This is a genomic window from Curtobacterium sp. VKM Ac-2887, from assembly GCF_015350935.1.
In the GTDB taxonomy this organism is placed as follows: Bacteria; Actinomycetota; Actinomycetes; order Actinomycetales; family Microbacteriaceae; genus Curtobacterium.
Window position 1 is genome coordinate 1 of record NZ_JADKSB010000015.1, and the last position, 57,405, is coordinate 57,405.

The window sequence follows — 57,405 nt, forward strand, 5'->3', positions numbered from 1 at the left end:
GAAGCTAAGCCTCTCAGCGCCGATGGTACTGCAAGGGGGACCTTGTGGGAGAGTAGGACGCCGCCGGACTTAACGTAGGCAACACCAGGGAACCCCTGACCAGCACTGGTCAGGGGTTTTCTGCGTTTCCGGGCTGAGCCGTAGGATCAGCCGACGACGGAGGAACGATGACCGAAGCCTGGCCGGCACTGCCCGAGGGTTCCCGCTTGGCGCTGCGGGAGATCCTCATCCACGGCACGCTCTCGCGGGCGGAGATCGCTCGGTCGCTCGGGCTGTCGCGCGCGAGCTTGACCCGGGCGATGCGGATCCTCGTGGCACACCGGCTCGTGGTCGAGGTCGGCACCGACGTGCGTGGGGCCACCGGTCGGCCGTCGGAGCTGCTGCAGTCGAGTTCCGGGCAGTGGGAGTTCCTCGGCGTCAAGCTGACCCGCGAACGCCTGTACGCCGCGGTGACCGACCTGGGCGGACGTGTCCTCGCGCTGCACGAGGAGACCGTCCCTTCGACCGTGCCGGAGGACCTGGCTGACCAGATCAGCACCGTGCACGAGCGCCTCCGTGCCGTGCACCCCGCCATCTGCGCCGTCGGGGTCTCCCTGCCCGGTGACGTCCTCACCCGGGGCGGAGAGGCCGTCGTGGCGTCGTCGCCGTTCCTCGGGTGGACCGACGTCCCGTTCGCACGGATGGTCCGGGAGCGAACGGGGCTCGCAGCCTTCACGGCGAACGACGTCCACGCCCTGACCGTCAAGGAGCACTGGTTCGGTGCCGGCGCCGGCCGCGGGTCCATGGCCCTGGTGACCGTGGGCGAGGGGCTCGGTCTCGGGCTCATCGTGAACGGGCAGGTCTCCACCGGCGAGCACGGACGACTCGGTCGGATCGGGCACCTGCCGGTCCTCGGTGGTGGGCCCGACTGCGGCATCGGGCACGCGGGGTGTGCTTCGAGCTACCTGCCGAGTCCGGTGATCGTGCGGAACGCCGGGCGCGAGGGATCGTCGTACGAGCAGGTCGTGGAGCTCGCGCGGAACGGTGACGAGCAGGCCATGGCGGCGTTCGAGGACGCCGGACGAGCACTCGGTGTCGTCCTGGCCACTGCGGTGCACATCGCCGACCCTGCCGCGATCGTCCTGACCGGCGACGGGCTGCCGGTGTACGACCTGGCGCGGACCACGGTGGACGAGTCGCTCCGTGCTGCCCTGGCGCCGTACCGGCAGCCGGTGACCGTCGAGGTGCAGCCGTTCGAGTTCTCGGAGTGGGCGCGAGCGGGGGCGGTCCTCGCGATCCGGCAGCTGCTGGAGACCTGATGCGGCACCACTGACGGTGCGTTAGTTACACACGTTGACAAACACCGCCGGAGACGGGAGGCTGGTGCGGTCCACCCATCGAAGGAGATGCCGTGACCGCTGCCCCCACCGTCCCGTGGCCGACCGACGGCCTGTCGTTCGGCGGCGACTACAGCCCTGAACAGTGGCCGCGCGAGGTCTGGCTCGAGGACGTCCGCCTGATGCGCGAGGCCGGGGTGAACCTGGTCACGATCGGGGTCTTCTCGTGGGCGCTGCTCGAGCGGTCGTCGGGGGAGTACACCTTCGACTGGCTCGACGACGTCATCGCCCTGCTGCACGACAACGGCATCGCCGTGGACCTCGCGACGCCGACCGCCGCCCCGCCGAACTGGCTGCTGACCGCCCACCCCGAGGTGCTGCCGGTGGACGCCACGGAGCGACGGGAGCGCCCGGGCGGACGCCTCGGGTGGTGTGCGGCGTCGACGGTCTTCCGCGAGCACGCCCTGCGGATCGTCGGTGCCCTGGCCGAACGGTACGGTCACCACCCCGCGGTGCGGCTGTGGCACGTGAGCAACGAGCTCGGTGGCGGGAACGGCCGCTGCTACTGCGAGGAGTCGGCAGCGGACTTCCGACGCTGGCTCGCCGACCGGTACGGGGACGTCGACACCGCGAACGCCGCGTGGGGAACGGCCTTCTGGGGGCACACCTACACGTCCTTCGACGAGGTCTCACCCCCGCGTGGCGTCGGCGGCGCACCGAACCCCGGCCTCTTCCTGGACTTCGAGCGGTACTCGTCCGACGCCCTGCTCCGGCACTTCGACGCCGAGAAGGCCGTCATCGAGCAGCACTCGGACGTCCCCGTCACGACGAACTTCATGGTCGGTGCGGGATCGCAGGTCGTCGACTACGCCGCGTGGGCGAAGCACGTCGCGATCCCGGCGAACGACCACTACACGCTCGTCGACGACCCGCACCGCGAGCAGGACCTCGCCCTCGCCGCTGACCGGATGCGCGGCATCACCGCCGGCCGCACCCCGTGGTTGCTCATGGAGCACTCGACGGGCGGCCCGAGCTGGCAGCAGCGCAACCGGGCGAAGGAACCGGGCGAGATCCTGCGCAACTCGCTCGTGCACGTCGCCCGCGGGTCCGACGGCGCACTGTTCTTCCAGTGGCGGGCCTCCACCGCGGGGGCCGAGCAGTTCCACTCCGCGATGGTCCCGCACGCCGGCACCCGCACCCGGATCTGGCGCGAGGTCGTCGCGCTCGGCCGGGCACTCCGTGACCTCGCCCCCGTGCAGGGCAGTCGCGTCGAACCGGCCCGGGTCGCGATCGTCGTCGACGAGCCGTCCGGCTGGGCACTGCAGTCCGGACTGAAGCCGCACCGAGCGCTGCGGTACTCGCGGGAACTCCGAGCCTGGTACGCCGCGTTCCACGACCGACAGGTGCTCACCGACGTCGTGCCCTCGGATGCCGACCTCGACGGCTACGACGTGGTCGTCGTCCCCACGATGCTCATCGTCGACGACGCCACCGCCGCACGGATCGCCGCGGTGGTCGACCGCGGCGCGACCCTCATCGTCACCTACCTGTCCGGCGTCGCCGACGAGACCGCCCGCATCCGCGCCGGCGGCTACCCGGGCGCGTTCCGGCAGGTGCTCGGCGCCTGGAGCGAGGAGTTCACCCCGCTGCAGCGCGACGAGACCCGCACGCTCGACGACGGCGGCACCGTGACCGACTGGGCCGAGGCCGTCGTGGTCGACGACGCCGACGTCGTGCTCCGCTACACGGACGGGCCGCTCGCGGACCGCGCAGCGGTCACCCGCCGCGCCGTCGGCGGCGGCGCCTGGTACGTGTCCGCGATGCTGCCTGCCCAGAGCACCCAGCGGCTCGTGGACCGGGTCGTCGAGGAGCGCGCGCTCCCGCGGACGGTCACCGCGCCTCCCGGCCTGGAGGCGGTGCGCCGCGTCCACGACGACGGATCCGTGTTCCTGTTCCTCGTCAACCACCGCGCGGACGACGTGACGGTCGTCGCGTCCGGTACGGACCTGCTCGACGGCTCCGGCCACGGGCCGGAGACCGTCGTGCCCGCCGGTCGCGTCCGCGTCCTGCGCGAGGAGCGTGCGTCGTGACCGTCGTGGACCGCGATCCGGCGCCGGCGCGCGCACTCGACGGACGGCAGGTGCAGGTCCTGCGCGGCGGCGGGGTGTCGCTCGTGCTGGCGACCGCCGACGACGGGCTGCCCGAGGTGCTGCACTGGGGCCGCGACGTCGGACCCGTCACGGACGGCGACGGCGCCGAACTGCTGCTCGCGCTCGGACGGCCGCTCGGACCGAGCGCCCTCGATGCAGCCTGGCCACTGACCGTGCTGCCGACCGAACGCGACGGGTGGGAGGGACGACCCGCGATCGCCGGGCACGTCGACGGGCTGCCGCTCGTGCCGCGGTGGCGCGACGTCGAGGTGACCGCGGAGCCGGGCGCGCTGGTCGTGACCGCGGTGTCCGACGAACTGCTGCTGCGGAGCGCCTTCCGGCTCGACGCCGCGGGGGTGCTGCGCGTCGGGCACACCGTGACGAACGGGGCCGCCGTTCCCGTGCACCTGCAAGCGCTCGAGGCGACGCTGCCCGTCGACGAACGGGTCGGCGAGGTGCTCGACCTGGCCGGACGCTGGACCCGGGAGCGCACCCCGCAGCGCCGGACCCTGACCGCCGGCAGCCACGCACGGGAGAGCCGCCGCGGTCGCACCGGCCACGACGCCCCGACGCTGCTCGTGCTCGGGACGCCGGGGTTCTCGGACGCTTCCGGTGAGGTCTGGGGTGTGCACCTGGCCTGGAGCGCCGACTCGGTGCACCGCCACGACCTGCTCGCCGAGGCGCGACCGCTGCTCGGTGCCGGGGAACTCCTGCGCGCCGGCGAGGTGGTCCTCGGGCAGGGGGAGTCCTTCGCCGCGCCCGACGCCGTCTTCGTGTGGAGCGACGCCGGGCTCGACGGCCTGTCCGACCGGCTGCACGACTCACTCCGCAGCCGCCCCGGTCACCCGAAGCGCCCCCGGCCGGTGGTGCTCAACACGTGGGAGGCCGTCTACTACCGGCAGGGCCTCGCGCCCCTGGTCGCCCTGGCCGAGACCGCTGCGGACATCGGCGTCGAGCGGTTCGTGCTCGACGACGGCTGGTTCCTCGGGCGGCGCTCGGACTCGACGTCGCTGGGGGACTGGCGCGTCGACCCGACGGTGTGGCCGGACGGCCTCGGGCCGCTCGTCGACCGGGTCCGCGGACTCGGCATGGAGTTCGGGCTGTGGTTCGAGCCCGAGATGGTGAGCCCGGTCTCCGAGCTCGCGGCGGCGCACCCCGAGTGGCTGCTGCAGCGCCCCGAGGACGACGTCCGCACCTGGCGGAACCAGTACGTGCTCGACATGGCGAACCCGCTCGCGCGGGCGTACGTGCTCGAGGCGATGTCCGCAGTCATCGGGGCGCACCACGTCGACTTCGTGAAGTGGGATCAGAACCGTGACATCGTGCACGCGGTCCACGCCGGACGCGCCGGCATCGACGCGCACACCCGAGGGGTCTGGACGCTGATGGACGCCCTGCGCGCCCGGCACCCGTGGCTCGAGATCGAGGCGTGCGCGAGCGGCGGCGCCCGGGTGGACCTCGGCGTGCTGGAGCGCACCGACCGGGTGTGGCCGTCGGACTCGAACGACGCGTTCGAACGCCTGCCGATCCAACGCTGGACCGAGGCACTGCTGCCGCTCGAACTGATCGGCTCGCACGTCGGCCCCGAGGTCTCGCACACCACCGGCCGGCACCTCGACCTGGACTTCCGGATGGCGGTGTCGCTGTTCGGGTCCGCCGGCATCGAGACCGACGTCACCCGACTGTCCCCGACGGAGCTCGACCGGCTGCGGGCGTGGACGGCGTTGTACAAGCGGGAGCGTGGGCTGCTGCACACCGGCCGGCTGCGGCACCTGGAGCTCGGCGACCCCGGGCTCGTGGCGACCTCGGTCGTGGCCGTCGACCGGTCGCGGGCACTGGTGCGGGTCGCACGGACCGAGACCGGGCCGCAGTCGCTGCCGGTGCCCTTGCGGATGCGGGGGCTCGACCGGGCGCGGCGCTACCGGCTCGCCCCGGTCACGGGGCTGCGGGTGCCGCACGGACTCGACATGGTGCCGCCGGCGTGGCTCGTGCGCGGGCACCTGGAGCTGTCGGGTGCGGTGCTCGAGGACGTCGGGGCGCGGCTGCCGCTGCTGGCCCCCGCGACCGCCATCGTGTTCGAGCTGCACGCCCTCGACTGACGCGACCCTGCCTGCCGCCGTCGGCCTGCCTGCCGCCGTCGGCCTGCCTGCCGCCGTCGGCCTGCCTGCCGCCGACGGCCGGCTGCCGTCGGCCGTCGGCCGTCGGCCGTGGTCGGGCAGGCGCGGCCGGCGAGCGGGCGGAACATCCCGGTTCGTGGCGTGCGCACGCGGGTGTTTCGCCCGCTCGGCGGGACGGCGCGGCCGTACTGGTGTGCTGACGGTTCTGGTTCGCGATCTCGCAGGATCGTGAACCAGAACCGTCACGCCGCTGGCAGAACCCGTCCCCGCCCGAGCGCGGCCCGTGTCAGGGGAGGAGCGAGCCCGCGTGGCGGAGGACGAGCGGGCCGACGAGCGCCTCGGGGTCGATACCCGGCACACCCGTCACCGTGAAGGTCACCGACTCGCCGGCCAGCAGGGACACGAGGCCGTCGTCGACCCGAGCGGCCGGGTCCACGCGGTCCGGGAACAGCGAGACGTCCCGCGTGTAGGACGTCGCCGTCACCATCACGACCGCCCCGTCGTCCGTCGCCGTGACCGACGCGGACAGCGGCGAGCGGGCGAGCACCTGGTCGACGGCCTCGGCGAAGTCGAACACCGTGCGGGTTCCGGCTCCGGTGACGACGAGCACCTCGGACCCGGCGTCCCCGGGCACGGCGAGCGAGGCCGGCAGCGAGACCCGGTCGGCGTCGGCGGGTGCGGCGGCCAGCGAGAACGACGACGAGTCGAGCACCGTGCCGTCGAAGGCGACGCGGGCGACCGTGACCTCGTCGGCGACCGGCGCCCCGGACGCGTTCACGAGCACGACGTCGAACCCACCAGCAGCGCCGGCGGCGCCCGCAGCCCCGGCAGCAGACGGCTGCACGGTCAGCAGCACCGGCTGGTAGGCCTGCCGCACCGCGTACCAGACCGGCTTCCGGATGCCCGCGTGGTCGACGAGCGCCCAGGAAACCACGGGCCAGTCGTCGTTGAGCTGCCAGACGATCATGCCGGTGTTGTCGGGCGTGCGGGACCGGAACCACTCCATGCCGAAGCGGATCGCGTGCGCCTGGTTGAGCTGCGCGGCGAAGTGCCAGTCCTCGATGCTCGTCGGCGTCGGCAGGTGCCCGCGCATGCCGTCGGCGAGCTTCCGGTTGCCCTGGTCGGCCTTCTGGTGCACGAGCATCTCGTGGCCGTCGGGGTCGAGCGGCTCGTCGTGCACCACGGCGGTGAGGGTCGACCAGGCGGGCGGCCCCTGGAACCCGAACTCCGCCACGAACCGCGGGTTCCAGTCGGCGTAGGCGCGGTAGTCGAGCCGGTTCCAGACGTCCCAGATGTGCACGCTGCCGTTCCGCTCGTCGTTCGGCGTCAGGTACTCGTCGAACGAGAACGGGCTGCCCGGCGTGTACGGACGGGTCGGGTCGAGCTCGGCGACGATGGAGGGCAGCAGCGAGCGGTAGTAGCCGTTGCCCCAGGTCCGGCCGACGAGCGACGGCCGCCAGCCCCACTCGGCGTACGCGACGAGGTTCTCGTTGTTGCCGTTCCACACCACGAGCGACGGGTGCGGGCTGAGCCGGGTGACGGCTTCGCGGACCTCGGGCTCGACCTCGTCGGCCAGCCAGGGCTCCTCGGCGTAGGCGGCGCAGGCGAACAGGAAGTCCTGCCAGACGAGCACGCCGAGCTCGTCGCACCGGTCGTACAGGTCGTCGGACTCGTAGATCCCGCCGCCCCAGATCCGGAGCAGGTTGACGTTCGCCTCGATCGCGTCGTCGATCCGGTCGGCGTAGCGCTCGGGCGTCATCTCGGTCAGGTACGCGTGGTCGGGGATCCAGTTCGCGCCCCGCACGATCACCGGCCGGTCGTTCACCCGGAGCAGGAACGGGGCTCCGCCGGCGTCGGCGGCGGTGTCGAGCGTCACGGTGCGGAACCCGACGCGGCCGGTCCAGACGTCGTCGCCGACCTCGACCCGGACGTCGTACAACGGCTGGTCGCCCTCGCCGCGCGGCCACCAGACGGCGACGTCGGGGACCTCGAGCCGCACGACGGCGGTGCCGTCGACGACGGCGCGCACGCTGGTGACGGACGTCGCGCCCGGCGCGGACGGGCGGCCGGGAGGCACGGTGCCGGACCCGACGGACGTCGCCGCCGCCTCGGTGCCGCTCGCGCCGGGGGCGGACGTGCTCTGCTCGGCCAGGGCGGCGCCGTGGCCGTCGGCCCCGCCGGGGGTGACGTGCGGGGTCAGGGTGACCCGCGCCTCCAGGCCGGCCCGGCCCGACACCCCTGCGACCGGAGCCGACCCGATGTGCTGGGAGAAGGCCCCGGTGGAACCTGCGGACTCGACGTCGACGTGCGCGGTGAGCACGCCGGTGGTGCCGTCGACGTCGACGAGGGGGCGGACGGCCGCGATGCGGGCGCCGCTCCACGACTCGATGCCGATCGACTTCCAGATGCCGCTCGTGGCGACGTCGATGCCCCAGTCCCAGCCGAAGTTCGACGCGTTCTTGCGGAGCGCGTTGTACGGGTGGTGGTTGACGTGGGGGAGTTCGCCGCCGTGCAGGGCGGACAGTCGCTCGGCCGCGGGGACCGGGGCGTCGAAGGTGATCACGAGCTCGTTCGTGCCGGGGCGCAGCAGGTGCCCGACGGGGAACCGGTACGCGCGGTGCTGGTTCGCGGTGGTGGCGACGACGATGCCGTTCAGCTCGATCGTCGCGAGGGTGTCGAGCCCCTCGGCGACGAGGTCGTGGCGGGCGTGCGTGGTCGGGCCCGTGCCGGTCTCGCCCGACCACGCGAAGGTGCGGCGGTACCGCCACACCGTGTCGCCGATCCACTGGGTCGCAGCCTCGTTGTCGCCGTCGAACGGGTCGGGGATCCGGCCCGCCCGCAGCAGGTCGGTGTGCACGCAGCCGGGGACGATCGCGGCGACCGGCTCCCGGTGCGCATCGGCCTGCGCCGGGCCGTGCACCGCCTCGACCGTCCACGTGCCGTCCAGGGTGGTCCGCTCCATTGCGTCTCCTCAATCGTGACGGGGCCGTGACCCGACCCCTTGACCGCCTTAGTTTACGCGTGTAACAATCACGCTCACAACGTGGATCCTGCGACGACGCAGACCGAGAGGACAACGATGTTCAACCCAACCCGTTCACGGCTCGCCATCGGCGCCGCCGTCCTCCTCGCCGCCGGCCTCGCGCTGAGCGGCTGCAGCGCGAGCGGCAACGCCAGCACGAAGGACGACGCCGCCTCGACCCTGGTCGCCTACACCGGACAGTCCGGCGACTACCAGATCAACTTCAACCCGTGGTCGCCGTCCAACATCGGCGGCGTCGGCACGATCTACGAGTCGCTGTTCTTCATCACCAACGTCAACACGAACGACCCGAAGCCGCTGCTCGGCAAGTCGTACGAGTGGAACACCGACGGCACGCAGCTCACCATCACGCTGCGCGACGGGGCGACCTGGAGCGACGGCGAGCCCTTCACCTCGAAGGACGTCGTGTTCACGCTCGACATGCTCAAGAAGCAGAAGGCCCTGAACTCGATCGGCTACGACGGCACCGCGAAGGCCGACGGCGACTCCAAGGTCGTCGTCACGTTCGACAAGCCGTCGTTCGTGCTCGGCCCGAACCTGCTCGGCAAGACCTGGATCGTGCCCGAGCACCTGTGGAAGGACATCGACCCGACCACCGACGTCGTGCGCGAGCCCGTCGGCACCGGTCCGTACACGCTCGGCACCTTCAAGGCGCAGGCCTTCACCCTCGAGGCGAACAAGAAGTACTGGGACGGCGCCCCGGCCGTGAAGACCATCCGCTACCTGTCGCTCTCCGGCAACACCGCCGGTGCCGACGCGCTCAAGCAGGGCTCGATCGACTGGCAGACCGGCCCGGTGCCGAACATGGACGACATCGCCGGCAACTACAACGGCTACGACGGCATCACCGTCGGGCAGAACCAGATGGCGCTGCTCACCTGCGCGAACACCGACCTCGGCTGCACCGGCCCGCAGACCGACCCGGCCGTGCGTCACGCCATCGCCGACGCGATCAACCGCAAGCAGCTCAACTCGCTGGCGTTCGAGAACACCGCGAGCGAGATCTCGCCGACCTTCGCGCTCACCACGACGCAGAAGGACACCATCTCGAAGGACATCGAGCCGGCCGTGATGCCGGAGACCGCCGACAAGGCCGCCGCCGCGTCGTCGCTCGAGGGCGCCGGGTGGAAGAAGGGCTCGGACGGCATCTACGCCAAGGACGGCAAGAAGCTGTCCCTGACGGTCGAGGTCGTCACCGGCTGGACCGACTACATCACCGCGATCGACACGATGACGCAGCAGCTCAAGGCCGCGGGCATCGAGCTCAAGGCGCAGCAGTCGTCGTGGAACGAGTGGACCGACAAGAAGACCAAGGGCAACTTCGAGCTCGCGATCGACTCGCTCGGCCAGGGCCCGACGGCGAACCCGTACTACCTGTACAACAACTACTTCACGACGGCGAACACCGCGAAGGTCGGTGCAGCAGCCCCGATGAACATCTCGCGGTACAGCAACCCCGACGTGGACAAGGCCATCGCGAAGCTCGCCACGATCAACCCCGAGGACACCGCCGCGACGCAGCCGGAACTCGACACGATCCAGCAGCACATCGTCGAGGACCTGCCGTACATCCCCGTGATGACCGGCGGCACGACGAGTGAGTTCCACGCGGCGAAGTTCACCGGCTGGCCCACGAAGGACGACCTCTACGCCTTCCCGGCGGTCTGGGCGAGCCCGGACAACGCCGAGATCTTCAAGGCACTGAAGCCGGCGAAGGGCTGACCACGATGGGATCGCGACCGAGGAGCACTCGACGATGACCTACTTCCTGCGCAAGATCGGCTTCTACATCGTCGCGCTGTGGGCGGCACTGACGCTGAACTTCATCATCCCGCGGCTGCTGCCCGGGAACCCGGTGGACATCCTGCTCGCCAAGCTCCAGCAGCGCGGCGGGCAGGTGACCCCGGCGACACGGCAGGCGTACGAGCTGCTCCTCGGTGGCGATTCCTCGGAGCCGCTGATCTCCCAGTACGGCCACTACCTGGTCAACGTGTTCCGCGGTGACCTCGGGGTGTCCGTCAGCTACTTCCCGGCCCCCGTCACCGAGGTCATCGCGAGCTCGCTGCCGTGGACCATCGCCCTGGTCGGCATCGCCACCATCCTGGCCGCCATCATCGGCGTCGGCCTCGGGGCCTTCGTCGGCTGGCGTCCGGGCACCTGGCTCGACTCGTTCGTGCCGGCCACCACCCTGCTCGCCGCGGTGCCGTACTTCTGGCTCGCGCTGATCCTGGTGTACTTCTTCGCCACCGGCATCCACCTGTTCCCGGCGCAGGGCGGCTACGACGTGATCCTCACACCGGGGTTCAACTGGGACTTCATCGCCTCCGCGATCCAGTACGGGGTGCTGCCCGCGGTGACGATCGTGCTCGCATCGCTCGGCGGCTGGCTGCTCGGCATGCGCAACATGATGGTGTCGACGCTGTCCGAGGACTACATCACCACCGCCCAGGCCAAGGGGCTGTCCGACGGCAAGATCCTGCGGAACTACGCCGCCCGGAACGCCGTGCTGCCCTCGGTCGCCGGGTTCGCGATCTCCCTCGGGTTCATCGTGTCCGGCTCCGTCGTCACCGAGCAGGTGTTCTCGTACCCGGGCATCGGGTCGAAGCTGCTGTCCGCCGTGACCAACAACGACTACGCGCTCATGCAGGGGATCTTCCTGTTCATCACCCTGGCGGTCCTCGGCGCGAACCTCGTCGTCGACCTGCTGTACGGGCTCATCGACCCGCGGACGCGGGCGCGGAGCTAGGGAGGACACGCCATGACCAACATCCAGCAGGACACCGAACCCACCATCGGCGCACTCGCCGAAGAGGCCGACGCCGGGTCGACGCGGAGCATCGCCACGGCCCGCTCGACACGACCGAAGGGCGGGATCCGCCGATTCCTGCCGACCCTGACCCCGTGGCTCATCACGGGCATCGCCCTCGTCGCCGGCGTCACGCTGTTCGGCGTCGTCGGACCGCTGCTCGTCGGCGACCCGACCACCATCCGCGACTCCGGACTGCAGGGACCGAGCGGCGAGAACCTCCTGGGGACGACCCAGACCGGGCAGGACGTCCTCGCCCAGCTCGCCTACGCCACCCGGGGCAGCCTGCAGATCGGCCTGATCGTCGGCGTCCTCGCCACGGTGCTGTCCGCGTTCTTCGGGATCCTGGGCGCCTACCTGGGCGGGATCATGGACGAGGCGTTCTCGCTGTTCTCGAACGTGTTCCTCGTCATCCCCGGCCTGCCGCTCGTCATCGTCATCTCGGGCCTGGTCCCGCGCGAGGCCCGCGGGCTCTGGACCATCGCCGTCGTCCTCGCGATCACCTCGTGGGCCGGGTCCGCCCGGGTCCTGCGGGCGCAGACGATGTCGATCCGCAACCGCGACTACGTCTCCGCCGCCCGTGTCGCCGGTGAACGACCCTGGCGGGTCATCGCCGTCGAGATCCTGCCGAACCTGCTGCCCGTCCTGGCGTCGCAGTTCGTGTTCGCGGTGATCGCCGCGATCCTCGGAGAAGCGGGGTTGTCGTTCCTCGGCCTCGGGGCGTCGAACTCGTCGACGCTCGGCACCATGCTCTTCTACGCCCAGAACGGCTTCGCGCTGGCGAACGGCGCCTGGTGGTGGTTCGTGCCGCCCGGCCTGCTCATCGCCCTGCTCGGCATGGGCCTGTCCCTGGTGAACTTCTCGATCGACGAGGTCATCAACCCACGACTGGCGAACGTGCGTGCCCAGCGGCGGCGCGAACGTCGCGCCAAGCGGGCTGCCCGCGCCTCGCGTTCCGCGCGCACCACGAAGGAGTTCGTCCGATGAGTGCCGAAGCCGTGCTGACGATCGACCACCTCGACGTCGTCTACGAGACCGAACACCCCGTGCACGCCGTCAAGGACGTGTCGCTCACCCTGGCACCCGGCGAGATCCTCGGGCTCGCGGGGGAGTCCGGCTGCGGCAAGACGACCCTGGCCTACGCGATCACCCGGCTGCACCGACCGCCGGCCAAGGTCGCCTCGGGCAGCATCACGTTCCACGACCGCGACGGCACCGACATCGACCTGCTCGGGCTGCCGCACGAACAGCTGCGGGCCGTGCGCTGGTCGAAGCTGTCGATGGTGTTCCAGGGCGCGATGAACGCCCTCAACCCCGTCACCACCATCCGGGCGCAGCTCGACGACGCCCTGAAGGAACACCGGCGCGACCTGGGCCGCAAGGAACGGCGCGCGATCGCCGAGGACGCCCTGAGCCGCGTCGGCGTCGATCCGTCCCGCATCACCGCGTACCCGCACGAGCTGTCCGGCGGCATGCGGCAGCGCGTGATGATCGCGATGGCGATGCTGCTCGAGCCGCAGATCATGATCATGGACGAACCCACCACCGCACTCGACGTCGTGGTGCAGCGCGAGATCCTGCGCGAGATCGTCCGCCTGCGCGACGAGCTCGGGTTCGCCGTCGTGTTCATCACGCACGACCTGCCGCTGCTGCTCGAGATCAGCGACCGGATCGCGATCATGCTGCGCGGCGAGGTCGTCGAGTGCGACCGGGCCTCGGTCATCCAGCACGACCCGAAGCACCCGTACACGCAGAAGCTGCTGCAGTCGTTCCCGAGCCTGTCGGGGGAGCGCGGCGCGTTCATCCGCTCCGGCGTCGACGACCACGCGGCCGCCGTCCACGAGGAGATCCGATGACCAGCGTGACCGTCAGCCACCTCGGCAAGGACTTCCACACCCGCAAGGGCCTGAAGCGCACGACCCTTCATGCCGTCGACGACGTGTCGTTCGAGCTGCTGCCCGGGAAGACCGTGGCGTTGGTGGGGGAGTCCGGCTCGGGCAAGTCCACCATCGCCCGGATGCTCGCCAAGCTCGAGAACACCACCCGCGGCTCGATCGACGTGCGGCTCGAGGACGGCACACCCGTCGTCGGCAGCATGTACCGCCGGCACGTGCAGATGGTGTTCCAGGACCCCTTCGCGTCGCTCAACCCGTTCCACTCGATCGAGCACCACATCGCCCGGCCGCTCCAGCTGCACCACCGAGCCCGGGGCGCCGACGAGACCGCCGAGAAGGTGCGGGAACTGCTCGGCCGAGTCAACCTCGACGAGGACTTCGCGAGCCGCCGCCCGCACGAGCTCTCCGGTGGACAGCGGCAGCGCGTCGCCATCGCCCGTGCACTCGCCCCCGGGGCCCAGGTGCTCATCGCCGACGAACCGGTGTCGATGCTCGACGTGTCGATCCGGCTCAGCGTGCTCAACCTGATGGGCCGCCTGCAGCGCGAGGACCATCTCGCCGTGCTCTACATCACGCACGACCTGGCGACCGCACGGCACTTCTCCGACGAGATCCTGGTGCTCTACCGCGGCCGGGTCGTCGAACGCGGGCCGTCCGACGCCGTCATCCTCGACCCGCAGCACGACTACACCCGACTGCTCGCCGAGGCCGCCCCCGACCCGGAGCGCATCGACCGCAAGGTGACCTCGGGCAGCGCTCTCGACCGCTCGAAGATCGACAACACCACCTGCTACGACCACGGCGTCGGCGCGTGGGTGTCGAGTGAGCCGGCACCGGTCGGCGCACGGTGAGCGGAGTCTTCGCCGACTGGGTCACCCCGGGTTTCTCGGCACGGTTCCGGATCGGCGCCGACCAGCCGGCCGCCCTCGTGTCGTTCGCGGCGAGCGGTGGAGCGCGCGCCGACGGGGCGCTCCTCGATGGGCCGGCGGACCCGCAGCCCCTGGTGGAGCTGACGACGATCGGACACGGGCGGTTCCCGGGCGGGTTCCGGCACGTGGACTCCACGATCGGGGCGCGACTGCGACCCGTCTCCTGGCGTGGGTCCGATGACGCGACCGATCCGTGGTTCCGGATCGTGCAGGCGGACGTGGCCACGGGCCTCCAGGTCGAGTCGGTGTTCCGGGCGCGCGCCGACGTCCCGGGCTTCCAGACGTGGACCGAGGTGTCCGCCGACGACGGTGAGCACGTCGTGGACTTCGTCTCGTCGTTCGCGACCGGGGCGTTCCTGACCGACTCCGGGGTCGGCGTCGACGACCTGGCCCTCGTGCACGCGGACAACGACTGGGCCGCCGAGAGCCGGTGGCGGACCGATCCGCTGCGGTCGATCGGACTCGCGGCGATCGACCGCGAGGCGCAGCACCACCCGCCCCGCAGCCGCGCCGTCGTGCAGAACCGAGGGTCGTGGTCGACCGGCGAGGCGCTGCCGATCGGCGTGCTGACGCCTGCTGCGTCCGCTGGTGCTGCGCCCTACGCGCTCGTCTGGCAGGTCGAGCACAACGGGCCGTGGCTGTACGAGCTCGGCGAGACCCGACGGCACGCGTACGTGCTGCTGAGCGGGCCGACCGACCAGGAGCACCAGTGGACGGCGGTCGTGGCTCCGGGGCAGCCGTTCGTGTCCGTGCCGGTCTCGGTGGGGATCGCCGGCTCGGTCGGTGGGGCGTTCGAGGTGCTCACGGCGCAGCGTCGGGCGTTCCGGCACGTGCGCGAGGCCGATCGCGCCCTGCCGCTCGTGTTCAACGACTACATGAACACGCTCATGGGCGACCCGACCACCGAGAAGCTGCTGCCGTTGATCGACGCCGCTGCCGACGCCGGAGCGGACCTGTTCTGCATCGACGCCGGCTGGTACGCCGAGGGGCACTGGTGGGACACCGTCGGGGCGTGGGAGGAGGCCGCGTCGCGGTTCCCGACCGGGCTCGGGTTCGTCATCGACCACATCCGGTCGCGGGGGATGCAGGCCGGGCTGTGGCTCGAGCCCGAGGTCATCGGCATCCACTCGCCGCTGGCCGCGACCCTGCCGGACGATGCCTTCGTCCACCACCACGGGGTACGGGTCGCCGAGCACGGACGGCACCTGCTCGACCTCCGGTCACCGGCCGCTCGGGCGCACCTGGACTCCGTCGTCGATCGACTGGTCGGGTCGCTCGGGGTCAGCTTCTTCAAGATGGACTCCAACACGATGACGGGGCCGTGGGACGGCTCGGTCTCGGCCGGCAGAGCGCTGCTCGACTGGCTCGACGACGTGCAGGCCCGGCACCCGTCGCTCCTCATCGAGAACTGCGCCTCGGGAGCGATGCGCGCCGACTCCGCGATGCTGTCCCGGTTGCACATGCAGTCGACCTCGGACCAGCAGGACCCGGTGCTGTCGGCGTCGATCGCAGCCGCTGCCCCCGCCGCGATGCTGCCCGAGCAGGCCGGGAACTGGGCCTACCCGGCGCCGTCGATGTCGCCCGACCTGTTCGACCTGTCGCTCGTGAACGGGGTGCTCGGGCGGATGTACCTGTCGGGCTACCTCAACGAGATGTCGTCGGCGCAGCGTGCGGTGGTCGGGGACGCCATCGCCGCACACCGGACAGTGCTCGAGGTCATCGAGTCGTCGGTGCCGGAGTGGCCGCTCGGGCTGCCGGCATGGGAGGACCCGTGGCTCGCGCTCGGCTTGCGCGCGCCCGGCGGGGACCTCTACCTGTCGGTGTGGTCGCTGCCCGGTGCGTCGGGATCGGTGTCGTTGCCGCTGCCGGGCTTCGCCGGGCGGCCGGTCGTCGTCGAGCCGCTGTTCCCCACGGCGCTCGGGTCGTGGTCCGTGGCGTGGGACGCCGCCTCGGGCTCGCTCGAGGTCGCCAACGGCGGGGCGACCCCCACAGCGCGGGTGCTCCGCGTCCGACCGGAGGGGGCGGACGCGGAGCACTGAGCGGGGCGCGCGTCGCGATGGCAGGGCGCGCGTCGGAGCGGACGGGAGGCACGGTGCAGGCAGGCGCCGCGCCTCCCGTCCCGTCGGTGGTCGCGTCCACGGCACGGGGGACGCGGGTTCGTGTCCGGCCGGTGACGGTTCTGGTTCAGGATCCTCGGGGATCGTCAACCAGAACCGTCAGGAGCGGTGCAGGAAGGGGCCCCCGGTCAGGCGCGGGTCTCGTGGTCGGCGTCGGCGTCGGTTTCGGCGTCGGCGTCGGCTTCTGAGTCGTCGTCGGGGCGGCGCGGGGCGCGGAGCCGCAGGGTCGCACCGAGGCCGATGACCAGGAAGCCGGCGGCCGAGAACGCGGCGGCGCGGGTGCCGTCGGAGAACGCCTCGGCGGCGTCGGCGCGGGTCTGCCCCTCGAGGCCGGCGATCGCTCCGCCCGAGGACTGCACCACGGTGTCGGCGATCTGCTCGGACTGGGCGGTCGAGACGCCGGCGTCCTGCAGGCGGTGCTCCAGGATGCTGCCCGTCGAGGTGAACAGCACCGTCCCGAGGACCGCGATGCCGAGCGCCGAACCGATCTGGCGCGCGGTGCTCTGGGCGCCGGAGGCCTCGCCGCTGCGCTCCACGGGGACGTCCTGCAGCACGACGCCGGTGAGCTGGGCCGTCGCGAGTCCGACGCCGAAGCCGTAGACGAACAGGCACGGGACGATCGCCCACCACGGGGTCGACGAGGTCACGACGAACCCGATCGCGGCGACCCCGACGATCTCGGCGCCGATGCCCATCCGCACGATCGGCAGCGCCCCGATCCGCTGTCCGACCGTGGCCGCGAACCCGCTCGCGACGAACGACCCGATCGCCAGGGCCAGCAGCACGAAGCCGGTCTGCAGCGCCGAGTAGCCGAGGACGTTCTGCAGCCAGAGGGGCAGCGACAGGATGATGCCGAACTCGCCGAGCGACACGATGAGCGCCGCGATCGAGCCGTTCCGGAACGAGCCGATGCCGAACAGATCGAGGGCGATGAGCGTCGACCGGCCCGCACGCTGCCGGCGCCGGGAGCGGACGACGAAGGCCACCCCGGCAGCGATCGCGATCACGAACGCGACGGGGATCGGCGAGACCGGGCCGTCCCACGACCACGAGCCGATCGTGAACCTTGTCGACGACGGAGTCCACCAGCCGTAGGTGCGACCCTCGATCAGCCCGAAGACCAGCGCAGCGCTCGCGATCACGGACAGCACGGCGCCGACGAGGTCGATGCGGCCGGTGTGCTCGGCGTCGCGCGATTCCCGCACGGCGACCGCGAGGCCGACCAGGATGACCGCCACGATCGGGACGTTGATGCCGAAGGCCCACCGCCACGAGAAGTCCGTCGTCAGCCAGCCGCCGAGCAGCGGACCGACCGCCACCATCCCGCCGATCGTGGAGCCCCACACCGCGAAGGCGATGCCGCGCTCCCGGCCGGTGAACGTCACGTTGAGGATCGACAGCGTGGTGGGCAGGACCATCGCGCCACCGACACCCTGCAGCACGCGGGACGCCACGAGCAGTTCGCCCGTCGGGGACAGCGCCGCCAGGACCGACGCCACCGCGAACAGGATCACGCCGATGGTCAGCAGGCGTCGGCGACCGAAGCGGTCGGCGACGGCACCGAAGACGAGCAGCAGCGCGGCGAAGACCAGCGTGTAGCTCTCCTGCACCCACTGCACGAGCGTCGAACCGATGTCGAGGTCGGCGACGATGCTCGGGATCGCGACGTTCACGATCGTGGAGTCGACGATGATGAGCGCGACTGCCAGGCTGATCACGACCAGACCGATCCACCGGCGGCGATCCGGGGTGCTGGTGGGAGCTGCGGCTGCGGCGCTCATGTGCGTGTCCTCTCAGATGATCAGCATGCTGACTACCCGACGGTACACCCGCTCCCGATGACCGGCGCACCGGGGGATCAGGGGAGCAGGCGGAGCTCCATCGCGCGGGTCACGGCACGGGTGCGGTCGTTGACGCCGAGCTTCTCGAACACGTGCCCGAGGTGCGTCTTCACCGTCGTCTCGCTGAGGAACAGGGCGCGGCCGATCGCCGGGTTCGAGTTGCCCTGGGCGACGAGCTGCAGGACCTCGAGTTCGCGCGGGGTCAACGACGGGCCAGCAGCCACGGCCGACGAACCCGTTGCTCGTCGGACCAGCGCAGCGGCAGCCGAAGGGGCCAGTGCCGTCTCGCCCCGCGCCGTCGCCCGCACCCCGGCGAGGATCTCGGACTCCGGGGCCGCCTTGAGCAGGTAGCCGGTGGCCCCGGCCTCGATCGCCGCGAGGATCTGGTCGTCGGACTCGTACGTCGTCAGGATCAGGACGCGGACGCCCGGCTCGGCCGCGAGGATCTCCGCCGTCGCCGCATCGCCGTCGAGCTCCGGCATCCGGAGGTCCATCAGCACGACGTCGGGGCGCTCGGCCAGCACGACGGACACCGCTGCTCGGCCGTCGCTGGCCTGGCCCACCACGTCGATGTCGTCGGCGTCCTGCAACAGCGCGACGATGCCCGAGCGGACGATGGGGTGGTCGTCGGCGACCACGACGCGGATCACCGGCTCGCCTCCGCCACGGGGTGGCGAACGGCGGACGGGAGGCCCGGTGCGGCTCCGGTGGGCAGGGTTGCTTCGACGACGGTGCCCCGGCCCAGGGCGCTCGTGATCGTGCAGGTACCGCCAGCGAGGGCGAGGCGCTCCCGCAACCCGCGCAGACCGTGCCCGGCGGTGGGCTGCTCGGGGTCGAACCCGGTGCCGTCGTCGGTGATCCGCAGCACCGTGTGCCCTTCATCGGGGAACAGACGGACCTGCACGGAGGCTGAGCCAGCGTGGGCGCGGACGTTCGAGAGGGCCTCTTGCGCGACCCGCAGCAGGACCACCTGCGCATCACGGTCCAGCACGCAGTCGGACGCGGCGTCGACCGTGACCAGCGTCCCCGTTTCGCGGGTGTGCCGTTCGGCGAGACGGTGGAGGGCGCCGGCGAGGCTGTCGCGGGTCATGCCGGCGGCTCCGGCTGCGACGAGAGTGCGCGATTCCTCGAGGGCGGCGCGGGCGGACTCCTCGAGGACGGTGAGTCGTTCTTCCAGCGCGTCGGAGCGGTCGTTCGCCAGGTCGCCGCGGGCCCGTTCGGTGAGCATGACGATCCCGGCGAGGTTCTGCGCGACGGTGTCGTGGATCTCGCGGGCCAGACGCTCCCGTTCGCTCGCGACGCCCGCCGTGCGGTTCGCGTCGGCGAGGGACTGCTGGGTGGCGCGGAGTTCCTCGACGAGCTGGCGGCGCTCCTCGGACAGGCCGGCGACGCTCGAGATCCACACGCCCATCGCACAGGCGCCGATCACGCTGATGCCCTCGATGAGCAGGGTGCTGACCAGCGCGTCCGGGCCGCTCGACAGTTGCAGGCCGATGCCGCTCGCGAGCCCGACGGCGATGGACAGCAGGACCGCGGTGCGGACGCGCTCCGTCTGCACCCACACGAGCGGGAACACGATGCACTGCACGAACGCGGTGCTCGGGACGACGGCCGGCAGCACCAGGGCGGCGGCGATGACGAGCGGCAGGAACGCGGCGGCGGCTCGGGGGCTGTCGTAGCCGCGGTGCCCGTACCCGATGTACGCCACGACGAGTATTGCGACTGCGAGGTACGCGGGCCAGCGGGTCGACCACGGGGACCAGCCGAGCGCGGTGATCACGGCGGTGAGGAGCATCGTGCCCGCGAAGAACACGTGCAACCACCGGTTGCGCACCCACGTCTCGCCGCTCATGACCACAGCATCCCATCGATGCAGGACCGCGGAGCGGTTCTCCACAGGCCCCATCAGGCGTCCTTGCGGTTCCAGCGGAAGGTGAGGGCGCAGGCCACCGTGCCCCCGACCAGCCACGCGACCAACACGAGCGTTCCGAGGGCGAGGTGCCACGCGCCTCCCGGCTCGGCGGACGCGAACGCGTCGGGCAGGAAGACGGACCGCATGCCGGACGCCATCCAGCGCAGGGGGAAGACGGACGCGACGTTCTGCAGCCAGTCCGGCAGCTGCGTGAAGGGGAGATAGACGCCGGAGATGAACTGCAGGACCAGGACGATGGGGACGATCGTGGCGGTGGCGCGGCGGCCCTCGCGGGGGAGCGCCGAGATCGCGATGCCGAGGACGCAGCTGGTGGCGATGCCGAGGACCATCACGCCCGCGAAGACGCCCCAGTTGCTCGCGTCGGTCGGCAGGTCGACGCCGAACACCAGGCTCGCGATCCCGAGCAGCAGCGCCGTCTGCACGATGGTGGTGACGAGGACCATGCCGATCTTGCCGACGAAGTAGCTCAGGACCGGCAGGGGTGTGCCGCCGAGGCGCTTGAGCGTGCCGTCGCTGCGTTCGGTCGCGATGTCGACGCCGAGGGACTGGGTGCCGGAGAGCAGGATGCCCGTCGCGACCAGGCCGGGCAGGTAGTAGGTGGCGTAGTCGACGCTGACCGGTCGCCCGTTGCTGGCGACGGCGCGGATCGGGTCGGCGTCCGCGAACGCCACCGAGAACAGCGCCAACATGATGATCGGGAAGAGGAACGTGAAGAAGACGGCGTCGGGGGCGCGGAAGTAGGAGCGGATCTCGTAGGAGATGCGGCTGGTCGCGGTGTTCACTGCTGGCCCACCATTCCGAGGTAGACGTCCTCGAGGGACGGGCGGATGACTTCGAGGTCGTGCATGGCCGTGGTGCTGCTGCGGACGAGCGCGGTCGGGTCGGTCGTCCGCTCGTCGTGCAGGTCGCCGGCGTCATCGCGCCAGCGGACTCGTGGTGTGCGTGCTGCGGCGCCGCCGATCTCGTCGATCGGGGCGATGTCGAGCAGCTTCCCGTCCGCGATCACCGCTGCCCGGTCGGCGAGCTGGGCGGCCTCGTCGAGGTAGTGCGTGGTGAGCAGGATCGTCGTGCCCTCGGACTGCACCTGGCGCAGGAGGTCCCAGAACTGGCGGCGGGCCTCGGGGTCGAAGCCCGTGGTCGGTTCGTCGAGGAACAGGACCTCGGGGCGGCCGATGATGCCGAGGGCGACGTCGACGCGGCGGCGCTGGCCACCGGAGAGTCGGGCGATGCGGGTGTTGCGCTGGTCGGTCAACCCGACGGCCGCGAGGAGTTCCTCGGTGCTGCGGTGCTTCGGGTACAGCGTCGCGAAGTGGTTCAGCTGCTCGGCAACGGTGACGTTCGGGGACTCGGCGCTGGTCTGCAGGACGATGCCGATGCGTGCGTTGTGGCTGCGGCTTGTGTGTGCGGGGTCGTGACCGAGGACGCGGACCTCGCCGGTGGTGCGGGAGCGGTACCCCTCGAGGATCTCGACCGTCGTGGACTTGCCGGCGCCGTTCGGGCCGAGGAGGGCGAAGGTCTCGCCGGGCTGGATGACGAAGCTGACGTCGTCGACGGCGACCTTGCCGGTGGCGTACTGCTTGCTGAGGTGCTGGACCTCGATGGCGGGGGACTCGGGCATGGGTCCAGCCTGGCCGGTGGGGCGCCGCGGGGCATCGGTGGGGGCGGTGGTGCTGCATCCTCCGATCGGGGGATGGCGTGGGAAGGGCGCAAGCATGTCGTATTCGAGATATCCGGAACTTCAGATTCTGGCGCCGCTCTGCTTGGCTCGGTGCGGGGCCGACGCGGCCCCCGTTCCCCAGCAGAAAGGCCCTTCCATGAAGCGCTTCGGAAAGCTCTCGGCCGTCATCGCGGCGGCAACGCTGTGCGGTGTCCTCGGCGCCGGTGTCGCACAGGCTGCTCCGGATGACGCAACCGCCAGTGGCGGCAGCGCGTCCGCCGACGACCTCGGTACCGACGCCACGACCGTCGTCGGCGGCGGCACGTGGTCGTACGGCGTGATCGGCCACCAGGTCGTCTCCGCCTACGACAACCGTCGGTACACCCACAGCACCTCGGTCAAGTCCTCCGGCGTGACCAAGTCGTCGGGACGGATCGCGAAGGGCAAGATCGCCGGCGCGAGCCGCCCGAAAGCACTGTGGGGCAACCAGGCCTTCTGGGCGATCTACTGATCCGGAACTTCGCGGCCGCCACCGTCCTCGCGGTGGCGGCCGTACCGCTCCTGCTCGTCGGCTTGATCGTGTTCGTGGTCGGGAGTGGTGAGGCGAGCGGGTACCTCACCGGCCGGACGACGATCGACATGGTCGACCTGCCGCTCGGTCCGACCAAGCAGGAGCACATCCAGCAGCTCACGGAACTGGCCGAGGACCACGACGTATCGCTCGCCCTCGTCGTGCCGGATCGTTCCGGCGCGCCGAGCACCGTCACCGCGTACTCGTTCGCCGGCTCCGTCCCAGCGCCGGTGTTCTGGGGAAACGTCGTCGACCGGCCGGCGAGCGACATCGGTGACGCCGTCATCGTCTGGTCGTACGCGGTCGACGGATCGGCCGTGCAAGTCGGTGCCTTCCTCGACGCATTGCGCACTGCGGGGTTCGAGTTCGTCGACGCGACCCCGACGGTCCGCGTACTGGCACCAGCGGTGATCGGGCAGCCCGGCGTCCTGGCGATCGTGGCGTGCATCGCGCTCGGAGTCGTCATCGCCGTGGTCGCGGAGTCGGACCGGCGGGACAGCCGACAGCGGCTCCGCGGACTCGCCGGATGGTCACCGAGGCGCATCGCCGCTCGTGAAGCCCTCGAGACAGCGGGGCTGCTCGTCGTCTGTTCCCTGGTGGTGTGTGGGGCGCTCGCCGTCTACTTGCTCGTCCGCGGGGCATCGCCGACGATCTGGTCGTTCAGCGTCGGGCTCGCCGGAGTGATGGTCCCCGCCGCCTTCGTCGGTGTCGTCGGACTCCACGTCGTCTGCTCCGTCGTCGGCCGCCGCAGGTGGACGAGCCTCGCGGCCCCGGTCTGGCGCCCGACCGTCGTGGCACTGTGCGGTGTCGCACTCGTCAGCATCCTGACCGTGAGCACGAGTGGCCTCGTCGAGCAGGGGCGGACGGCCTCCGAGCTCGAGCGATCGCTGCGTTCCGAGGCCGCCGACGGCGACGACGTGGTCCTGGGCGTCGGGATGGCCTCAATCGCCGACGAGGACGCGTTCGGGCGCGTTGCGCTGGCTGCCCTCGCCACCGGCACCGCCGAGCTGGCGCAGACGACGTTCATGCAGGACGCGCTGCTGGTCGCCGGAGACCGGGCGGAGCAGCTGGTCGGGGACGACCGTGACGGTGTCACCGTGCTGGTCCCCGAGTCGATGGCGACCGACATCGACGCGATCGCCGACGGCGTGCGGGAGAGCTTCGACGACGGCTGGGAGGTGGACGACGACCAAGCGCCCCGAGTCGTCCCGATCCACACCGAGGTCGTCGGATCGACCGCACCGATCGTCGCCGCCGCTGACCGCTGGATCGATTGGGTGCTGCCACGCACCACCACCGGCGCGGACGTGCCCGTCATCGTGGTGACCGACGTGCGGGACCTGCCGCCGAACCGACTCGGCACCGCGACCCGGAACGGCGAGGTCCGGTTCGCCGACCGGACCGCGCTCGTCCAGCAACTCACGGACGCTGACCTGCTCGACGTCGTCACGCAGATCAACCGAGTCGGTGCCGTGCTCGAACGAGCGCTCGCAGCCGTCCGGACATCCCGCGCCGTCATCCTCGCCGCTTCGACCGGGACGGTGCTCGCGATCCTGTTCGCTGCCGCCACCCTGATCGCCGATCACCGGACGCGGCATCGACGAGCAGCACGGCTGCGATTCCTGGTCGGCCGGCATCCCGCGGTGCAGCACGCGCGGTTCGTGCTCGTCGCGAGCGGCATCGCCGCCGGGACCACCGCCGTGACCATACTCGTCGGCGACGACGGCACCGGTGCCGGCAGCGGCGCCTTGCTCGCTGCCAGCACGGCCGGGGCAGTCGGCGTGCTCACCGCAGTCGCGCTGTCCGTCCTGCTCGCCGCCACACACCACCGAGAGAGGCCACGCCGATGACCGAGCACCAGCGACTCAGCATCGAGGGGATCGGCTACGACATCGCCGGGCGGACGCTCTGGAACGACATCACGTTCCAGCTCGGCGCCGGACAGGCCCTTGCCCTGCGCGGACCGTCCGGACAGGGGAAGAGCACGATGCTCCGCTGCCTCGCCGGGTTGGAACGACCGCCGCGGGGTCGGGTCGTCGTCGACGGCACTGACCTGCACACGGCGAGCGAGGGGGAGCGGCGTGGACTGCGCCGAGACACCATCGGCCTCGTCGTGCAGGACCACGCCGTCGTGCCGGAGTGGACCGTTGCCCAGAACCTGCGGGTGCTGCGGCCCCGTGGCGTCACCCGGGCGGCACGCAGCGATCGGATCGACGAGGCGCTGCTGATCGTCGGGCTCGGTGGTCGGCGGGATGCTCGTGCTGGGACGATGAGCGGCGGCGAACAGCAGCGAGTGGCCGTCGCACGAGTGCTGGCGCAGCGGCCACGACTCGTCCTCGCCGACGAGCCCACCGCGTCGCTCGACACCGAGAGCGCGGCGCGCGTCCGCAGCGGTCTCGACGCGCTGCGTGCATCGGGCAGCGCTGTCGTCGTGGCGACCCACGACCCGGCGCTCATCGCGTGGGCCGGTGCAGAACGGTCACTCATCCGGCTGGGGAGCGACCATGGACGTCCGTGAGACCACGCTGCAAGCTGCGGTGGGCGCGCACCTGGCGGGGACCCACATCCGCAGGGCACACCGGGTCCTGCAGGGGAGTGGCACCGTGGCGCCGGGGTTGCGCTGGCCGGACGCCTCGGACGGCCGCGATCCCCGGGCCGACCTCGAGGCCGAGGGCCGCGCGTCTTATGCAGGTCATTACTTCTCGCCCCACCAGGCTTCGGTCTTCGATGGGCTGTATGACGCGCTTCCTACCTCTCCGAACGAACGAGACGTGCTGCTGGCAGCTCTACTCGCTACTGCGTCTGACTGTGCCGCGGCACCCGGGCACACGGCTCAACCGTTCCAGCCCACTACTACGGCGCTGCCCCATATTGTCGCGGCTTGGCGTATTGACCCCTTAGCCCGCGTCCGCCGGTACATCGAGGACCTCACCGCTGTGGTGCCAAGACGTCAGGGATGTGCGGCGAAGACTACCGCGGAGGAGTTTCTGAATGATGCGGACTTGCGCGGTGCGGTTGTATTCTGCGATCCGCCCTATTCCGAGGTGCAGTACAGTCGTTTCTATCATGTTTTGGAAGGAATGGCGGTCGGTGGCTGGCCGAGCGTCAGCGGTTCCGGAAGGGCTCCGGAGCTCTCCTTGCGTTTCACGTCTGCGTTCAGTTCAAGGCGGCATTCGACAGCCGCATTTGCAGCGCTTTTTGAAAGCCTGCGCAAGTCCGGAGCGACAGCGATTCTCACATTTCCGAATCATTTGTGCTCAAACGGTCAGAGCGCGGCAACTTTAGCGACCCTTGCGGCGGAACAGTTCGATGTGAACATCCAGCTCCTCGACGGTCGTCATAGCTCGCTCGGGGCAAATGCATCGTCGTTGGGTGGACGTGTGGCGCACAGAGACGTAGCGGAGGCGGTGCTAGTTCTGCGCCCGCGGTCGAAGCGGTAGGACGTCCTATATGCGGGGCTCCGCTGACGCCGATCTCGGCGGGAGCCCGGCGAACCTCTCCCGCGAGTGCTTCAGCCGGACCATGGTCTTGGCGGCACCGGAGTGGTTCCCGACTGGGACGTTCAGTGCTTCGAAGATCGACGCGTGCACAATGGGGCGCCGGTGCCGTCGAGCACGACGATGTGGTCCCGTCGTACGATTCGAGCTCCGACCCGCGTGATCTGTCAGCGCCGGGTCGCCCACGTGATTGCCGTCCGCACCAGCGGTCGCAAGCGACGGCGCCTCGAACAGAGGCGGCGGGTTCCGCTGCTGCTCGACCGCTCGCAGCCCCTCGTCGATCGGCCCAGATCGCTTCGCATTGCCCGCGAAGAATGCGCCGACTGGTCAACCTTCGTAACGAGCGAACGCATCATTCGCCGCGACCGCGACCGCGAGGACGACGAGAGATCAGCCAGTCCCTCGAGCGAGAGTTGTGCGTGCATTCGACGTCGAGGCCGGCGGATGGCTCGAGGTCGGAACGTGCCCGCGTTGAGCGCTCTCGGAAGAACGGAAGCGATCGAGTGGGTCTCAGGGGCGGGCAGTTCAAGTCGATCCTCAGACGCACCGCTCCGGTCCACGGCAGGAACTCCCACCGCGAATTGCCCGGTCGCCGGGCGCCATCTGGGCGGGCGGCGGTCGACAAGTCGGCGGCCAGGAGGGCGAACATGATCGCCGCCGGCGCGGTAGCTCCGGGGGCAGCGGGGAGTCCTCCGCAATGTGCACGAGGCGAACGCGAGCGACGCACCCGCGGCCGGGGCAGCCTCGGAAATCGAACCGGCCAGCGGTGAATGCGCCGGGTACGCACTTGCGCCCAGCCAGATCAGCGCGGCGTCGGAGCCCCGGAGCCTGACACAAGGTCTGCATCTGCATCTGCATCTGCATCTGCATCTGCATCTGCATCTGCATCGGCATCGGCATCAGCAGTCACCGGAGCATCAGTCGCATCCCCAGGCTCAGCTGATGACAGCACGTCGAGCGGCGCCCCGGGAGCGGACTGCGCCTCGAGGTCGGCCCGCACAGACGCGGACACCCCGAACAACAGCGTCGCCACGAACCCCACGATGTACGCCACAACGAGCCCCGACCCGTACCCGAGCAACGCCCATCCGTACCCGGACGAGCCGTTCAGCAGCGGGATGAGCGACAGGTCCGACGCCCCGATTGCGATCGCCCCGACGGAGTGCCCGAGCTGGTCGAACAGCCCGACGACCCCGCCGCCGAACGCCCCACCGATGCACGCGGTGATGAACGGCCGCCCGAGGGGGAGCGTCACGCCGTAGATCAGGGGCTCACCGACGCCGAGGAACCCAGCCGGTAGTGCACCACGGATGGTCCGCACCAGCGAAGCGTTCGACCGGAACCGCACCCACAGCGCGATGCACGCACCGATCTGCCCAGCCCCACCCATCGCCAGCACGGGCAGCAGCACGGTCCACCCGGTCTGGTCGATCAGCGTGGTGTGGATCGGGATGAGCCCCTGGTGCATCCCGGTCATGACGAGCGGCAGGAAGAGGCCTCCGAGCACGAAGCCGGCGAAGGCTCCGCCGTTCGCGAGCAGCCAGGTCGCCGCGGTCCCGATCGCGACGGAGACGACTCCGGCGACGGACATGAGCACGCCGAGGGTGATCGAACCGGCCACGAGCACGGTGACGGTCGGCACCACGATGAGCGCGATGACGTCCGGCGTGACTCGGCGCATGAAGCGCTCGACGTAGGCGGCGAGGATGCCACCGGCCAGTGCACCGAGCACACCGCCCTGCCCGGGAGCCAGGGTCTCGCCGAACACGGTGACGTTCGCGACACCGGCCGCGACGATGATGCCGCCGACCGCGCCACCGAGGATGGGCGTGCCACCGAACTCCTTCGCGGCGTTCATCCCGACGAACACGGCAAGCAGGGACAGGAACCCGGACGAGAGCACGCCGAGGAACGGCGTCACCCCGGGCACCCATCCCAGGTTCGTCAGGATGCCGTTGATCCCGGCGATCAGACCGCAGGCGATCAGTGCGGGGATGAGCGGGATGAAGATCGCGGAGATCTTCCGGATCGCGCGCATCGTGCGGCCGTCGGAGCGGGACCGCGCGGAGGCCTTGATCGACGCGCCGCGAGCGGCGAGCTCCTCCGGCGACGCACCCGACGCACCGGATGCGGCCGACGCGGCAGCGGCACTGGACGAACCAGCCCCACCAGCCGCAGCCGTCGGGGCGGACGCGCGCAGGGCCTCCAGGCGGTCGGCCACGCGGTCGACGAGACCCGGGCCGAGCACGATCTGCAGGTTCGAGCCGGCCGCGATGGCGGCCATGACGCCGTCGGTGGCTTGGAGAGTCGGCAGGTCGACAGAGGCAGGAGAAGCCACCTCGACCCGCAGTCGGGTCATGCAGTTCTCGACGTCGGCGATGTTCGCGGAGCCACCGACGGAGTCGAGGATCTGCTGGGCGAGTTGCTGTGCATCGGGCATTGCTGTGCTCCTCGGGGAAGGAATCGAGCGGAAGGAAAGCGGAGAAAGGGGAACGGGGTCTACAGCACGGCGCGCAACGAGCCGGAAGCAGCGACGAGGCGCTCACGGGCCGAAGCCGCCGAGGCACCGGTGAGGATCACGGCGATGGCGGTCTTCACCTCGCCGTCCGAGGCCTCGAGCGCCGCCTGCACGTCGGCGGAAGCAGCGCCGGTGACGTCCTGCACGAGCGAGAAGGCCCGCGCGACGAGCTTCGCGTTCGTCGCCCGCACGTCGACCATGCGGTTGCCGTACGTCTTGTGGCTGCGCACCATCGCGAGCGTGGTGAGCATGTTGAGCACGAGCTTCTGCGCGGTACCCGCCTTCAGGCGGGTCGAGCCGGCGATGAACTCGGGGCCGACGACGACGTCGATAGCGATGTCCGCCTCCCGCCCCGCGGCCGAGTCGGGGTTGCACGCGACGGAGACCGACAGGGCGGAGCGGCGACGGGCCTCCAGGATGGCTGCGATCACGTAGGGCGTCCTGCCGGACGCGCTGATCCCGACGACCACGTCGTCGGCCGTCAGGCCGAGCGCGTCGAGGTCGCGGACGGCCGCTGCTTCGTCGTCCTCCGCGCCCTCGACGGCGGTGGTCAGGGCGACGTCGCCGCCGGCGATGAGCCCCACCACCTGGCCCGGGTCGGTACCGAAGGTGGGCGGGCACTCGCTGGCGTCGAGGACGCCGAGCCGGCCCGGCGTGCCGGCGCCGACGTAGACGAGTCGGCCGCCGCGCGCGAACGCTGCGGCGATCGAGTCTGCCGCCAGGGCGATGGCCGGGAGGCACGGCTCCAGTGCCGCAGGCACGCTGCGGTCGCCGGCGTTCATGCGCTGGGCGGCTTCCAGCGTGGAGATCGTGTCGATGTCGTCCAGTGCGTGGTCGGTCGCCTCGGTGGTGAGGGCGGCGAGTTCGTCGCGGAGGGCGTCGTGCTTCGTGGTCATGGTGGTGCTCAGTTCCGGTGGTGGGTGCGGACGGCGTCGCGGCTGCGGGCGAGGAGCGGCTGGGACCGCTCGTCGGTGCGCTGCGCGACGACGATGAAGAGGGCGTCGACGATGGCGAGTTGGCTCATGCGGCTGCCCATCGCTGCGGGGCGGAGGGCGCTCTCGGCACCGGCGACGCCGAGCAGGACGTGGTGGGCCGTGGTAGCGAGCGGGGCGTTGGCGTGGCCGGTGATGGCGACGATCGTCGAGCGCTGGGCTGCGGCGGCGTGGGCGACCTCGAGTGTCTCGGTGGTGGAGCCCGAGTGGCTGACGAGCACCAGGACGTCGTGCTCACCGATGACGCTCGCGAGGGTCAGGGCGTTGTGCGGGTCGTCGGCGATCGAGCTCACGATGCCGATGCGTTCGAGCTTGAGGTGCAGGTCCCGCGCGACGATGCCGCTCGCGCCGACGCCGTACAGGACGACGCGGCGGGCACTGCTCACGGCTGCGGCCGCGGCTTCGAGGGCGTGCGGGTCGAGTGCGGCGCGGGTGTCGGCCATCACGGCGCGGACGTCCTCGGTGACCTTCGCGATGACGGTGGCCACGTCGTCGTCGACGGCGACCCCGGCGTGGATCTCGGTGTGCTCGCGCTCGTGGATGCCGCGCTCGACGGCCCGGGTCATGCTGCGCTGCAGGCCGGCGAAGTTCGCGAAGCCGAGGTGCTGGGCGAATCGGGAGACGGTGGCGGGGGAGACACCCGCTCGGCCGGCGAGTTCGGCGGCGTTCGTGGTGGCGGCGGCCGCCGGGTCCTCGAGGACGGCGTCGGCGATGGCGCGCATGCTCGACGGCATCGTGGCCGACTGAGTGCGGACGAGGGCGAAGGCGTCGGCGCGCTCGACCCGGTCGGCTCGCTCGGTGATCGTCATCCCGCTATGAAAGCGTCTTTCGTGTGCGAGCGCTAGGGGTGAAAGTAAATTGCGTGTTACGGGTGGTGGGTTGGTTGCGTGGCGGTGCTCACTCGATGAGCGGCGGACGCGAACCCGGGCGGTCGTGCGTCCGGCGAGTGACCGGCTCCGTCACCCCCGCCGGTACCGCGTCGCTGGCTTCCCCGGCCCGTCCGCTCGCTTCGTGTCCGTCGCGGTCAACTTCGGCAGCATCGCTCGCCGGAACGAGTCCGGCAGCAGGCGCTCGCCGAGGACCGCCTCGTGCAGCTGCCGCAGCTCCGACATCGTGAACGGTTCGTCGAGCAGCCCGTGCGGATCCGGGGCAACGCTGTAGACGGACCGGAGTCGAACGACCGCGAACTCGAGGATGTCGTCGTGCCCGTGCACCATCCCGCGCGCCTCGATCACCGGCGTGAGTCGCACCTGGGGCTCGTCCAGGTCCAGGGCACGAGCCGGCACCACGTCGAGGTGCGCCACCGACAGCACCCACCCACGGTCGTCCCGCGCCGGATCGTCGAACACGTGCAACTGCTCCGGCGCGAGCCCCGTCACGCCCGCCTTCGTGGAGAGCGACCGCAAGACGGCCGAAGCCAGCCGCTCACCCTCGTGCACGAACGTCCCCGGCAGTCGCCAGTCGCCCTCGGTGGCATCGCGGACCTGCACGACGGACAGTGGTCCGCCCGCGGGTACGGTCAGCACCGCGGTGTCCACGGCGACGGAGGGTCGCGGGTAGTCCGTCAGGCGTCGGCCGCTCGCGTCGCGGTACTCGTCGGTCATGCCGGTGAGTTTACGCACACTTGCGCAAACGTGACGAGTGGTGCAGGATCGGTTTTACGCAATCTCGCGCAAACCCGATCCGGAGGTCCACATGACCACCCCGCAGATCCACGACCGAGCAGTCGGTGCCGTCCTCGGCTCCGCCGCCGGCGACGCCCTCGGCGCCGGGTACGAGTTCCGACCGGCAGTGCCCGAGCCGACCCCGATCACGATGACCGGCGGCGGCTCCTTCGGCTGGGCGCCGGGGGAGTGGACCGACGACACGAGCATGGCCGTTCCGATCCTCCGCACGGTCGCCCGCGGCGGCGACCCAGCGTCGGAGTCAGCCCTCGACGGCCTGGTGGCCGCCTGGGCAGCGTGGTCGGTCAACGCGCCCGACGTCGGCATCCAGACGCGCAACGTGTTGACCGGTCTGGAGGCGCGGATCGCCTCCGTCGCGCGGGCTTCGGCCCGGCAGGAGCACGAGTACAAGGGCCGCTCCGCCGGCAACGGGTCGCTCATGCGCACCGCACCGTTGGTGCTCGCCTACCTGCGCGGTGACGTCGGCGAAGAGGAACGGCTCGCAGCGGCGGCTCGCGCGATCAGCGACCTGACGCACTACGAGTCCGACGCGGGGGACGCGTGCGTGCTTTGGTGCGTGGCGATCCGGCACGCGGTGCTGTCCGGTGAGCTCGACCTCCTCCGCGGGATCGACCTGCTCGACCTCGACCGGCGCCGAGTGTGGGTGGACCGGATCGTCACGGCCGAGCACTCGCAGCCCGTGGACTTCACGGAGTCGAACGGGTGGGTGGTGTCCGCGCTGCAGGCCGCCTACGCCGCGGTGCGCCAGAGCTCTTCGCTCGAGGACGCCCTGGTCCGCGCGGTCCGCACCGGCAACGACACCGACACGGTCGCCGCGATCGCCGGTGGCCTTGCAGGTGCGCTGTACGGGGCGTCGTCGTTGCCGGCCCAGTGGCGGGAGCTACTGCACGGCTGGCCGAACCTGCGCGCCGACGACCTCGTCGCGCTCAGTGAGCAGGCGCTCGCCGTCTGACCGGGCTGGCGTCGGAGGCTGCCGTGGGGGGAGCCTCCGCCGTCGGGCTGGTCGTTCTCGTGGGGCCGGCCCACCGCTCTGGAGGCGACCATGTCGGCAGCGCGGGTGGCGGGGCGGAGGTCAGCCGGGCCTCCCGGTCGACCGCCGTCAGGCGATGCCGCGTCGCGGACGGAAGACGCCCGCGCGGACCAGCCACACGTAGAGCAGGCAGCCGATGCAGACGTCGAACACGGCGTTGAGGAACGCGGCGATCAGGGCGACGGCGGCGCCGATGGGGGCTGCGTACGGCACGCCGAGCAGGGCGAGGAGCAGCGCCACGGCGGTGACGAACAGGCCGACCTGCTGGGCGAAGGTCGGCGGTTCGGGCGCCTCGAGCTCGGCGGGCGGGGCGAGCCTCGGCCGGACGAAGCGACGGAAGAGCGCGCCGTACGGGTGGCGGCGGATGCCGGCGATGCCGCCGACTGCGAAGAGCGCCACGATGACGGCGAGCAGGACGATGCCGGCGACCCAGGTTGCGGGGATCAGTGTCAGGACGATCGTCAGGGCGAGCAGGACCGTGGTGATCGCGGCGCCGAAGCGTGGGGAGCGCGGGTCGATGCCGCGGTCGGTGTCGGTCGTGGTGGTCATCGGGACTCCTGGGTGCCGGTGGTTCCTGAGGTGCCTGTGCTGCCGGTGGTCAGGACGGCGTCGAGGGCTGCGACGAGCTCCGGTGGGCGGGGTGGGCCCCCGAAGCGGGTGTGGACCGAGCGGTCGGCGTCGAGCAGCAGGACCGTCGGCGTCTGCATCACGTCGAAACGCCGGGCGAGCTCGGGATGTTCGGCCAGGTCAACCTCGATGCGGCGAACGCCCTCGTGCTGGTCAGCGACGACGGCGAGCTGACGCCGGGTGGCCGGGCACCGCGCACAGGTCGGCGTGGAGAACTGGACGAACGTGGCGGCGGTGCCGTAGTCGGTGTCGAGTGCGAGGCCGTCTGCGTCCGGCCTCGTCGACGCGGCGGTGCCCGCCGATCGGGCTCGACCGGTCCGGTGGCGGAGCAGGAGACCGAGGCCCGTCGCGAGCGCAAGGACCCCCACGAGCACAGCCACTGCGGTTCCGACGGTCACCCGGAGACCGTACGCCCGGCCGACGAACTGCTGTCGAACGTGAACGGATGTGACGCCGAGGTGTGCGCGTCGCGCCGGGCTCGGTGCGGGCTCAGTCCTCGGGGAGCGTGCGGACCCACTGCTCGAACGCGGCGGCGTCGTCTTCGCTGAAGACGGCGGAAGGCCGCGACTCGTTCTTCGCCGAGTGCAGGAACAGCGTGCCGTCGGCCATCCCCGGCGTCGCGTCGTCGAGGATGGACGACTTCGCCGCGACGCCCTTCCTGGTGAGGAAGGTCAGCTGTTCGCCGTTCGCCGATTCCGCTATCGCCGCTTCACCGTCGAAGAACGAGGCGAGCTCCATCACCAGCAACGCGGTGGCCCCGTCCTGCGTGGTGAGGGCGACGGCCGGCTTCGTCCGACTCTTGCCGAAGGGGTGCTCGACGGCCGTGGCCGTGACTCCCGAGCCGGTCCACGGTCGCACGTCGGTCAGGGGGAGCCTGGCGGCGACCCGCGCTGCGGGTCGTTTCGGCGGGAGGGCGGCCTGGAACAGCAACGTCCCGATCACGACCGCGAGGAACCAGGCGTACGGCGAGAACGTCTTCGTCGCGATGAGGACGAGGAAGCCACCGAGGAACCCCGCCCCGACCAGGTTCGGCCACCACCTCGATTCCTGACGCAGGCCGAGCGGCCACACCACGGCGCCGTACACGAGTCCGACGACCGTGGGGACCCAGAAGGCCGAGGGGTGGATGACGCCGGCGTGGAAGTGCAGCCAGACGTCCGCGCCCGCCATGACGACCGCCATGACGACGAAGAAGACGCGCTGTGCGCGACGGTCCCGCTCGCGAGTGCTCAGTGCGGTCATGTCGTTCCCCCGTGGTGCTCGTTCCCCGTGCTGCTCAGTCAAGCAGATCGCGCGGTCATGGTCCCACCGCTCGGGCCGTGGTCTGTGGTCTTGGTTCGGGCCTCGCCCGGACCGACCTCTGCTTTGCTTGAACAGACGTACTGTTCGAGGCAACATGCCACCGATCGGCGGGGCTGGTCGGAACGCGGCACACGCTCGAACGGGGTGCCGCAGTGCGGCCGCACACAGCCGAACCGGAACGCACCGTGCTCACACCCGTCGGAGCAGCCGGGCGACGGTGCCCTGCAACAGCAACAGCAGCGCCCAGAGCAGGCCGATGCTCGGGAACACCACCGACAGGATCAGGGCGAGCGACAGCAGGCCCGCGGCGATGAGCCCTCGCGCCGAGTCGCCCAGCGGTGTGGCGAGCAACTCTGGGTTCCGTCGGAGCACGAGTTCGATGCCGGTGAGGGCCAAGCTCGTCACGACCATGCTGCCGAGGTAGAGGGCGTGCGCCACGCGGTCGTCGTTCTCGCCGCTGTTGAGCAGGTTCGCGGCGAAGGGCAGGAACACGATGCTGATGAGCCAGACGAAGTTCAGCTGCATGACCCGGGCATTGTAGGAGCGGACGTGCTCGAAGACCTGGTGGTGGAGGATCCAGAACCGCGAGATCAACCAGAACGTGATGAGGAACTCGAGCAGGGCGGGCCAGTGCTCCCGGAGGAGGTCGCCGGCGCTCTCGCCCGAGGACATCTCGCTCGCGATGTCGACCAGCGGCAGGATCAGGAGCGTGATCGCGATGGCGACCGTGGCGTCCGAGAAGTTGACGAGTCGGTCGAGGCCGCGGTCCGTTCGAGCGTGCTCGGTCATGGCCCGAGTGTAGGAGCGCTTAGTGTCGGGGCGTGAGCGACGACGTGACTCCTGGCCGGTACCGCCACTTCAAGGGCAACGACTACGAGGTGCTGCTGGTCGCCCGTGACGTCGAGACCGAGGAACCGGTCGTCGTCTACCAGGCGTTGTACGGGGAGCGGGGACACTGGGTCCGCTCGCTCGCTGACTTCACGGCGCACGTCACCCGCGACGGGTACGACGGCCCGCGGTTCGTGCCGGCACGGAGAGCAGACTCGTCAGATTTGTCATATCAGTCAGCACATTGATATACCTTGCAGTGGCAACCAGAGCGGTTGTCTGACTGAGAGGGGGGTGTGCAGTGCAGCACACCATGAAGCAAATGCTGGTTGTCGCCGCGGTCGCCGCGGTGGTCTCACCGTTGCTGGCAGCTGGCCCGGCGGTCGCGGCCGAACCTGACCCATCGTCGGCCGTTCCCGACAACGTGGTCGTCGACCCGACTTTCGACCCCGCGAACGCGACCCGGGTCGACGAGGATGGGAACTCGATCAGCCGGAAGAATCCCTGCCATGACCGCGCGTTCGCGGCGATCCCGAAGATGCTCACGTCCGTGTCGGGGTGCAGCATCATCGGGTCGAGCACGAAGACGAAGGTCACGTACAGCTGGTACCGCGACCGAGGCCGGGTCGGGGTCTGCGTGTGGAGCAAGGGCTTCAACGCTCGTGCGCAGACGACGTGGACCGCGTCGGGATGCGGGACCGGTCGCCGTGGCGTGGTCATCAACTGGGGCAACGTTGCGGCATCGAAGCAGATCCGGGGAATGACTGCTTCGGGCGTCGCGGGCGTGCAGTGGGGCTGATCGCGACACGTCGGCGCAGGCGCTCGCTCATCTGGGTGGGCGCTTGCGCCGTCGCGGTCGCCGCGACCGGGTGCGGTGCTCCCGACTCGACGACGACCCGAACGCCCCGGACCACCACGACCGTTCGCCCGGCGACGGAAAGCGCCCGGATCATCGAGACCGTTTCGCAGCAGCGTCTTGCCGATGTGCTCATTGCGGGGCTCCCCTGTGAGGACCGGGACGACTACCAGGACGACTTGACGTTCTGGGACTCGATGCGTGGCTACGACTGCGTGGACGCGGCCGACACGGTCTCCGTTCGTGTGTACGGCAGCAGCCGGTCCGTCGACCAGATCCTCCCGTCATGGGCTGACGCTCTCGTGGACGGACGCGGAGCCCGGCGCGGCGTGAACTGGTTCGTCGTCGGACCACGCGATCTGATCTCCCAGGTCGATCCGCCTCGCGAGGATCCCGAGGTGCGGTCGTCGTCGACATCCGCCCCTGCCCCGACGGCGCAGCAGGAGTTCCTGACCAACTGCTCCCAGTACACGTTCGACGAGGCCGTCCGTGCGATCCGCGGTGAGCGGGTGACGGAGACGGACGGTGCGTACTACGACCGGGCGTTCTCTGGCGTCGGCGAAGCCGTGCGAGCGTCGTTGGACCAGCGTGATCTCGCGCTCCTCCGTGCGGAGGACGACGAGGCGCGATGGCCATCGATGCTGTCCGAGCGCGGCCCCGCGTGGAAACAGGTGTGTCGAACAGCCATGTCACGGCACGACGACCTGTTCCGGTCCGGAGCGGAGGACTGATGCGCGTTGTGTCGATCGGACGAAGCGCCGGGGCGCTCGGGGCTTTCGGAGTGACGATCCAGGCAGCCGATGACTTCACCCGCATCTTCTTCGAGAGTCCGATGGCCAGCTCGTCCGCCGTGTTGGCGGGTGCGAGCATCGTGCTGCTGCTGATCGGGGGCGTGCTCAGCTGGCGTGGAGACCGGCTCGTGTGCTGGACGCTCGGTGCCCTGGCTGTTCAGGTGGTTGGTCGCATGGCTGTCGATGTGGAACCAATGGCCGTGTACTGGTCGGTGTCGGTTGCGCACATGCTCGGGCCGGTCCTCGCGCTCGCCATCGGCGTGGTGATCGCCCGTCGGGCCGGTTCCACGGCACTGCGGCGTCTCGGGTGCATCATCGGGATCGCCGCGGGCTGCTGGATGCTCGCGAGTTGGACGCAGGTGCCGTTGCTGCTCGTTCCGCTGACGCGCGCCGTCACGGACGGCTGTCTGCTCGCCGTGGTCGCTTGGCCTGCCGTCTTTGAGGCCGGTCGGCTGGCGCGCCGCCTTTGGGACTCCGCGGAGGTGCGCTGACGCCGGCCGCTGCCGTCTGACCGCGCACGGCGCCGGTGTCGGCGGGCGGCCCTAGGCTCGCAGGGCACCAGAGAGACGGGGGAACGCATGCAGATCGGCGTCGATGGGCACGTGCTGCTCAGCCCGAGTGACCTCAGCACGTGGTCGGCCTGCGAGTGGGCGTTCCTGCGCCGGCTCGACGTCAAACTCGGTCGCGGGGAACCCCTGCCCGAGGCGCACGACGACATGCTCGAGCGCACCGCCCGGCTGGGGGACCAGCACGAGCTCGACTACCTCGACATCCTCAAGCAGACCCGCGACGTCGTCGAGTTCGACCGCCCCGCCCCGCCGGACTACGCACGCGCCGCAGCCGAAGCGCGACAGGCCTTCGCTGACGGCGCCGACGTCCTGTACCAGCCGACGTTCCACGCGGCGCCCACGACGGACAGCCCGGGCTTCATCGGCTTCGCGGACTTCATCATCCGCAACGACCAGGGCGAGTACGAGGTCTACGACACCAAGCTCGCCCGGCACGCCAAGATCAGCGCCCTGCTGCAGCTCGCCGCCTACGCCGAGCAGATGCAGGCACACGGCATCCCCACCGGCGCGCAGGTGCACCTGGTGCTCGGCGACCGGACGACGACCACGCACGACCTCGCCGACATCGCGCCGGTGTACCGCACGCAGCGCGCCGAACTGCAGCGGGTGATCGCCGAGCGGATCACTGCCGACGCCGAACTGCAGTGGGGCGACCCGCGCTACTCGAGCTGCGGGCGCTGCGACGTCTGCTCGACCCAGGTGGCCGAGCACCGCGACCTCGTCCTCGTCGCCGGCATGCGCCTGGACCAGCGGGCAAAGCTCATCAAGCACGAGGTGCGGACGATCGACGACCTGGCGGTCCACACCCGGGCAGTGCCGGGCTTGTCGCGCGCAACGCAGGATCGGCTGGTGCGCCAGGCGAGCCTCCAGATCGAGACGGAGACCGCCCGACGGAACGGCGCCGACGGGCCGGACCAGCCTGTGAAGCCGCGCTTCGAGGTCCTCGATGCCCGCGCGCTCGACGCGATCCCGGCCCCCGACGCCGGCGACGTCTTCTTCGACTTCGAAGGCGACCCGCTGCACACCGAGGACGGCGTGCACTGGGGCCTCGACTACCTGTTCGGCCTGGTCGACGACCGCGCGGAGTTCACCGCGTTCTGGGCGCACACGATCCGCGACGAGCGAGTTGCACTGCAGCAGTTCCTCGCGTTCATCGAGGCCCGGCGGCAGCAGTACCCGGGCATGCACATCTACCACTACGCCGCCTACGAGCGGACGCACCTGCTGTCGCTCGCCGCCCGGCACGGGGTCGGTGAAGAGGCCGTCGACGACCTGCTGCGCGCTGGCGTCCTGGTCGACCTGTACCCGATCGTCCGCAAGGCCCTGGTCATCGGCAGCCACAGCTACTCGATCAAGAAGCTCGAGCCGCTCTACATGGGCGACGACCTGCGGCTCAGCGATGTGACGAACGCGGCCGACAGCATCACCGCCTACGTCGACGCGATCGAGGAACTCCGCAACGGGGACCCCGCCGCCGGCCAGCACATGCTCGACGAGGTCGCCGACTACAACGCCTACGACTGCCGCTCGACCCTGCGCCTGCGGGACTGGCTCCGGTCGCTGCGCACCGACGACCCGGACGCAGCCGATCCCGCGCTCGAACTCGACGTCCCGCCGATCCCCGTCGAGCGCGAGCCGAACCCGGTGTACGTCGCGCTCGCGTCACACCTGGAAGACGTCGACGCCCTCGACCGCACGCCCGACGAGACCGCGCTGGCGCTCGCCGCAGCCGCGATCGACTACCACCGGCGCGAGGCGAAGACCTTCTGGCAGGACCACTTCGACCGCCTGCGCAACCCGGTCGACGACTGGGCCGACACCCGCGACGTCCTCGTCGTGGAGCGCGCGTCCGTCGAGCGGGACTGGGACACGCTGCCGCGTGCCCGCTCGCAGTCGCGAGAGCTCCGGTTGTCGGGAACGCTCGCGCCCGGTTCGCGGCTCCGGCCGGGAGGCACGCCCCACCTCGTCTACGACGACCCGCTTCCGCCGTCGGTCGTGTCTCCGGGCCCCGGGTCGAAGGGCGCGTCGGATCGCGCCAGCATCGTCGACGTGCGCGACAACGGCGACGCGATCGAGGTGCTGCTGATCGAGCGGCTGCCCGTCGGCGGCGAGCCCCACCACGACTTCCCCGTCGCACTCGCGCCGTCGGCACCGCCCCGCGCGAAGCCGCAGCCCGAGGCGATCGCCGAGTGGGGGCAGCAGGTCCTCGACGAGCTGCCCTCGATGGTGTCGGACCCGGCCTTCGACCTGCTGCGCCGGGTGCCGCCACGCGGAGCGATCGTGCCCGTGCGGGGTGACGACACGGTGTCCGCCGTGGTGGCGACGCTGCTCGGCCTCGACCGCTCGTACCTGGCGATCCAGGGGCCTCCCGGCACGGGCAAGACGTACGTCGGGTCGAACGTCGTCGCACGGCTCGTCCGCGAGTACGGCTGGCGGGTCGGCGTCGTCGGGCAGTCCCATGCGACGTCGGAGAACTTCCTGTCCTCGGTCGTGAACGCCGGCGTGCCCGCGGACCGCGTCGTGAAGGTGCCGAAGTCCGGGGCGACCGAGGACGAACTCGACGCCGCCGCGTGGACGCCCGTGAAGAACGGTGCTGCCGTCGCCGCGTTCCTGTCCTCGTGCGAGGCCTCCGGCACCGGCGGCGTCGTCGGCGGGACCGCGTGGACGTTCGCGAACGCGTCGACGATCGAGCGCCGCTCCCTCGACCTGCTCGTCGTCGACGAGGCCGGGCAGTTCTCGCTCGCGCCGACCATCGCGTCCTCGATCGCCGCGACCCGACTCCTGCTGTTGGGGGACCCGCAGCAGCTCCCGCAGGTCTCGCAGGGCTCGCACCCGGAGCCCGTCGACGAGTCGGCGCTGGGCTGGCTGGCCGACGGCGAGCACGTCCTGCCGCCGGAGTTCGGCTACTTCCTGGCCCGCACCCGGCGCATGGAGCCGGCGCTCACCGAGTCCGTGTCGGCGTTGTCCTACGACGGGCAGCTCGCGTCGATGGTGTCCGGTCGGCACCTCGACGGCATCGACGCGGGCGTGCACCCCGTGCCGGTCGTGCACGCGGGCAACACGACCTCGTCACCGGAGGAAGCCGCCCGCGTGGTGGCCCTCGTCGGCGATGTCGTCGGCCGCACGTGGACCGACGGCGACTCCACCAGGTCGTTGACCGACGAGGACGTCATCGTCGTCGCCCCGTACAACGCGCAGGGTGCCCTGATCCGTCAGGAGCTCGACCGTGCAGGCTTCACCGGTACCCAGGTCGGCACGGTCGACCTGTTCCAGGGCCGCGAGGCCGTGGTGTCGATCGTGTCCCTGGCAGCGTCGAGTGCAGCCGACATCCCGCGCGGGCTGGACTTCCTGCTCATGCCGAACCGGCTGAACGTCGCGATCTCGCGGGCGAAGTGGGCGGCGTACCTCGTGCACTCGCCGGCGCTGACCACGGGGCTCCCGCCCTCGATCGCCGGCCTGTCGCTGCTGTCCCGCTTCATCGAGCTCGTCCAGCCCCGGCAGTGACCGGCGTGCGTCAGCCCGATTCGACCGTGCCGACCGTGGAGCTGTAGGTGGCGACGGCACCGAACTCGGCGCCGATGATCGTGACGGACCACGCGGAGCCGTCCGGTGCGACCGAGTAGAGCACGCGGGCGCCGTCCGGAACGGCAGCGAGCCCGGTGCCGTCAGGCAGCAGGATCCGCTCCGGCGTGCTCATCCCGACCGACAGCGACGGTGGGAACGGACCGGTCCCGAACGACTGCTTCATGACGAAGGCGAGCGTTCCGGCGCTCTGCACGACGGCCGACCGCTCGATGTCGGCAGTCGTCGCCGCCGGTGGTAGGGCTGGTGCTGGTGCTGGTGCTGGTGCTGGTGCTACTGCTGGCGCTGCGGTCTCCGCCGGTGCGGCGGGTGCCGACCGTTGCGGAACCACCGTCGCGTCGATGGAGGTGCTCCGGCTGTCGAGGGGGAGCGAGAGCGCCGGCAGGTGGACGCCGGAACCGGCCAAGGCCGACCCGATGACCGCGTACGCCATGAGCGCCGTCCCGACGCTGCCGAGGATCGCCCCTCCGCGACCGAACGCCCGCGAAGCAGCCGATCCCCATCGTGCGGTCTTGACGGCCTGCACGCCGAACACGATCGCCGAGATACCGATGGTCGACACGATGAACCCCGTCTGGATCCCCGACTGTTGCGGCTCGACGAGTGCGACGACCACGCTGCCGGCACCGAGCAGCATGGAGAGCGTCGCGAAGGCCCAGGGCCTCGTCCGCCTGCGTGGTGTCGCGTTCAGCAGCGGCGATGGTGCGTGGAGTGTCGGCAGCCTGCGCGCACCACTTCGCGAGGGCCCTGACGAGTACTCCGGAGGGGACCAATCTCGTGGTCCAGGCCCGCCCAACGGCATCGTCGTTCCCCCGTCCGTTCAGTACGACGAACCCATCCTGGCGGTCGACGCGGAGGTGAGCGATCCCCAGAACTGGGTTGACGGACTGGCCACGGCTGAACCCTGCGGGCCGGTACGATCACGGGTTCTCGGCCCTTGATTGGTATGCCTATTCTAGCGTTCGTCGAGTGGCGACGGCATGCCGCCGGCAGCCGCCCGGGCACTCCGCTCGGAAGGGGCCTCAGCCGTCGACCGTCGGGACGCCACCCTGCATCTGCACCCGCATCTGGGCGAGGACGTCGGCGTGCAGGAAGTTCGCTTCGGCCGCACTGGTGGGGTCGACCACGATGCCGAACTCCTCGGGCAGCGCGGTCACGAGCTCGGACATCGGAACCGGTCGCCCCTCGGCGTCGGGCAGGCCAGCGGCGAGTTCGGCGGGGTCGGTGAAGACGGGCACGAACGGCTTGTCACGGATCATGACGTGGGCGACGCTGCCCGCCTCCGGAGTGCCCGCCGGCTTCCAGGGGACCCACGCCGCGCTGCGCAGGAAGCCCGCCGGCGAGGCTGCCATCCGGCGGCGGAGTTCGGCGGCCGCGGTGGGCGGGGTCTTGTCGACGCCTCGGCCGAAGGCGGATCCGTTCGTCTCGTCGTTGCTCACGCCAACCATGCTGTCACGCTGGACGGACACGGCGGGGCCGAGCCGGGCCTCCAGGTCGTCACCCGGCGCACGAGGAGGTGCGCCGGGCGTCGGACCGGTGCGGCTCAGTACGCGGCCGACTGCCCGCCGTCGATCGGGACGACCGTCGCGTTGACGTAGGACGCGTCGTCGGACAGCAGGAACGCGACGACGGCGGCGATCTCGGGGGCTTCGCCGTAGCGCTTCGTCGGGTTGACCTGGATGAACTCCTCGGCGGCCCTGCGGGGGTTCTCCGCGTCGAGCTGCTTCATCGAGTTCTCGACCATCGGCGTCCAGATGGCTCCGGGCGCGATGGCGTTGATGCGGATGCCGTAGCGGCCGTACTCGACGGCGGAGTTGCGGGTCAGGCCGACGACGCCGTGCTTGGCGGCGGCGTACCCGGACTGGTTGCCGATGCCCCGGATGCCGCCGACGCTCGCGGTGTTCACGACCATGCCGGAGCCCTGCTCGCGCATGACCTTGAGGACCTTCTCGAGCCCGAGGAACACGCCACGCAGGTTGATCGACACGACCTTGTCGAACTCGGCGGCCGTGAACGACTCGGTGGGGTTCTGCTTGCCCTCGATGCCGGCGTTGTTGAAGAAGCCGTCGATGCGGCTGAAGCGCTCGGTGGTGGCTGCGACGTAGGCGTCGACCTGGGCCTCGTCGGACACGTCGGCGACGGTGGTCAGGACCTGGGCGTCGGGGGTGGCCTCGAGCACGGCGGCCTTCGATGCCTCGAGTCCCTGCTCGGAGACGTCGACGAGGGAGAGCGCAGCGCCCTCGGCGGCCAGGCGGACGGCGGTTGCACGTCCGAGGCCGGAGCCGCCGCCGGTGATGAGGACGACGCGGTCGGCGAAGCGGGACGTGCTGGTGCTGGTTTCGGGCATGGGGAGGCCTCCTGAGGTCTTCGACGATGAATTCCCTTTAGGCTACACCTGTCGTTTTGCAGGGTGTGCTGGCGACGTCAGCTCGTGATGACCGTGGTCGTCGTCGCGGTGGTCGCCGCCATGATGACGATCATCGCCGCGGCCTGGATCTCCTCGAGCACGGCCTTCACCGCGGGGCTCGCCCAGGTGCCCGAGGTGATCTCCTTCACCAGGCCCTTGTCGACGGCGCCGAACTGCTTGCGGAGCGTGTTCGTCGCGTCGAGCAGCCCGATGACCGCAGCGGAGAACGGTGTCGGGGTCGCCCGCCGAGCCAGGACGTCCGCGATGCCCGATCGCAGCAGTGCCTCCGGGGCTCCGTCGCGCTCCGGGTGCTTCGTGGTGGGGAAGAGCCCGAGCACCTTGCCCTGCTCGACGCTGATGGTCCCTCGCTCGACGAGTCCGGCGAAGACGTCGTCGCGGAGCCGCTGCTTCCCGAGCCGACTCACCCACCACTTCGCCTTGCGGGGCGCGCCGGACGCTGCGATCGAGCCGACGACACCGTCGAGCACCGGGTCGCCCGTGGCGGCGCCGTCGACGACGGTGACCAGGCCGTTCTGCAGCGAGACGGAACCGCGGAGCGCCAGGTCGGCGAGGACCGCTCCCGCGAGACCGGTGTCCAGTGTCTGCCCGTCGAGGGACTTGCGGCCGTCGGGTTCGACCTGGAGGAGCGCGAACGCCTGCGGGACCGTGAGTTGCTCAGCCATGTCCGCAGCCTGCCACGCGGGGCGGAGGTGCGCCGGGCCTCCAGGTCGACACTCAGCGGCGGCAGACCGCCTGACGTCAGCAAGCGCCGAGCACCCGCTCCATCGCATCGCGCTCGGCGGGCACGACCCACAGGCGGTACTCGGCCTTCACGGACACCTGGTGCTCGATGTAGGTGCAGCGGAAGGCCTTGTTCGCGGGCAGCCAGGTCGCGGCGTCGCCCGAGCGCTTCTGCGAGTTCGACCGGCCGTCGACGGCGAACAGGTTCGACGGGTCGTTCGCCAGGGCCTCCCGCTCCGACTGACTGAGCTGCTGGGCACCGGTGCGCCAGGCGTTCTCGAGCGCGACGACGTGGTCGATCTGCACGAGGGTCGAGGTCGTGTTGCCGCGCACGAAGTCGATCGTCGCCCCGGTGTACGGCGAGACGAGCGTGCCGGTCATCACCTTGCACGGACCCTGGCGCACGATGCCGCTGAGGTCGCGCGCGAGCACGTCGTTCCGGGTGTCGCAGCCGTTGTGGTCGACGTCGATCCACGCGCTGCCGAACTCGCCCGTGCGGTCGTAGCCGGTGCCGGCGGCCTTGCCCTTGACGGGCAGCGTGGCGAGGAGCGCGCGGGCGTCCGCAGCGTCGGTGTCGGTCGACGTGCTGACGGTCGGATCCGTCGCATCCGTCGCATCCGTCGCAGCCGTCGGATCCGTCGGACCCGTCGGACTGGAGGCCCGGCTCGGCTCCGGTGCGTCGCTCTCGGTGCCGACCGTGGCCGTGGCGACCGCCGTGGGCCCGGCGGCCGCGTCGGCGTCCGGTCCGAGGACGCCGGTGGCGTCGAGCGCGTAGCCGCCGACCGCGAGGGCCAGGACGACGAGGACGGAGGTGAGGCTGATGCGGGTACGGCGGCGTCGGCGGGACGTCATGGGTGCGTGGAACTCCTGGTGGTGCGGTGGTGCGGTGGTGCGGCGCCGGGGTAGCCCGGACGATGGTGCCGGAGATCGATCATGCCGCAGACCTCGGACACGGCTGCGGACCGCCACGCTCTGAACGGCCGAACGACCACGGCGTAGACAGGTCCGCATGACCGATTACGCGAATCCGTCCGTGTCCGTCACCGGTGGGTCGATGCCGCTCCTGGGCTTCGGCACCTGGCAGATCCCCGACGGCGAGGCCCCCGCCGCCGTCGGCGAAGCACTGGCGGCCGGGTACCGCCACATCGACACCGCCACCGGCTACAGCAACCAGCGCGGTGTCGGCAAGGCCCTCGCCGAGTCCGGCCTGGCCCGCGACGACGTGTTCGTGACGACGAAGTTGCCGCCGGACAACGCCGACCGCGTGCGCGAGACCGTCGAGGAGAGCCTCGACCAGCTCGGCCTCGACCACCTGGACCTCTGGCTCGTGCACTGGCCGCCGAACGGCGAGGCCCGCCCGGACGTGTGGGAGCAGGTCGTCCAGGCGCAGGTCGACGGACTGACCCGAGCCGTGGGTGTGAGCAACTACTCGCTCGACCAGATCGATGAGCTCGTCACCGCGACCGGCACCGCCCCGGCCGTGAACCAGATCAAGTGGAGCCCGGTCGAGTACGACCAGACGATCGCTGACGGGCTGGCCGAGCGCGGGGTCGTGCTCGAGGGCTACAGCCCCTTCAAGGCGAGCAACCTGCAGGACCCGACGCTGCTCGACATCGCCACCGCGCACGACGCCGACAGCGCTCAGGTCATCGTCGCGTGGCACGTCGCGCACGGCTTCGTCGTCATCCCGAAGTCGTCGAACCCGGAGCGCATCCGGTCGAACGCCGCCGGTGCCCGCATCGAGCTGTCGGCGGACGAGGTCGCGGCGATCGACGCGCTCGCACGCTGACGCGCCCGCCCGCCGACGCCCGCGCCCGCTGACACCCGTGCTCGCGCTCGCCTGACCGCTCCCGCGCGTCAGGCGAGCAGCGAGCGGATGTCGTCGGCGGTCAGGTCGTCGGCGAACAGGGCGTCGTCGTCGATCATCGTGGCGAACAGCTCGGCCTTGCGCGCGGCGAGTGCCAGGACCTTCTCCTCGATGGTGTCCTCGGCGATGAAGCGCTGCACGCTGACCGACCGGGTCTGCCCGATGCGGTGGGTGCGGTCGACGGCCTGGGACTCGGCGGCGGGGTTCCACCACGGGTCGAGCACGAACACGGTGTCCGCCTCGGTCAGGGTGAGCCCGAAGCCGCCGGCCTTCAGCGAGATGAGGAACGCGGGCGCGGTGCCCTGCCGGAAGCGCTCGATCACCTGTGGGCGTTTGCGCGTCGAGCCGTCGAGGTACTCGTAGCCGACGCCCCGTTCGTCGAGGGCATCGGACACCATCCGCAGGAACGACGTGAACTGGCTGAACACCAGGGCGCGTCGGCCCTCGGCCGCGAGCTGCTCGAGCTCGTCGAGCAGCAGGTCGAGCTTGGCGGACGGGATCGGCGTCGACGGCGACAAGGGCGAGTCCGACCCGCTCGAGACCAACGCCGGCGACAGCGCGAGCATCCGCAGCAGCGTCAGCGACCGGAACACGATCATCCGGTTCTTCGACAGGTCGTCGATCAGGTCGAGGACCTTCAGTCGCTCGCGGTTGAGCGTGCGCTCGTACAGCTCGCGGTGCGCGGGGTCGAGCGTGACCCGGACGACCTGTTCCTGCTTCGGCGGCAGGTCGGCGGCGACGGCCTGCTTCGTCCGGCGGAGCATGAGCGGCCGGATCCGCCGCCGGAGCTTCGCGGTGAGCTGTTGGCGCGCTTCGCCCCGGAGCTCGGGGGAAGCGAGCGGCTTCACGTAGTCGTCGCCGAACCGGGTCCAGGTGGACAGCAGCCCGGGCGCGACGATGTGGAACAGCGCCCACAGGTCGGTGAGCCCGTTCTCGAGCGGGGTGCCGGTGATCGCGAACTTCACGGGTGCCTGCAGCTCGGACGCCACCCGGTGGGTCTGCGACTGCGGGTTCTTCACGAACTGCGCCTCGTCGAGCACGAGTGCCGACCACGGCAGGTCGGTCCACGCCTGCGAGTCGAGCCGGAGCAGCGCGTACGAGGTGACGACGACGTCGGCCTGCGAGGCCGTGCGGGCGACGAGACCGGGGTCCTTCAGTGACGTCGAGGTGACGGCCGCCACCCGCAGTGACGGCGTGAACTTCGCCGCCTCGGCCACCCAGTTGCCGACGACCGAGGTCGGCGCGACGACGAGGAACGGCGGCCCGTCGGGTTCCGCGGCTCGACGGGCGGCCACCATCGCGAGCACCTGCAGGGTCTTGCCGAGGCCCATGTCGTCGGCGAGCACCCCGCCGATGCCGTGCGCCGCCAGGAACGACAGCCAGGCGAACCCGGCGCGCTGGTACGGGCGCAGTTCGGCGTGCACGGTGTCCGGCACCGGGACGTCACCCGGGGGAGTCGCCCCCATCAGCCCCGCGGTGATCGCCTGCCAGCGCTCGTCGTGCGAGGTCTCGTCGGCGAGCAGGTCGAACTCGGTCCACAGCCCGGCCTGCAGCGGCGTCACCTGGATCGGCTGGTCGGGCTGCCACTCGTCGAGGTCGCGGGCCTCGTCGATGAGTTCCTTGAGCCGGTCGAACGCGGGATCGGCGAGCGACAGGTACGAGTTGTCCACGAGCTTGAGTCGCCGCTGCCGACCGGCCAGCGCGGTGAGCAGCGGGGTGAACGGGATCTGCTTGCCGTTCACGCTCACGATGATGCCGAGGTCGAACCAGTCGTGCTTGTCCGACGGCATCGTCGTGACGCGGATGTGCGGCCGCCCGCTCAACCGCTCGTAGTCGAGGCGCTCACCCTGCACCACCGTGCGGACGCCGAGCGCCGGCAACTCGGGCAGGAACTCGTTCGCGAACACCGCGACGTCGGCCCCGTCGATGGTGCCGTCCTGGAACCAGTCCAGTCCGCCACCGGGTCCGGCAGGGCGGACGGGAGGCTCGCCCGCAGTCGCGTCGTCGGTTCGCGCTGTCGACGTGGCGGGTTCCAGGGCCGCGGGCACGTCGGCGTCGGCGGTCGCCGCCTCGGTGCCGGCCGGAACGTCGGTGCTGGCTGGAACGTCGGTGCTGGCTGGATCGTCCGCGGCGCGGAGCCCGGACAGGTCGGGGAGCGGACCGTGCAGCGACACCGGGTCCTTGCGGCCGTCGACGTGCCAGCGCCAGTGCAGGTGCACCCGGTCGTCGGTGCGGGGTGCCCGGGCCGGCTCGAACGTCGCCGTCAGGACGAGTTCGGGCGGGGTGCGCTCGGGCAGCTCCACCGACCCGTCGGAGCTGACGAGCCCGAGGGCACCGCGCAGCCGGGGCGACCAGTCGGCCAGGAACTCGTCGACCTCGGCCGTCGGGACCGTGATGCGGGTGCCCTCGAGGAGCATGCGCCGTTGGTCGTCGGGGACGGGCGCCGGGGTCGGTGCGAGCCCGACGGTGAACTCCGGGCTCTCGCGGAACACGTACACGCCGTGGTCGCCGACCATCCGCGCCGCACCGGGGACGACCGGGCGGCCGTCGAGCACCGCGCTCGCGCCGATCACCACGGCGTCGTCGTGCCGGGCGACACCGGGCCGAGAGACGTCGAGCAGCACCTGGGCCCGCTCGCCGAGGACCACCCCGCCCTCGCGCTTGCCGGTCACGAAGGCGATGTCGAGCCCCGACGCCTGCCGGAGCAACGGCCACAGCAGCGGGCTGCGGAAGTCGTCGAGGTGCAGCCAGTCGCTCTCGCCGGGCAACCCCGCGAGCTGACCCGCACGGTGCAGGGCCGCGAGCTGCATGAACCACCCGTGCTGCTCGGCGCCGAGGCCCAGGCGGTTCTGCGAGTAGGGGAGCGTGCCCCAGGTGAGCTGCCCGCGCACCCAGTTGCCGGCGTCGCTGCGGGTCACCGGTCGGACCCCGAGCCGGACCGTGCGGGACGGCGCCGGCAGGGCTCGGCCGGCGGCCCGGGCGCGGGCCGCGAGGGCGGCGGGGACCGCGTCACGCAACTCGAACTGGAGACCCATCCGGGTGCCCTGCGGGGCGACCGCCTGCTCGTCGTCACCGGCGAGGCGGGCGAGGTCGTGCCTCCAGTCCGAGGGCGGCGGAGCCGTCGCTTCCGGACGCGGGCCGGCGTTGGCGGCCAGGGCACGCGCGTTGATGGTGAGCAGTGCGGCGGCGACGTGTTTGCAGTCGCCGCCGAGGGGACAGCTGCACGAGCTGCGGACCGGGCGGATGAAGTCGCCGCGGGCCACGGTCATGTCGATGCGGCACTCGTAGGGGTCGTCGGCGGTGCCCGAGACGGTCGCCGTGACGGTGCCGTCGTCGGCGTTCCAGACGGCATCGTCGACCAGACCGGCGCGCACGACGTCGCGTGCGCGACCGAAGGTCTGCGGCCCGACGAAACGGATGACGTCGACGGCGTCGATCATCGGGGCTGCTGGCACGGGTCAATCGTGCCAGCTGCCACCGACGCGCGGAGCCGCCGACCCGAACGGCACACATCGAGCAGGGCTACCGTCTGCGTGGACGGGCGACGACTGCTCGCCGCTCTCCACTCGATTGGACACGCTCATGCCGGACCGCTTGCGGTGGGTGCACGATTCTGCAGACCACTGGAACGTGTGGCTCGGCTCCGAGGTCGTCTGCGACGTCACCCGGACGGACCAGTTCACGGTGGACTCGCCGGACCACTCGATCAACGGGGCGCACTCGTCGCTCGAGAGCGCTGCGGCGCAGGTGCAGGGCTGGGTGCGCTGGAGCGGACGCTAGGGCGTCTGTTCGCTACGGCTTCGTCGTGTTCGTGGGGTCGGCCGCGGCCAGCTCCGTGACGAACTCCGTTGACCTCCGGACGATCTGGCCGAGTTCCTTCATTCCCGACGGGCAGGAGCGCCACGACGGAAACGCCCCCACCCTGCGAGGGTGGGGGCGTTCGTGCTTCCGGTTCGGAGCGTGCCTCAGGAGGAGGGTGTGACCTGCCCCTGGAGAGCAATCGCCTTCCACAAGTCGAACGTGCGGTCGTTGCCCTTCGTGACCGACCCGTAGAGCGCGAGTGCAGCCTGGAACTGCTCGCTGTTCAGCGAGCGGAAGTAGCCCGGTCCGATGATTGCGCTGCCACGCGTTTCACCCTGGATGATCTTCATGATGTGCCTTTCGTCAGAGTTGAGCTGTTAGAAGCGAACGCTTTGCCCCTGCAGGGCGACGGCTTTCCACACGTCGTACTGCCTGGTCGTACCCTTGTGCGCGGGGCCGAGCAGCACCGTTGCGGCGGAGACGAACTCGTCGGTCGCCAGCGTCCGGTAGTAACCGGGACCGATCACCGCGGTGGTGCGGTCCGGCGCGGCGATCACGACCATTCCGTCGTCGTCGGTTTCGACCTCTGGACTGGTCGGTTCGACCGCGGAGTAAGCCCTTGTGTAGTTGAAGTGCCAGTTCTCGTTCCCGTAGACCGCGAAACCGTAGGTCGCGCAGGTCGACCGCAGCCACGCGAGGTTTGCGGAGGTCATGTCGGCCTGCAGGAAGTCGACCGCGGCTCCCCAACCATGGTTCGAGGTGCCCGGCTCGGCACCGAGATCGGGGTTGTGACCCCAGTAGTCCCACCAGTACTGCTGGCCCGCGAGGCTGCGGTACCCCTCGTTGACGCGGAGGTAGGCACCGAAGTGCGACCGGAACGCCTTGAGCCACGACAGCAGGTCTCGGGCCGCATCGGGCCTCATGTAGACCTTCGCCAGCGAGCCCGGGAAGCTGTTCGCCACCACCCCCGGGTAGTCGACGATGGTCAGCGCATCGAGCGGGATCTGACCGTTGGAGTAGCCGCCCCAGCCGGTCGCCAGAACGGACATCTGCCCGGACGCTGATGCCTCGGGATACGCCGCCGTGGAAGACGACGCCGAGGCGGCTGTCCCACGCAGCAGGTCCGAACCGAGAGCGGCGGAAGCAACCGCAGCTCCCGCGAAACCCAGCATCTGGCGCCGACTTGGCTGCGTCAACGCCCCATTTCTTTCCGTCATCATTCCCCTAGTCATTTGATCACGAGCTGTCGGCATTGATCAGCTGCATGAACCCTCTCAGAGGGCAGAACGACTGCACTACCCCGCGTTCAGGGGGTGGCGCCGAGGTGCATTCCTGTCAGGCTTGCGCGCAATACTCGACGCGGCTGAGTCGTCGGTAACCCACATCGTCACCCCGCTCGAGGCGAAGGACGTCAAGGAGTTCCACCGCCCTGCCGCGTCCGCCTGCTGAGCTCGACCGCCGATTCTGCGGACGATCTGCGGTCTACGGGGTCTGAGGCGCCTCGGTTGCCGCCAGCTTGCTGTGCTTCCGCGAGTAGCCGAAGTACACGCCCAGTCCGATCGCGAACCACACCGCGAACCGCACCCACGTCTCCCACTGCAGGAACGTCACGAGCCACAGCGACGCGATGACGCCGATGATCGGGATGACGGGCATGAACGGCAACCGGAACTGACGGTCGAGGTCGGGCTGGCGGTAACGGAGCACGATCACCGCGGAACAGACCACCACGAACGCGAGCAGGATCCCGATGTTCGTGAGCTCGGCGACGACACCGATGGGCAGGACGCCCGCCAGGATCGCCGACGCGATGCCGAGGATCCACGTGACGCGGGTCGGGACGTGGCGCTTCGGGTCGGTCTTCGAGAACCACTTCGGCATCAGGCCGTCGCGGCTCATCGAGAACCAGACGCGGCTGGCGCCGAGCATGAACGTGACGAGGACCGTGACGATGCCGACGATGGCGCCGATCGCGATGACGTTCGCGACACCACCGAGGCCGACCGATGCGAACGCCGACGAGAAGCCCGAGGCCGGGTCGATGTCGGTGTACTTCTGCATCCCGGTCAGCACCAGGGTCGCCAGCACGTACAGGACCATCGAGATGCCGAGGGACAGCAGGATCGCCTTCGGCATGTGCTTGCGGGCGTCGACGGACTCCTCGGCCGCGGTGGACATGGCGTCGTAGCCGAACACCGCGAAGAACACCGTCGCGGCACCGGTCATCACGCCGCCGAACCCGAACGGGAAGTAGGGGGAGTAGTTCGCGCTGTTGATGTGGAACACGCCGAGCACGACGATGAGGACGACGAGTGCGACCTTGATGCCGACCGCGACGAACTCGAACCGGGCGGCGCTGCGGATGCCGCGGGTGAGCACGAACGCGGTGACCAGGCACAGGATGATCGCGAAGACGTCGATCACGTGGCCGTCACCGGTGCCGGGCGCGCCGAGCATCCACGCGGGCAGGTCGATGCCGAACTGGCCGACCAGGAACCCGACGTAGCCGGAGATGCCGATCGCGACCACCGCCACGATCGCGGTGTACTCGAGCAGCAGGTCCCAGCCGATGAACCACCCGACGATCTCGCCGAGGACCGCGTAGCCGTACGTGTACGCGCTGCCGGCCTTCGGGATGAGGCCGGCGAACTCGGCGTACGAGAGCGCTGCGGCAGCACTCGCGACGCCGGCGACCAGGAAGCTGATGAGGACCGCGGGACCGGCGACGCCGTTCGCCACGGTGCCGGCGAGGGTGAAGATCCCCGCGCCGATGATGCCGCCGATGCCGATCGCGGTGAGCTGCCAGAGGCCGAGGTGCCGTTTCAGGCCACCCTCGGCTCCGGTGTCGTCATCGATCGTCTCGATGGGCTTCCGTCGGAAGAGCGTGCGTGTCGTCGTCGTCACCCGCCCATGGTGCACCTTGTGGCGGTCTCGTGCGCGGGCGGCGGGCCGCGCCGAGTCTCGGGCTGAGCGACAGTTCCCGCGCCGCCGGGCCCGTGAAGTGTCGCCCAGCCCGAGACTCGGGCCCGCCCGGCCGAGACTCGTGCCGGCCCCGCCGAGCCCGACCGCAGCCGCACGGCGTAGACACGATCCCATGCGCCATCCCACACGGATCGAACCCGGCCCCGGACAGGAATCGGTCTGGGACTACCCCCGCCCGCCCGCCGTCGAGCCCGTCACCGCCCGCGTCGTCGTCCGGTTCGGCGGCACCGTCGTGGCCGACACGACCGATGCCGTGCGGGTCCTCGAGACGTCGCACCCGCCGGTGTACTACCTGCCGATGGCCGACCTCGACCTCCGCCCCGCCCAGGGGTCGAGCATGTGCGAGTTCAAGGGCCGGGCGCGGTACTTCGACGTGGTCGGCGGGGACGGCACCGTCGCTAGTCGCGCCGCCTGGAACTACCCGACGCCCGAGCCGGGGTACGAGTCGCTCCGGGACCGCGTCGCGATCTACCCGTCGGCGATGGACTCGTGCGAGGTCGGCGGCGAGGTCGTGCAGTCGCAGGACGGTGACTTCTACGGCGGCTGGATCACGTCGGACGTCGTCGGACCGTTCAAGGGCGCGCCCGGCACGCTCGGCTGGTGAGCCGTCGCTCGGCTGGTGACCCGCGTCAGCGGTTCGCGTAGGGCGACCAGAACGGCGGTGGGAACGCCCCGGCGGTCGCGATGACGAGCAGCTGCCAGAGGATCATGACCAGCCCGGCCACGCCGATGACGATGCCGATCCACGCCCAGACCTGCACCGCCCGGCGACGGCGACCGGCGATGACGATCGCGCGCCAGCCGCTCAGCACGCAGACGATGCCGAACGCAGCACCGAGCAGGACGTGCCGGACCGTGCCCTGCGCCGGCACGATGATGCCGAGGTAGAACGCGACCGGGCCGAGCAGCACGGCGAACGTCGCTGGGGCTGCTGGCGGTTCGTGGTCCCGAGAGGGTGCTCCCATACGTCTGAATGTACCGAGCCGGTCGGGTTCCGTACACGTGCGAGCACCGTCGCCCGGGAGCAGGCACGATGGAGGCATGCGTTCCTTCCTCCGCGTCCTGCTCGGCCTGGCGCTCGTGTTCGCCGGCACGAGTCACCTCACCTTCGCGCGCAAGGAGTTCACGGCCCAGGTTCCGGAGTTCGTGCCGCTCTCCGAGGACGCCACCGTGCTGGCCTCGGGTGTTGCCGAGATCACCCTCGGTTCGGCGCTCGTGCTCGCGCCGAAGCCGGCCCGTCGCTTCGTCGGCTCCGTCGCTGCGCTGTTCTTCACGGTGATCTTCCCGGGCAACCTGTCGCAGTGGGTCAACCGCCGCGACGCGTTCGGCCTGGACACCGACGAGAAGCGCGTCGCGCGCCTCTTCGGGCAGCCGCTGCTCATCGCCGCGGCCCTCTGGTCCACGCGCGGCCGGCGGTCCTGATGGACGCGCCCGCCCGGTCGTCCGGTCCGGCCGACGCCGGTTCGGCTCCCGGGTCCGGGCCGGAGTCCGTTCCAGGGGCGCGTCTCGATCCGCTCGGGTCGGCTCCGGCACGGTTCGGACGGGAGGCCCGCCACCCCCTGGCAGGCCGCCGCCGCGTCGCGGACATGGTCGCCTCCATCGCCCTGCTCGTGGTGCTGACGCTCGAAGCGTTGGCAGCTGGGTGGGGCATCAAGCTCATGTCGTTGGCGTTCGTGTCGTGCGCTGCCCCGGGGAACACCTGCAACGTGGGGCTCGGCGACTCGGTCGTTACGGTCGGGCCGATCCTGATCGCGCTGGTGCTCGTCGCCTCGATCGTGGTGTGCATCCTGCGGCTGGTGCGGCGTCGGCTGGCGTGGCCGGTCGTGCTCGTCGGGATGGCCGCCGTCGTCGCGGTGTTCTTCGCGGCGCTGCTGCTCATCGAGAGCTCGGTGACGCACGGCATCTGAGGGGTGCTGCCTTCCCGAGGTTCCGAAATCTCGGCATGTCGGCGCCCTGTTCGTCGAGGTCTGGAACCTCGGGGATCAGCGTGCGGCACGTCGTGGAACCTCGCCGAGCCGGTCGGGTTCGGACTGGAGGCCCGTCCAGCGTCGTTCTCGCGCTGGTCGAACGTCTGCACCGCGACGACCGCGGGGGCGTCGCGATCGCCGAAGTCGGACGGCTCGCGGCCTCAAGTCTTCCTCCACAGGTGGCTGCGGCGGCGAGGTTGTCCACAGATGCGCACGGTGGCCGTCTGTGGGCGGGCCGGGTTCGCGACGCTGGAGTCATGCCTGACACCGACACCCTCGACCGCCTGATCCGAACCCCTGTCCGTACCGACGACGACGTCGTTCAACTCGTCGCCGCCCTGGTCGACCGCCCGGTGCGCCGGCAGTGCTGGGTGGTGTTCCTCGACGAGCTCGGGATGTCGATCCCGTTCCTGCTGCCCATCGCCGACCTGCCCTACCAACCGGACGAGCACGTCAGCGACTTCGCGTCGTTGATCTCCGAGATCGTGGGGCAGCTCGGCGCGGTCGACGTCGTCCTCGCGTGGGAGCGGCCCGGTGTCGACCGCGTGCACCCGGTCGACTGGGAGTGGGTCGACGCGTGCGCCTGCGCCCTCGACGAGCACGCGATCCGGCTGCGCGCGCAGGTCATCGTCCACGACGGCGGCGCCGCGATGATCGAACTCGACGAGCACGACCAGGACGAGGACGTCGCGTGACCGGCGCGCCCAGCGGTCGCGTGACCGGTCAGCCCTGCGGGGCGGTGTCCGGCACGGTCTCGCCCGTCAGCCCCTCGACGACGGCCTTCGCCGCCGGCCAGGACTTCGCGTAGTGCTCGGGGTCCGAGTTGATCTGCACCGCGTGCGCCATCTGCGTCGGCGTCATCGTCTTCCAACCGGGGACCTTGACGAGCTTCGCGTAGAACATCGACGCCGCCGTGTACGGGTCCATCCGCTGCTCGTACGTGCCCCAGGCGCCGTTGTCGCGCTGCTGGAACAGTCCGCGGCTGTCCGGTCCCGCAGCGTCGCCGTGGTCCAGGTTCACCAGACTCGACTCGCCGATCGCCGTCATGACCCCGACGGCCTGGGTGTGCGGCCCGATGCCGACCGCCTTCGCGGCCTGGATCACCGACGCGGCGTTCACCAGACGGTCCTGGCAGAAGCCCGCGATGGGGCCGGCGGGGACGACCATGCCGCCGACGGTCTTGGAGGCGACCTTCGGGCACGTGGGGGTGGCGTCGGCGGCGCTGGACTTCGCGATGCCGGCGATCGAGTTGACCGCGATCACAACGAGCACCACGACGCCGATCCCGACGACCACGATGCCCGCGCCGAACACCGACGCGAGCGTGATGCCGACACGGCGCATGACGGGACCTCTCGACGGACGGGGTGGGGCAGGCGGAGCACGACGAGCGTACGGGCGCCGCCTGGGAACCGCACCCGCCCGATCGGGGGCCGCCGTGACGCACTGACGGTCCTGGTGCACCGAACACGGGGTTCGGGTACCAAGACCGTCAGCCGCGACGTCAGCGTCGGCGTCGGCGCGACCTGCTCCGACCCCATCCGCCGGCGGACAGGGAGATGAGCGCGATGGCGGCGATGACGATCGTCCAGATGACGGCGGTCGCGTCCATCAGACGTCGCGGTGGTCGTGCGGCGGGTGCTGCACCTTCGTCGGTTCGGTGACCAGGCCGGTCGGGGCCTTCTCGGGCTGCTTGCGACCGTGCGTGAACCAGGTCAGGATCCACAGCAGCACACCCAGGGCCAGCAGTGCACCGGCGATCTGGTACTGCTGCGGGTCACGGCCGGACGAGAACGGCAGCACGAGCCACAGACACGTGATGATGCCGATGACGGGGATGATCACGCCGGCTCGGAAGTGCTTGTGGTCGACCTTGTCGCGGCGGAGCACGAGCACCGTCAGGTTCACGACGGCGAACACGGTGAGCAGCAGGAGCGAGGTCGTGCCACCGAGGACCACCACGATCGGGGAGTCCGGGTCGAGCGAGACCCAGCCGATGAGCAGCAGGGAGATCGCGGTGGTGAAGACGATCGCGTTCGACGGGGTGCGACGGGCGGGGGAGATGCGGGCCAGGAAGCCCGGCAGCACGCCCTGCTTGCTCATGCCGTACAGCAGTCGCGACGCCATCATCATGTTGATCAGGGCGGTGTTGGCCACGGCGAACATCGAGATGAACGGCAGCAGGTCGGCGATCGGGAAGTCCGGGGCGGCGGTCTGCACGACGGTCACGAGCGGGGTCTCGTTGCCGGCGAGCTCACCGATCGGCACGACGGCGACGGCGCAGATCGACACGAGCGTGTAGATCACGGCCGTGATGCCGAGGCCGGTGAGCATCACCTTCGGGAAGATGCGCGAGGGGTCCTTGGTCTCCTCGGCCATGTTCACCGAGTCCTCGAAGCCGACCATCGCGAAGAACGCCAGCGACGTCGCCGTGGAGATCGACATGAGCAGGGTCTTGTCCTCCGGGGTCTCGAACATCACCACCCGTGAGAAGTCCGCGTTGCCACCCGCGATCGCCCAGAAGCCGATCAGGATCACCATGACGAGACCGGACAGCTCGACCAGGGTGAGGACCACGTTCGTCTTCACGCTCTCACTGACACCGCGGAAGTTGATCGCCATCACCGCGAGCATGAAGCCCATGGCGATGAGCATCACGACGGCGTTCGGCAACTCGAGGCCGAACCCGACACCGAGGTTGGCGGCGAACGCCCGCGACGCCGTCGACGCCGAGGTGATGCCGGAACACATCACGATGAAGGTCACGATGAAGGTGATGAAGTGGACGCCGAAGGCCTTGTGCACGTAGAGCGCAGCGCCCGCGGTCTGCGGGTACTTCGTCACGAGTTCGAGGTACGAGAACGCTGTCAGCAGGGCGACCGCGAAGGCGATGAGGAAGGGGAGCCACGCTGCTCCTCCGACCTCTGCCGCGACCTGACCGGTGAGCGCGTAGACACCCGTTCCCAGGATGTCGCCGACGATGAACAG

At 70.7% G+C, this 57,405-nt stretch carries 49 protein-coding genes and 1 pseudogene (1 of these 50 only partly in view); 24 read left to right on the forward strand and 26 right to left on the reverse strand.

Translation table 11 applies throughout. The features are described from left to right. Positions 1-167 precede the first annotated feature (167 nt). The 3 genes from ITJ69_RS15590 to ITJ69_RS15600 all read left to right on the forward strand — a co-directional run bounded on the left by ITJ69_RS15590 (position 168) and on the right by ITJ69_RS15600 (position 5,565). Entirely contained in the window at positions 168-1,298 is a 1,131-nt protein-coding gene (locus ITJ69_RS15590) for an ROK family transcriptional regulator (protein WP_194673255.1), read from the forward strand. Positions 1,299-1,390: 92 nt separating this feature from the next. After that, positions 1,391-3,406, forward strand: coding sequence for a beta-galactosidase (locus tag ITJ69_RS15595; protein ID WP_194673256.1), 2,016 nt, complete (start codon positions 1,391-1,393; stop codon positions 3,404-3,406). Continuing rightward, complete coding sequence (locus tag ITJ69_RS15600) at positions 3,403-5,565, forward strand: alpha-galactosidase (protein WP_323743128.1); 2,163 nt, start codon at positions 3,403-3,405, stop codon at positions 5,563-5,565. Before ITJ69_RS15595 ends, ITJ69_RS15600 begins: the two co-directional genes overlap by 4 nt. A 304-nt stretch (positions 5,566-5,869) precedes the next feature. Here ITJ69_RS15600 and ITJ69_RS15605 read toward each other — a convergent pair whose 3' ends face one another. Next, positions 5,870-8,545 (reverse strand): glycoside hydrolase family 2 protein, encoded by a 2,676-nt coding sequence (locus ITJ69_RS15605; protein WP_194673257.1) that lies wholly within the window; start codon positions 8,543-8,545, stop codon positions 5,870-5,872. A 117-nt stretch (positions 8,546-8,662) separates the two neighbouring features. On the opposite strand from ITJ69_RS15605, the gene ITJ69_RS15610 reads away from it, so the two are divergent. The 6 genes from ITJ69_RS15610 to ITJ69_RS21020 are packed head-to-tail and all read left to right on the forward strand — an operon-like array spanning position 8,663 to position 16,295. Continuing rightward, complete coding sequence (locus ITJ69_RS15610) at positions 8,663-10,348, forward strand: ABC transporter substrate-binding protein (RefSeq protein ID WP_123340274.1); 1,686 nt, start codon at positions 8,663-8,665, stop codon at positions 10,346-10,348. Positions 10,349-10,382: 34 nt separating this feature from the next. Next, positions 10,383-11,372, forward strand: a complete 990-nt coding sequence (locus ITJ69_RS15615) for an ABC transporter permease (RefSeq protein ID WP_111086984.1) — start codon at positions 10,383-10,385, stop codon at positions 11,370-11,372. Between the two features lie 12 nt (positions 11,373-11,384). Beyond that, on the forward strand, positions 11,385-12,419 hold the full coding sequence (locus ITJ69_RS15620) for an ABC transporter permease (RefSeq protein ID WP_166673459.1): 1,035 nt from the start codon (positions 11,385-11,387) through the stop codon (positions 12,417-12,419). Next, complete coding sequence (locus tag ITJ69_RS15625; RefSeq protein WP_181437678.1) at positions 12,416-13,288, forward strand: ABC transporter ATP-binding protein; 873 nt, start codon at positions 12,416-12,418, stop codon at positions 13,286-13,288. The genes ITJ69_RS15620 and ITJ69_RS15625 overlap by 4 nt, the downstream gene beginning before the upstream one ends. Continuing rightward, positions 13,285-14,178: an ABC transporter ATP-binding protein gene (locus ITJ69_RS15630; protein ID WP_194673258.1), complete on the forward strand. Its 894-nt coding sequence runs from the start codon at positions 13,285-13,287 to the stop codon at positions 14,176-14,178. Before ITJ69_RS15625 ends, ITJ69_RS15630 begins: the two co-directional genes overlap by 4 nt. Then, positions 14,175-16,295, forward strand: a complete 2,121-nt coding sequence (locus ITJ69_RS21020) for a glycoside hydrolase family 36 protein (RefSeq protein ID WP_194673259.1) — start codon at positions 14,175-14,177, stop codon at positions 16,293-16,295. The genes ITJ69_RS15630 and ITJ69_RS21020 overlap by 4 nt, the downstream gene beginning before the upstream one ends. Before the next feature lie 206 nt (positions 16,296-16,501). Here ITJ69_RS21020 and ITJ69_RS15640 read toward each other — a convergent pair whose 3' ends face one another. The 5 genes from ITJ69_RS15640 to ITJ69_RS15660 all read right to left on the reverse strand — a co-directional run bounded on the left by ITJ69_RS15640 (position 16,502) and on the right by ITJ69_RS15660 (position 21,765). Continuing rightward, positions 16,502-18,154, reverse strand: coding sequence for a DHA2 family efflux MFS transporter permease subunit (locus tag ITJ69_RS15640; RefSeq protein WP_194673260.1), 1,653 nt, complete (start codon positions 18,152-18,154; stop codon positions 16,502-16,504). 77 nt (positions 18,155-18,231) lie between these two features. After that, positions 18,232-18,864, reverse strand: coding sequence for a response regulator transcription factor (locus tag ITJ69_RS15645; protein ID WP_123340278.1), 633 nt, complete (start codon positions 18,862-18,864; stop codon positions 18,232-18,234). Continuing rightward, positions 18,861-20,066, reverse strand: a complete 1,206-nt coding sequence (locus ITJ69_RS21025; RefSeq protein WP_194673261.1) for a histidine kinase — start codon at positions 20,064-20,066, stop codon at positions 18,861-18,863. The genes ITJ69_RS15645 and ITJ69_RS21025 overlap by 4 nt, the downstream gene beginning before the upstream one ends. Before the next feature lie 53 nt (positions 20,067-20,119). Further along, complete coding sequence (locus ITJ69_RS15655) at positions 20,120-20,929, reverse strand: ABC transporter permease (RefSeq protein ID WP_194673262.1); 810 nt, start codon at positions 20,927-20,929, stop codon at positions 20,120-20,122. Next, complete coding sequence (locus ITJ69_RS15660; protein ID WP_194673263.1) at positions 20,926-21,765, reverse strand: ABC transporter ATP-binding protein; 840 nt, start codon at positions 21,763-21,765, stop codon at positions 20,926-20,928. Before ITJ69_RS15660 ends, ITJ69_RS15655 begins: the two co-directional genes overlap by 4 nt. 196 nt (positions 21,766-21,961) lie before the next feature. Between ITJ69_RS15660 and ITJ69_RS15665 the strand changes: the two genes are divergently transcribed. The 4 genes from ITJ69_RS15665 to ITJ69_RS15680 are packed head-to-tail and all read left to right on the forward strand — an operon-like array spanning position 21,962 to position 25,815. Then, a complete protein-coding gene (locus ITJ69_RS15665; protein ID WP_166673462.1) occupies positions 21,962-22,315 on the forward strand; it encodes a lactococcin 972 family bacteriocin in 354 nt (117 codons plus the stop codon). Between the two features lie 32 nt (positions 22,316-22,347). Further along, positions 22,348-24,225, forward strand: coding sequence for a hypothetical protein (locus ITJ69_RS15670; RefSeq protein WP_194673264.1), 1,878 nt, complete (start codon positions 22,348-22,350; stop codon positions 24,223-24,225). Continuing rightward, entirely contained in the window at positions 24,222-24,893 is a 672-nt protein-coding gene (locus ITJ69_RS15675; RefSeq protein WP_194673265.1) for an ABC transporter ATP-binding protein, read from the forward strand. The genes ITJ69_RS15670 and ITJ69_RS15675 overlap by 4 nt, the downstream gene beginning before the upstream one ends. Then, on the forward strand, positions 24,880-25,815 hold the full coding sequence (locus ITJ69_RS15680) for a DNA adenine methylase (RefSeq protein ID WP_194673266.1): 936 nt from the start codon (positions 24,880-24,882) through the stop codon (positions 25,813-25,815). The genes ITJ69_RS15675 and ITJ69_RS15680 overlap by 14 nt, the downstream gene beginning before the upstream one ends. A gap of 859 nt (positions 25,816-26,674) precedes the next feature. Here the strand turns inward: ITJ69_RS15680 and ITJ69_RS15685 are convergent. The 4 genes from ITJ69_RS15685 to ITJ69_RS15700 form a co-directional block, all read right to left on the reverse strand. Continuing rightward, positions 26,675-28,312, reverse strand: a complete 1,638-nt coding sequence (locus tag ITJ69_RS15685; RefSeq protein WP_194673267.1) for a PTS transporter subunit EIIC — start codon at positions 28,310-28,312, stop codon at positions 26,675-26,677. A 59-nt stretch (positions 28,313-28,371) separates the two neighbouring features. Beyond that, entirely contained in the window at positions 28,372-29,286 is a 915-nt protein-coding gene (murQ, locus tag ITJ69_RS15690) for an N-acetylmuramic acid 6-phosphate etherase (RefSeq protein WP_194673268.1), read from the reverse strand. A gap of 8 nt (positions 29,287-29,294) precedes the next feature. Next, positions 29,295-30,191 (reverse strand): MurR/RpiR family transcriptional regulator, encoded by an 897-nt coding sequence (locus ITJ69_RS15695; protein WP_131879086.1) that lies wholly within the window; start codon positions 30,189-30,191, stop codon positions 29,295-29,297. A 150-nt stretch (positions 30,192-30,341) separates the two neighbouring features. Next, the gene (locus ITJ69_RS15700) at positions 30,342-30,986 is read right to left on the reverse strand and encodes an NUDIX hydrolase (RefSeq protein ID WP_194673269.1); all 645 of its coding nucleotides are present in this window, start codon (positions 30,984-30,986) and stop codon (positions 30,342-30,344) included. Between the two features lie 91 nt (positions 30,987-31,077). Here ITJ69_RS15700 and ITJ69_RS15705 point away from each other — a divergent pair, with 91 nt between their 5' ends. Next, positions 31,078-32,019 (forward strand): ADP-ribosylglycohydrolase family protein, encoded by a 942-nt coding sequence (locus ITJ69_RS15705; RefSeq protein ID WP_194673270.1) that lies wholly within the window; start codon positions 31,078-31,080, stop codon positions 32,017-32,019. Positions 32,020-32,166: 147 nt separating this feature from the next. On the opposite strand, the gene ITJ69_RS15710 is transcribed toward ITJ69_RS15705, so the two are convergent. The 4 genes from ITJ69_RS15710 to ITJ69_RS15725 form a co-directional block, all read right to left on the reverse strand. After that, positions 32,167-32,646 (reverse strand): DUF4395 domain-containing protein, encoded by a 480-nt coding sequence (locus tag ITJ69_RS15710; RefSeq protein ID WP_194673271.1) that lies wholly within the window; start codon positions 32,644-32,646, stop codon positions 32,167-32,169. Beyond that, on the reverse strand, positions 32,643-33,122 hold the full coding sequence (locus tag ITJ69_RS15715) for a thioredoxin family protein (RefSeq protein ID WP_194673272.1): 480 nt from the start codon (positions 33,120-33,122) through the stop codon (positions 32,643-32,645). The genes ITJ69_RS15710 and ITJ69_RS15715 overlap by 4 nt, the downstream gene beginning before the upstream one ends. A gap of 91 nt (positions 33,123-33,213) precedes the next feature. Next, on the reverse strand, positions 33,214-33,966 hold the full coding sequence (locus ITJ69_RS15720; RefSeq protein ID WP_194673273.1) for a hypothetical protein: 753 nt from the start codon (positions 33,964-33,966) through the stop codon (positions 33,214-33,216). Positions 33,967-34,215: 249 nt separating this feature from the next. Beyond that, on the reverse strand, positions 34,216-34,815 hold the full coding sequence (locus ITJ69_RS15725; RefSeq protein ID WP_123939279.1) for a TMEM175 family protein: 600 nt from the start codon (positions 34,813-34,815) through the stop codon (positions 34,216-34,218). A 32-nt stretch (positions 34,816-34,847) separates the two neighbouring features. On the opposite strand from ITJ69_RS15725, the gene ITJ69_RS15730 reads away from it, so the two are divergent. The 4 genes from ITJ69_RS15730 to ITJ69_RS15745 all read left to right on the forward strand — a co-directional run bounded on the left by ITJ69_RS15730 (position 34,848) and on the right by ITJ69_RS15745 (position 40,574). After that, positions 34,848-35,102: a DUF1653 domain-containing protein gene (locus ITJ69_RS15730; protein WP_165918853.1), complete on the forward strand. Its 255-nt coding sequence runs from the start codon at positions 34,848-34,850 to the stop codon at positions 35,100-35,102. 427 nt (positions 35,103-35,529) lie between these two features. Then, a complete protein-coding gene (locus ITJ69_RS15735; RefSeq protein ID WP_194673274.1) occupies positions 35,530-36,441 on the forward strand; it encodes a hypothetical protein in 912 nt (303 codons plus the stop codon). Beyond that, complete coding sequence (locus ITJ69_RS15740; protein WP_228505887.1) at positions 36,441-36,992, forward strand: hypothetical protein; 552 nt, start codon at positions 36,441-36,443, stop codon at positions 36,990-36,992. The genes ITJ69_RS15735 and ITJ69_RS15740 overlap by 1 nt, the downstream gene beginning before the upstream one ends. A gap of 87 nt (positions 36,993-37,079) precedes the next feature. Then, positions 37,080-40,574 carry a TM0106 family RecB-like putative nuclease gene (locus ITJ69_RS15745; protein ID WP_194673275.1) on the forward strand — a complete coding sequence of 1,165 codons (3,495 nt, stop codon included), beginning with the start codon at positions 37,080-37,082 and terminating at the stop codon, positions 40,572-40,574. 10 nt (positions 40,575-40,584) lie between these two features. Here the strand turns inward: ITJ69_RS15745 and ITJ69_RS15750 are convergent, their stop codons facing one another. From ITJ69_RS15750 to ITJ69_RS15770, 5 genes are all read right to left on the reverse strand, one after another. Further along, positions 40,585-41,289 (reverse strand): hypothetical protein, encoded by a 705-nt coding sequence (locus ITJ69_RS15750; RefSeq protein WP_194673276.1) that lies wholly within the window; start codon positions 41,287-41,289, stop codon positions 40,585-40,587. A 385-nt stretch (positions 41,290-41,674) separates the two neighbouring features. Continuing rightward, a complete protein-coding gene (locus ITJ69_RS15755; protein WP_194673277.1) occupies positions 41,675-42,091 on the reverse strand; it encodes an SseB family protein in 417 nt (138 codons plus the stop codon). Between the two features lie 104 nt (positions 42,092-42,195). Next, positions 42,196-42,999, reverse strand: a complete 804-nt coding sequence (locus ITJ69_RS15760; RefSeq protein ID WP_194673278.1) for an SDR family oxidoreductase — start codon at positions 42,997-42,999, stop codon at positions 42,196-42,198. A 77-nt stretch (positions 43,000-43,076) separates the two neighbouring features. Next, positions 43,077-43,742: a GOLPH3/VPS74 family protein gene (locus ITJ69_RS15765; protein WP_194673279.1), complete on the reverse strand. Its 666-nt coding sequence runs from the start codon at positions 43,740-43,742 to the stop codon at positions 43,077-43,079. A 76-nt stretch (positions 43,743-43,818) separates the two neighbouring features. Further along, the gene (locus tag ITJ69_RS15770) at positions 43,819-44,652 is read right to left on the reverse strand and encodes an HNH endonuclease family protein (RefSeq protein ID WP_194673280.1); all 834 of its coding nucleotides are present in this window, start codon (positions 44,650-44,652) and stop codon (positions 43,819-43,821) included. A 157-nt stretch (positions 44,653-44,809) separates the two neighbouring features. On the opposite strand from ITJ69_RS15770, the gene ITJ69_RS15775 reads away from it, so the two are divergent. Next, positions 44,810-45,589, forward strand: a complete 780-nt coding sequence (locus tag ITJ69_RS15775; RefSeq protein ID WP_228505889.1) for an aldo/keto reductase — start codon at positions 44,810-44,812, stop codon at positions 45,587-45,589. 68 nt (positions 45,590-45,657) lie between these two features. On the opposite strand, the gene ITJ69_RS15780 is transcribed toward ITJ69_RS15775, so the two are convergent. Then, positions 45,658-49,122: an SNF2-related protein gene (locus ITJ69_RS15780; RefSeq protein ID WP_194673281.1), complete on the reverse strand. Its 3,465-nt coding sequence runs from the start codon at positions 49,120-49,122 to the stop codon at positions 45,658-45,660. Between the two features lie 127 nt (positions 49,123-49,249). On the opposite strand from ITJ69_RS15780, the gene ITJ69_RS15785 reads away from it, so the two are divergent. Continuing rightward, positions 49,250-49,447: a hypothetical protein gene (locus ITJ69_RS15785; RefSeq protein ID WP_123292404.1), complete on the forward strand. Its 198-nt coding sequence runs from the start codon at positions 49,250-49,252 to the stop codon at positions 49,445-49,447. A gap of 185 nt (positions 49,448-49,632) precedes the next feature. On the opposite strand, the gene ITJ69_RS15790 is transcribed toward ITJ69_RS15785, so the two are convergent. From ITJ69_RS15790 to ITJ69_RS15800, 3 genes are all read right to left on the reverse strand, one after another. Beyond that, complete coding sequence (locus ITJ69_RS15790) at positions 49,633-49,818, reverse strand: hypothetical protein (RefSeq protein ID WP_159573692.1); 186 nt, start codon at positions 49,816-49,818, stop codon at positions 49,633-49,635. Between the two features lie 27 nt (positions 49,819-49,845). Further along, positions 49,846-50,517, reverse strand: a complete 672-nt coding sequence (locus ITJ69_RS15795) for a M15 family metallopeptidase (RefSeq protein ID WP_159573691.1) — start codon at positions 50,515-50,517, stop codon at positions 49,846-49,848. 433 nt (positions 50,518-50,950) lie between these two features. Continuing rightward, a complete protein-coding gene (locus tag ITJ69_RS15800) occupies positions 50,951-52,372 on the reverse strand; it encodes an amino acid permease (RefSeq protein WP_159573690.1) in 1,422 nt (473 codons plus the stop codon). 190 nt (positions 52,373-52,562) lie between these two features. Here ITJ69_RS15800 and ITJ69_RS15805 point away from each other — a divergent pair, with 190 nt between their 5' ends. Next, positions 52,563-53,054 (forward strand): DUF427 domain-containing protein, encoded by a 492-nt coding sequence (locus ITJ69_RS15805; protein WP_123292406.1) that lies wholly within the window; start codon positions 52,563-52,565, stop codon positions 53,052-53,054. Between the two features lie 25 nt (positions 53,055-53,079). Here ITJ69_RS15805 and ITJ69_RS15810 read toward each other — a convergent pair whose 3' ends face one another. Further along, a complete protein-coding gene (locus ITJ69_RS15810) occupies positions 53,080-53,415 on the reverse strand; it encodes a hypothetical protein (protein ID WP_159573688.1) in 336 nt (111 codons plus the stop codon). 76 nt (positions 53,416-53,491) lie between these two features. Between ITJ69_RS15810 and ITJ69_RS15815 the strand changes: the two genes are divergently transcribed. From ITJ69_RS15815 to ITJ69_RS15825, 3 genes and pseudogenes are all read left to right on the forward strand, one after another. Next, positions 53,492-53,872 (forward strand): hypothetical protein, encoded by a 381-nt coding sequence (locus ITJ69_RS15815; RefSeq protein ID WP_123292408.1) that lies wholly within the window; start codon positions 53,492-53,494, stop codon positions 53,870-53,872. Then, positions 53,839-54,357 (forward strand): annotated as a pseudogene (locus tag ITJ69_RS15820) (DUF6264 family protein); the annotation flags it as partial. The gene ITJ69_RS15815 and the pseudogene ITJ69_RS15820, both read left to right, overlap by 34 nt. A gap of 317 nt (positions 54,358-54,674) precedes the next feature. Further along, entirely contained in the window at positions 54,675-55,112 is a 438-nt protein-coding gene (locus ITJ69_RS15825; protein WP_123939211.1) for a hypothetical protein, read from the forward strand. A 28-nt stretch (positions 55,113-55,140) separates the two neighbouring features. Here the strand turns inward: ITJ69_RS15825 and ITJ69_RS15830 are convergent, their stop codons facing one another. Together ITJ69_RS15830 and ITJ69_RS15835 are read right to left on the reverse strand one after the other, a co-directional pair. Next, positions 55,141-55,761, reverse strand: a complete 621-nt coding sequence (locus ITJ69_RS15830) for a hypothetical protein (RefSeq protein ID WP_123340324.1) — start codon at positions 55,759-55,761, stop codon at positions 55,141-55,143. A gap of 267 nt (positions 55,762-56,028) precedes the next feature. Beyond that, positions 56,029-57,405, reverse strand: the 3' portion of a protein-coding gene (locus tag ITJ69_RS15835; protein ID WP_123292412.1) for an APC family permease. 78 nt of this gene lie beyond the right edge of the window; only the last 1,377 of its 1,455 coding nucleotides appear in the window; the start codon falls outside the window, past its right edge; it ends in the stop codon at positions 56,029-56,031.

Excerpts from the sequence above, each read along its gene's own strand:
- ITJ69_RS15590 (WP_194673255.1), top strand. The coding sequence starts at position 168 with ATGACCGAAGCCTGGCCGGCACTGCCCGAGGGTTCCCGCTTGGCGCTG.
- ITJ69_RS15675 (WP_194673265.1), top strand. The coding sequence starts at position 24,222 with ATGACCGAGCACCAGCGACTCAGCATCGAGGGGATCGGCTACGACATC.
- ITJ69_RS15770 (WP_194673280.1), bottom strand. The coding sequence starts at position 44,652 with ATGACGTCCCGCCGACGCCGCCGTACCCGCATCAGCCTCACCTCCGTC.
- ITJ69_RS15615 (WP_111086984.1), top strand. The coding sequence starts at position 10,383 with ATGACCTACTTCCTGCGCAAGATCGGCTTCTACATCGTCGCGCTGTGG.
- ITJ69_RS15640 (WP_194673260.1), bottom strand. The coding sequence starts at position 18,154 with ATGAGCGCCGCAGCCGCAGCTCCCACCAGCACCCCGGATCGCCGCCGG.
- ITJ69_RS15695 (WP_131879086.1), bottom strand. The coding sequence starts at position 30,191 with ATGACGATCACCGAGCGAGCCGACCGGGTCGAGCGCGCCGACGCCTTC.
- ITJ69_RS15705 (WP_194673270.1), top strand. The coding sequence starts at position 31,078 with ATGACCACCCCGCAGATCCACGACCGAGCAGTCGGTGCCGTCCTCGGC.
- ITJ69_RS15605 (WP_194673257.1), bottom strand. The coding sequence starts at position 8,545 with ATGGAGCGGACCACCCTGGACGGCACGTGGACGGTCGAGGCGGTGCAC.
- ITJ69_RS15625 (WP_181437678.1), top strand. The coding sequence starts at position 12,416 with ATGAGTGCCGAAGCCGTGCTGACGATCGACCACCTCGACGTCGTCTAC.
- ITJ69_RS15630 (WP_194673258.1), top strand. The coding sequence starts at position 13,285 with ATGACCAGCGTGACCGTCAGCCACCTCGGCAAGGACTTCCACACCCGC.
- ITJ69_RS15790 (WP_159573692.1), bottom strand. The coding sequence starts at position 49,818 with ATGAAGATCATCCAGGGTGAAACGCGTGGCAGCGCAATCATCGGACCG.
- ITJ69_RS15825 (WP_123939211.1), top strand. The coding sequence starts at position 54,675 with ATGCCTGACACCGACACCCTCGACCGCCTGATCCGAACCCCTGTCCGT.
- ITJ69_RS15610 (WP_123340274.1), top strand. The coding sequence starts at position 8,663 with ATGTTCAACCCAACCCGTTCACGGCTCGCCATCGGCGCCGCCGTCCTC.
- ITJ69_RS15620 (WP_166673459.1), top strand. The coding sequence starts at position 11,385 with ATGACCAACATCCAGCAGGACACCGAACCCACCATCGGCGCACTCGCC.
- ITJ69_RS15665 (WP_166673462.1), top strand. The coding sequence starts at position 21,962 with ATGAAGCGCTTCGGAAAGCTCTCGGCCGTCATCGCGGCGGCAACGCTG.
- ITJ69_RS15805 (WP_123292406.1), top strand. The coding sequence starts at position 52,563 with ATGCGCCATCCCACACGGATCGAACCCGGCCCCGGACAGGAATCGGTC.
- ITJ69_RS15700 (WP_194673269.1), bottom strand. The coding sequence starts at position 30,986 with ATGACCGACGAGTACCGCGACGCGAGCGGCCGACGCCTGACGGACTAC.
- ITJ69_RS15795 (WP_159573691.1), bottom strand. The coding sequence starts at position 50,517 with ATGTCCGTTCTGGCGACCGGCTGGGGCGGCTACTCCAACGGTCAGATC.
- ITJ69_RS15765 (WP_194673279.1), bottom strand. The coding sequence starts at position 43,742 with ATGGCTGAGCAACTCACGGTCCCGCAGGCGTTCGCGCTCCTCCAGGTC.
- ITJ69_RS15680 (WP_194673266.1), top strand. The coding sequence starts at position 24,880 with ATGGACGTCCGTGAGACCACGCTGCAAGCTGCGGTGGGCGCGCACCTG.
- ITJ69_RS15740 (WP_228505887.1), top strand. The coding sequence starts at position 36,441 with ATGCGCGTTGTGTCGATCGGACGAAGCGCCGGGGCGCTCGGGGCTTTC.
- ITJ69_RS15815 (WP_123292408.1), top strand. The coding sequence starts at position 53,492 with ATGCGTTCCTTCCTCCGCGTCCTGCTCGGCCTGGCGCTCGTGTTCGCC.
- ITJ69_RS15750 (WP_194673276.1), bottom strand. The coding sequence starts at position 41,289 with ATGCTGCTCGGTGCCGGCAGCGTGGTCGTCGCACTCGTCGAGCCGCAA.
- ITJ69_RS15785 (WP_123292404.1), top strand. The coding sequence starts at position 49,250 with ATGCCGGACCGCTTGCGGTGGGTGCACGATTCTGCAGACCACTGGAAC.
- ITJ69_RS15710 (WP_194673271.1), bottom strand. The coding sequence starts at position 32,646 with ATGACCACCACGACCGACACCGACCGCGGCATCGACCCGCGCTCCCCA.
- ITJ69_RS15745 (WP_194673275.1), top strand. The coding sequence starts at position 37,080 with ATGCAGATCGGCGTCGATGGGCACGTGCTGCTCAGCCCGAGTGACCTC.
- ITJ69_RS15830 (WP_123340324.1), bottom strand. The coding sequence starts at position 55,761 with ATGCGCCGTGTCGGCATCACGCTCGCGTCGGTGTTCGGCGCGGGCATC.
- ITJ69_RS15660 (WP_194673263.1), bottom strand. The coding sequence starts at position 21,765 with ATGCCCGAGTCCCCCGCCATCGAGGTCCAGCACCTCAGCAAGCAGTAC.
- ITJ69_RS21025 (WP_194673261.1), bottom strand. The coding sequence starts at position 20,066 with ATGAGCGGCGAGACGTGGGTGCGCAACCGGTGGTTGCACGTGTTCTTC.
- ITJ69_RS15725 (WP_123939279.1), bottom strand. The coding sequence starts at position 34,815 with ATGACCGAGCACGCTCGAACGGACCGCGGCCTCGACCGACTCGTCAAC.
- ITJ69_RS15685 (WP_194673267.1), bottom strand. The coding sequence starts at position 28,312 with ATGCCCGATGCACAGCAACTCGCCCAGCAGATCCTCGACTCCGTCGGT.
- ITJ69_RS15775 (WP_228505889.1), top strand. The coding sequence starts at position 44,810 with ATGACCGATTACGCGAATCCGTCCGTGTCCGTCACCGGTGGGTCGATG.
- ITJ69_RS15720 (WP_194673273.1), bottom strand. The coding sequence starts at position 33,966 with ATGACCGCACTGAGCACTCGCGAGCGGGACCGTCGCGCACAGCGCGTC.
- ITJ69_RS15760 (WP_194673278.1), bottom strand. The coding sequence starts at position 42,999 with ATGCCCGAAACCAGCACCAGCACGTCCCGCTTCGCCGACCGCGTCGTC.
- ITJ69_RS15810 (WP_159573688.1), bottom strand. The coding sequence starts at position 53,415 with ATGGGAGCACCCTCTCGGGACCACGAACCGCCAGCAGCCCCAGCGACG.
- murQ (WP_194673268.1), bottom strand. The coding sequence starts at position 29,286 with ATGACCACGAAGCACGACGCCCTCCGCGACGAACTCGCCGCCCTCACC.